Consider the following 41,786-nt stretch of genomic DNA (forward strand, 5'->3'; position numbering starts at 1 on the left):
AGCAGAAGACCATCCGAAGCCCATGAACGGGGATAATGCATCTTTCGGCATTGACTTTCGGCACGCTGTTGAGTTCTCAAAAATCGGGCGCACACCGCGTCCGGGCTTCTCAGCCAGGACCCCGGGGCAACCTGCGCTACCTTACCGGATCAGAACCACCGGGTCAAGACCCAATTTTTCTGACCTTCCACCCGCATCCAAGCTACCGCCCCGGGTCAGACGACACGGTTCGGCTCAGCTAGCCTTGGGGGGTTCGGAGCGACCGGCCGCTTTCGCGTCCCGCGCCTCGCTCCAACAAGAAGAAGATTACGTGGCTCGCAGGTAGCCGGTCAAATCGGTTTCCGGTGGGCTGAATCACACGGCTGTAATTTGCCCTCGGCATCCCAGATGTGGGAGTGGAGCCGGCCACCTCAGCCCTGCGCCGCAGACGCCAGAACCCCTGCAAACGAACGCTTCCCGCGCCGCAGCACCAGCACCCCACCCGGCAGCAGGTCATCCGTCCCCGGCACGTACTCGGCGTCCTTCACCTTCTCGTTGTTCAGGTAGCCACCGCCTTCGGCCACCGTGCGCCGGGCGGCGGACTTGCTGGCGACCAGGCCGGACTTCACGAGCAGATCGGCGTACGTCGGCATCGGTTCGCCGGCGCCTAGTTCGACATGGGGTGCTTCGCGGAGTGCGGCGACCAGTGTGGAGCCGTCTAGGGACGCCAGCTCCCCCTGGCCGAAGAGCGCCTTGGAGGCCTCCTGCACTCGTCTGGTCTCCTCCTCGCCATGCACGAGCGTGGTGACGTCCTCCGCGAGCAGCCGCTGGGCGTCACGCGCCTGTGGACGTTCGGCTGTCGCCTGCTCGAGCGCTGCGATCTCCTCCGCCGTACGGAAGGTGTAGAAGCGCACCAGCTGCATCACATCGCGATCGTCCGCGTTGAACCAGAATTGGTAGAACGCGTACGGCGAGGTGAGCTCCCGATCCAGCCACACACTGCCGGACTCCGTCTTCCCGAACTTGGTCCCGTCGGCCTTCGTCACCAGTGGCGTGGCCAGTGCGTGTGCCTTGCCCGATTCAGTACGGCGGATGAGCTCCACACCAGCGGTCAGGTTCCCCCACTGGTCGCTCCCTCCGGTCTGCAGCGTGCACCCGTACCTCCGGAAGAGCTCCAGGTAGTCCAGCGACTGCAGCAGCACGTAGCTGAACTCGGTGTAGCTGATCCCCTGCTCCAGCCGCGCCTTCACCACTTCACGGCCGAGCATCCGGTTCACCGGGAAGTGCTTGCCGATGTCCCGGAGGAAGTCGAGGGTGTTGAGGTCCTTGGTCCAGTCGTAGTTGTTGACGATCCGTGCCGGGTTCGGCAGTCCGGTGTCGAAGTCGACGAACTTCTCCACCTGGACGCGGACCTTCTCGACCCACTGGTGGACGACGTCCTTCGGGTTGAGCACCCGCTCGGAGCTCTCCTTCGGGTCCCCGATCAGGCCGGTGGCCCCACCGACGAGGCCGATCGGGTTGTGGCCGGCGAGCTGGAGCCGGCGCAGCGTCAGGAGCTGCAGCAGGTTGCCCATGTGCAGGCTGGGTGCCGTCGGGTCGAAGCCGACATAGGAGGTGATCGGTCCGCTCGCCATGGCTGCCCGGAGGGCGTCGGGATCGGTGGAATGCGCGATCAGGCCGCGGGTCTCCAGGTCGTCCAGCACCTGGGTACGGCGTTCGGTCCCGCTGTCGGTCACTTGTCTCTCCTCGAGTACGACGGTCAGCTACAAGTGTCCTGTACGACGGGGTGCCGGGGTCAGGTGGGTTCCGGGCGGGTGAGGACGCTGCGGAGTTGCGGACGAAGCGCATGCCCGTCGGGACCATGGACTGTGGCGGCTGTCGGGCGCTGTGGGTCGTGAGCACCCGGGTCCGGGTTCGGGACGGGCAGACCGTGCGACAGCACCTGCTCAGCAGGCGTCAGCTGACGGATGCCGATGGCCCGGACGTGATCCGGGTGCGTCTGCGCGAAGTCGCCGTACAGCTGGGGGTCGTGCTGGCCGTCGTCGCCGACGAGGACCCAGCGGACGTTGGGGAACTCCTTGGCCAGGCGGCGTAGGGCGGTCCGCTTGTGCTCCTGGCCGCTGCGGAACCATCCGGTGTTGGTCGGCCCCCAGTCCGTCAGCAGCAACGGCCCCACTGGGTACCCGTGCCGGGCCAGGAAGCGGGTCAGCGTCGGCGCCGTGTTCCAGGCGCCCGTGGACAGGTAGAAGATCGGCGCACCGGGGTGGTCCGCGAGCAGCTCGTCGTACAACTGGGCCATGCCCGGTACGACGCGTCGCGCCTGCTCATCGCGGACGAACGTGTTCCAGGCCGCGATCATCGGACGCGGCAGCATCGTCAGCATCACCGTGTCGTCGATGTCGCTGACCAGTCCGAAGGTGGCGTCCGGGTCGGGCACGAACACCCGCGCCCGCGCCTGCCGGTCGCCGTGCACACCGAGGTCGATCTCGTGCCACCCCGGCGGCAGCACCACCGGCACGGTCAGGTCGACGAATCCGCCCCGGTCCGTGACGGCGTCGAACGTCTGCCCGCCCACAGTGACGGTCACCGCGACCTTGGTCGCCGGTGCGGTGACGAAGACACGCCAGCCGCGCATCACCTGGTCCTCTTCGAACCGCGGCTGGTTGCGCGGGTCGCGACCGAGGACGACCCGGGCCAGCACCCGGACGAAATCCGAGGTGCCGTAGCCGACGTGCGGAATGATCCGCTCCCGCCAGCCGCGCCGCCGCAGGATCGCTTGCACCCCGATGTTGAACCAGTCCTCGAGACGGGACGCGTAGTGCGGACGGGCCATACTCCGAACCTACCCGGACCAAGGTCCCCTACGCCTGCTCCCCCGGCGGCGCGGGACGACCTTTACCAAACTGCTCGCAAAGCCCTTTGAGAACTGTCGGACCAGCCTCCTAGGGTCTTCGCATGACACCGACCTCAGCCGCCATCGGGATGTGCTTCCCGCGCACGTTTCCCGCCGCCCTGGTGACCGACGTGGCCCGCCGCCTGGACACCGGCGGCGCGGACGAACTGTGGATCATCGAGGACTGCTTCTACACGGCCGGACCGTCCCTGGTCTCGGCCGCGCTGACGTCGACCGAGCGGCTCAAGGTCGGCCTCGGCATCGTGCCGGCGGTGGCGCGTACGGCGGCCGTCACTGCGATGGAGTTCGCCACGCTGGAGGCGCTCGGACCGGGCCGCTTCCTGCCGGGCATCGGTCACGGTGTGCAGGAGTGGATGGGTCAGATGGGTGTCCGCCCGAAGTCGCCACTCACCACGCTCGAGGAGGTGACGACCGCGGTCACCAAGCTCCTCGCCGGTGAGAACGTGAGCTTCCAGGGCAAGGCGGTGTACCTCGAGGACGTGAAGCTGGACGCGCCTCCGGTCGAGCCGCCGCCGATCCTGCTCGGCGTGATGGGACCGAAGTCGATGGCGCTGGCCGGCCGGGTCGGTGGCGGCATCGTCCTCGCCGAGCCGGCCACTCCGCCGTACGTGCGGCAGTCGGTCGAGTACGCCGGATCGCCGGAGGGCTTCGTGGTCGCGGTGTTCAGCGCCATGTGCATCCGCAGCGACCGGAAGGCGGCGTACGAGTGGACGGCGCCGTGGCTGGGGTGGCGGATCAACGACAACCACCCCGGGGTGACCGCGCTGCCGTTCTTCGCGGACATGAAGAAGCTGTACGACGAGTCAGGCGCCGACGGGCTCGTGGGGATGCCGACTGACTGGTGGACCGAGATCGGTGCCATCGGCACGCTCGACGACGCGGCCGCGCACATCCAAGCGCTGGAGGCAGCTGGGGTGCACCACATCGGGCTGTTCCCGGACCCGGAGGTCGAGCACGGACTCCCCCAACTCGACCACGTGCTGGAACTGGCGAAACGCTAGTGTCCTGAGTCGGAGAACCTCCGACTCAGGACACTAAGCCCGACGCTTCGGCACATGCGGACGGTACGGCGACACCGTCGGGTCACCGGGGATCCAGAACCGCCAGTTGCGGTCGGCGGCCTCCCGGAGACCGACCCGGGGACCGGTGGACGGTTCGCCGTCGAAGCCGGGACCGGGCAGCAGTTGCACGCTCGAGCCCTTGGCCAACAGGTCGACGCCGTTGTGGTCCCGGCCGATGCCGAGGGCAACGCACAGCCGCGCCGGCCCGCGGGCCAGGTCGCGGTCCGGGTTCACCTTCGGACGCTTGACGACCGGCCCCTGCCGGACGCCGGCCTGGTTGAACTTCACCTGTGGGGTCTCCAGCGGCCCGCGACGTACGCGGGCCAACTCGACGCCCTCGATGATCTCGCCGGCCCGGAGCAGGACGGCCGACGGCTGACCGTCCGGTCCGACGCTGACGTTCATGCAGAAGTGCATGCCGTAAGTGAAGTAGACGTACAGGAAGCCTGGCGGGCCGAACATCACCGCGTTGCGCGCGGTCTGACCCCGGTACGCGTGCGAGCCGGGGTCGTTCGGACCGTCGTACGCCTCGACCTCGGTGAGACGGACTGCCACCGTGCCTTCGTTCGAGGTGCTGCGCAGGACCATGCCGAGGAGTTTCGGGGCCACTTCGAGGACGGGATCCGCGAGCAGCGAGCGGCGTACGGGCATGCGCAGCACCCTAAGCGAACGGGCCGACAGAACCTGCGTTCACCCGAGACGAGCGCTGTGAGCCGTGACCCGGGCTCGAAGCTCCGCGAGTTGTTCGACGACACGTTCCTGAGCCGTGCCGCCGCGGGTGTTGCGAGACGCGAGCGAGCCCTCGACGGTCAGCACCGAGCGGACCTCCGGCGTGAGGTACGGCGAGATCGCGGCAAGGTCCTCGTCCGTCAGGTCCCACAGCTCGATCCCGCGCTTCTCGCACTCCTGCACGCACGCGCCGGCCAGCTCGTGGGCGACCCGGAACGGAATCTTCTGCCGGACCAGCCACTCCGCGATGTCGGTCGCCAGCGAGAACCCCTGCGGCGCCAACTCCTCCAGTCGCTCGGCGTTGAAGCGCAGCGTCCGGATCATCCCGGTGAACGCCGGCAGCAGCACCTCGAGCGTGTCGATGGAGTCGAAGACCGGCTCCTTGTCCTCCTGCAGATCCCGGTTGTAGGCGAGCGGCTGCGCCTTCAGCGTCGCGAGCAGGCCGCTCAGGTTGCCGATCAGCCGGCCCGCCTTGCCCCGCGCGAGTTCGGCGATGTCCGGGTTCTTCTTCTGCGGCATGATGCTCGACCCGGTCGAGAACGCGTCGTCCAGTTCGACGAAGCCGAACTCCTTCGTCGCCCAGATGATCACCTCCTCGGCCTGCCGGGACAGGTCGACGCCGATCTGCGCGGTGACGAACGCGAACTCGGCCACGAAGTCGCGCGACGCGGTCCCGTCGATCGAGTTCGCCGACGAATCGGTGAAGCCGAGCTCGAGAGCAACGAACTGCGGGTCGAGGCCCAGCGAGCTCCCGGCCAGCGCACCCGATCCGTACGGCGAATCGGCCGCGACGCGAGCGTCCCAGTCGGCGATCCTGTCGAGATCACGGATCAGTGGCCACGCGTGCGCGAGCAAGTGATGCGAGAGAAGAACCGGCTGAGCGTGCTGCAGATGCGTCCGCCCCGGCATCGCTACACCGAGCTGCCGCGAAGCTTGCTCGGCGAGCGTGTTCACCTGCTCCAGCACCAGCCGGCTGATGACGCGGCCGTGCTCACGCAGATAGCTCTTGAACAGCGTGGCGACCTGGTCGTTGCGTGACCGGCCGGCGCGCAATCGCCCGCCCAGCTCGGCACCCAGCCGATCGAGCAGCCCGCGCTCGAGCGCCGTGTGCACGTCCTCGTCGTCCTCAGCCGGCAGGAACTTCCCGGTCAGCACGTCGTCGAGCAGCCCGTCCAGACCGGCCAGCATCGCGGTCAGGTCCTCGTCGGTCAGCAGCCCGGCCCGGTGCAGCACCTTGGCGTGCGCTTTCGACCCGGCGATGTCGTACGGCGCGAGCCGCCAGTCGAACTGTGTCGACTTGCTCAGCGCTGCCAGCGCATCCGCCGGCCCTCCCGCGAACCGCGCACCCCACAGGGCCACACCTTCTCCGGTACTCAACTCACAGTTCCTTACTTGGGTTCGCGGGCTGCCAGGGACAAGAAGCGGGTGGCGAGGGCGGGGCCGCCGGTGGGGTTGCGGGAGACGACCATCACCGTGTCGTCGCCGGCGATGGTGCCGAGGACGTCGTCGAGGCCGACGTGGTCGATGGCCGACGCGAAGTACTGGGCCGCTCCCGGCGGAGTGCGCAGGATGACCAGGTTCGCGCTGCCTTCGGCCGACACCAGGACTTCGGACGCGACTCTGGCCAGGCGCGACTCGAAGGCGGCAGCCTCACCGGCTCGCGGCGAACGGTCGCCGCCTTCGCCTGGTACGGCGTACACGAGTTGGCCGGACGAGTCGCGGACCTTGACCGCGCCGATCTCGACCAGGTCGCGCGAGAGCGTGGCCTGCCCGACGACCAGTCCGGACGCGGCGAGCAGGTCCGCCAGCTCAGTCTGCGATCGCACCGGCTGGCGGCCGAGCAGGTCGATGATGCGCTGCTGGCGCGCCGCCTTCGTAGTCGGAACGGCGATGCTCATCCACGTCCTCGCTTCGCTCCGGGCGCGGATGAGACACGAGGCGCGCTGTGCTTGATGATGAACTCGCTGCGCTCGTTCATGATCCGAAGCTCCTCGCCAGCAGCCAGGACAGCAGCGCCTTCTGGGCGTGCAGCCGGTTCTCGGCCTCGTCCCAGACCACCGACTGCGGTCCGTCGATCACGGCCGCCTCGATCTCCTTGCCCCGGTACGCCGGCAGACAGTGCAGCACGATCGCATCGTCCGCGGCCTTCGACATGAGCTGCTCGGTCACGGCGTACGGGACGAACGGCGCCTCCCGCGCGCTCGCCTCCGCCTCCTGACCCATCGAGACCCAGGTGTCGGTGGCAACCACGTCGGCACCCTCGACGGCCGCGTACGGATCCGCAGTCCAAGCGACCGAGCCACCAGTTCCGGCGGCGATCTCCGCGGCGCGAGCCAGGATGGCCGGGTCCGGCGGGTACTCCGCCGGTGAGCCGACGACCACGTGCATCCCAGCCGTCGCACCACCGAGCAGGTACGAGTGCGACATGTTGTTCGCGCCGTCCCCGAGGTACACGAGCTTCAGCCCGGCCGTCGTGCCCTTGTGCTGCCGCACGGTGAGCAGGTCGGCGAGGATCTGGCACGGGTGGAACTCGTCGGTCAGCGCGTTGATCACCGGCACCCGCGACGCCGACGCCATCTCATCGATCCGGCTCTGCCCGGACGTCCGCCAGACGATCGCCGCGACCTGCCGGTCGAGCACCTTCGCGGTGTCGGCGATCGGCTCGCCGCGCCCCATCTGCGAGGTCTGTGCGTCGATGATCAGCGGTACGCCGCCCAGTTCGGGGATCCCGACCGCGAACGAGATCCGGGTCCGGGTCGAGGTCTTGTCGAAGATCACCGCCACCGTCTTCGGCCCGGCCAGCGGCTGGTGCCCGTAGCGGTCCTCGGACAGCTGCTGACCCAGCGTCAGGACCTCGTCCTGCTCGACCGGGCTCAGGTCGTCGTCGCGGAGAAAGTGCCGAACAGTCATGCCGCCCCCACGTGGTCGAGCAGCCCGGGCAGGGCCGCAACGAAACTGTCGGCATCAGCCTTGCTCAGGATGTACGGCGGCGCCAGCCGCAACGCGTTCGGAATCGGGTTGTTGATCACGAAACCGGCCTCCAGCGCCAGCGCGGCCACCTGGTCCGACACCGGCTGGGTCAGCTCGATCGCCAGCAGCATCCCGCGGCCACGGACGTCGGCGATCAGCGGGTGGTCGAGCGCGATGATCGACGAGGCGAGATGGTTGCCGACAGCATTCACCTGCGCCAGCAGCCCGTCCCGCTCGATCACGGTCAGCACCGCCAGCCCGGCGATCGCGGCGACCGGATTGCCACCGAACGTCGTCCCGTGGTTGCCCGGCTGCAGCAGTTCCGCGGCCGCGCCGAGCCCGATGCAGGCACCGATCGGGATCCCCGCACCCAGGCCCTTCGCGACCGTCACGAGGTCCGGCGTGATGCCCTCGGTCTCGAACGCGAACCAGGTCCCGGTCCGCCCGATCCCGGTCTGGATCTCGTCGATCCACAGCAGCGCTCCGTGCGCAGAGGTGATCCGCCGCGCCGCCTGCAGGTACCCGGGCGGCGGTACGACGACACCGTTCTCGCCCTGAATCGGCTCCAGGATGACCGCCGCCGTCTCGTCGTCGACGGCTGCCGCCAACGCGTCGGCATCGCCGTACGGGACGAACTCCACGTCTCCGGGCAGCGGCGCGAACGCCTCGCGGTACGCCGGTTTCCAGGTCACCGCGAGCGCGCCCATCGACCGTCCGTGGAACGCACCGACGGTGGAGATGATCTTGGTCCGGCCGGTCCGCCGGGTGATCTTGAACGCCGCCTCGTTCGCCTCGGTGCCGGAGTTGGTGAAGAACACCTTGCCCGGGGCATCGAACAGACCGAGCAGCTTCTCGGCCAATGCGATCTGCGGCGCGGAGGCGAAGAAGTTCGAGACATGGCCGAGGGTCGCGAGCTGCGACGTCACCGCGGACACCACGAACGGGTGCGCATGGCCGAGGCAGTTCACCGCGAGTCCGCCGAGCAGGTCGAGGTACTTGTTGCCGTCGGCGTCCCACAGGTAGGCGCCTTCGCCCCGCACGAGCACGCGCTTCGGCGCGCCGAACGTGTTCATCAGCGCGCCCGTGTAGCGCTCGGTGAGCGCCGCCTGGGTGCCGTCGACGGTGAGCAGTTCGGTCATGACGGGATCACCTGGGTTCCACTTCCGGCGTCGGTGAAGATTTCCAGTAGCAGCGAGTGCGGCACCCGGCCGTCGATCACGGTCGCCCGGGAGACGCCCGACTCGACCGCACGCAGGCAGGCCTCCATCTTGGGCACCATCCCGGAGGCCAGCTTCGGCAGCAACTCGGCGAGCTCGGTGGCGTCGATCTGGGTGATGATCTCGTCGCTGTCCGGCCAGTTCCGGTACAACCCGGCAACGTCGGTCAGGACGACGAGCTTCTCGGCGCCGAGCGCGGAGGCCAGCGCGGCCGCCGCGGTGTCGGCGTTGACGTTGTGCGCCTGACCGTCCTCGTCCGGTGCGATCGTCGACACCACCGGGATCCGGCCGGCGTCGATCAGGTCGACCACCGCCTCCGGCCGTACGTGAACCACGTCGCCGACCAGTCCGATGTCGACCGACTCGCCGTCGACCAACGCAGTACGACGTTCCGCGGTGAACAAGCCGGCGTCCTCACCGGACATGCCGACCGCGAACGGGCCGTGCGCGTTGAGCAGGCCGACCAACTCCCGGCCGACCTTGCCGACCAGGACCATGCCGACGACGTCCATCGCCTCGGGCGTGGTGACCCGCAGCCCGCCGCGGAACTCACTGTCGATACCGAGCCGACCGAGCATGTCGCTGATCTGCGGTCCGCCGCCGTGCACGACGACGACCCGGACCCCGGCGTACCGGAGGAAGACGATGTCCTCGGCGAACGCGCGCTTCAGCTTGTCGTCGACCATCGCGTTGCCGCCGTACTTGACGACCACCGTCTTGCCGTGGAACTGCTTCAACCAGGGCAGCGCCTCGGTCAGGACCGCGGCCTTCTCCACCGCATCCGCATGACTTGTGCTCATGAGGAGTACGCCGAGTTCTCTTCGACGTACGCGTGGGACAAGTCGGTGGTGAGCACTGTGGCTGAGGCTGGGCCGGCGTGCAGGTCGATGACTACGTCGATCTCGAGGCCGCTCAGGTCCGCCTCGGAACGGTCGACGCCCTTGCCGCCGGCAACGCAGATCGGCGCACCATTGAGGGTGATGTCGAGCAGCGACGGGTCGAACGCCGTCGGTGCGTTGCCGACAGCCATCGCGATCCGTCCCCAGTTCGGATCGGAGGCGAAGAACGCGGTCTTGCAGAGGTTGTCCTCGGCAACGACCTTCGCGGCGGCCAGCGCCTCGGCCTCGGTGGCGGCGTTCCGCACGGTGATGCTGACGTGCTTGGTGACGCCCTCCGCGTCGGCCTGCAACTGCTTCACCAGGTCGGCGGCGAGCGTGGTCAGCGCGACCTCGAAGGCCTCCGGGGTGACGGTGACTCCGGACGCGCCCGAGCTCAGCAGCAACACCGTGTCGTTGGTCGACGTTCCCCCGTCGACGTCGAGCCGGTTGAAGGTCTTGCCGACTGCGTTGCGCAATGCGTGGTCGAGGTGCGGCTGATCGAGTACGGCGTCGGTCGTGATGACGCTGAGCATGGTCGCCATGTTCGGCGCACACATGCCGGCCCCCTTCGCGAACCCGCCGATGCTCCAGCCGTCGGGGTGTGTGAGCACAGCCTGCTTCGGCACGTTGTCGGTCGTCATGACCGCAGTCGCCGCCGCCAACCCATCTTGAGCACTGTCACCCAGAGCAGCCACGGCCGCGTCGATGCCCGGGATCAGCGCGGCCATCGGCAGCCGTTCGCCGATCAGGCCGGTCGAGCAGACTCCGATCTCAGCCGCTCCAACCCCAAGCACCTCGGCGAGCTTCTCCGCGGTCAGGTGCGTGTCCTGGAATCCCTCCGGTCCGGTGCAGGCATTGGCGCCACCGGAGTTCAGCACGACGGCCTTCAACTTACCGGCGGTAAGTACCTGCTGGGACCACAGCACCGGCGCCGCCTTCACCTTGTTGGTGGTGAAGACACCGGCGGCGACGTCGTGCGGTCCGTCGTTGACGACGACGGTGAGGTCCGGCGTACCGGCCGGTTTGATCCCCGCGATCACCCCGGCCGCACGGAAGCCGGCCGGCGCGGTGACCCCGGCGCTCCGATCGACTTGGGTGGACGGGGTGACAGCAAGCGTCACGGTGCAACTCCGATGAGGGGAAGGGCCAGGGTCTCGTCGAGTCCGGTGGCCAGGTTCATGCACTGCACGGCGCCGCCGGCAGTGCCCTTGGTGAGGTTGTCCATCGCGGCCACGATCACGGCGCGGCCGGTGCGCTGGTCGAGCGTGACCTGCAACTGCACGGTGTTGGCACCGAGAGTGGCCTGCGTCTGTGGCCATTGCCCCTCGGGCAGCAGGTGCACGAACGGCTCGTTGCGGTAGGCATCCTCGTAGGCCTGCCGCAGCGTCGCGAGATCGGTGCCATCGGCAACCGGTGCGCTGCAGGTGGCGAGGATGCCCCGTGCCATCGGCACGAGCACCGGGGTGAACGAGACGCTCACCGGCTGCTCGGCGTACGGCGTGAGGTTCTGCTCGATCTCCGGGGTGTGCCGGTGGGTGCCGCCGATGCCGTATGCCGATGCGGATCCCATCACCTCGGCACCGAGCAGATGTGGCTTCGGTGCCTTGCCCGCGCCGGAGGTCCCGCTGACCGCGACCACCACCAGTTGGCCGGGATCGACGAGACCGTTCTGTACGGCGGGGAGGAGCGCGAGGGTGGAGACGGTGGGATAACACCCCGGTACGGCGACCCGGTTCGACCCGCGGAGCTTGTCCCGTTGACCCGGCAGCTCCGGCAGTCCGTACGGCCACGAGCCGGCGTACTCGCCGCCGTAGAACTCGACCCACGCCTCGGCCTCGGTCAGCCGGAAGTCCGCGCCGCAGTCGATCACGGTGACTGTGTTGTCGATCGCGCCGAGTTGCCCTGAAATCTCTGCGGACTGTCCGTGCGGCAAGGCCAGGAACACCACGTCGTGACCGGCCAGCGTCTCCGGCGTGGTCTCGACCAGAATGCGCCCGGCCAGGGGCACGAGATGTGGGTGGTGCGCGCCGAGCGCCGTACCGGCGTTCCCTCCGGCGGTGAGTGCGCCGATCTCCACCTCGGGGTGCCCGCTCAGCAACCGGAGCAGCTCACCCCCTGCATACCCACTGGCACCGGCGACCGCCACCTTCACGCTCATGTGAATGAGTATGCCAGACCTTGGAAAAATATCCAACCGATCCTGGACCGCCGCCCTGTCCATCCTGGCCTGTGACACACGTCATGTCACGGCCGGGCGGGTAGCGCGTGTCCGCAAGGGGGACGACGACCTGAGGAGGACGGGATGGCCCGGATCGAGCTGGAGCACCGCAAGACATGGTTCGTGCGGATGGTCGAGTGGAGCAGCCGGAGGATGTACCGCAAGGTGCCGGATCCGGCGAAGGTGGCGCTGCACAACCGGCGGGTGCTGGTGTCGACGATGCTGCTGGAGGGGTCGGCATCGCGCTGGAAGAAGCTGGACCCGACGCTCAAGGCGCTCGCGGTGATGATGCCGTCGGCGCAGATCGGCTGCAGCTGGTGCATGGACTTCGGCTACTGGGAGTTCCACCACCAGGGTGTCGACCCGGCGAAGCTGCGCGATGTGCCAGGCTGGCGGGACAGCGACGTCTACACGGATCTGGAGCGCGCGGTGATGGAGTACGCCGAGGCGATGACGGTGACCCCGCCAACGGTCACCGACGAGCAGGTCGAGCGCCTGCGCCAGGACCTGACCGACGAGCAACTGGTCGAGCTCACGGCGCTGGTCTCGCTGGAGAACTTCCGGTCCCGCAGCAACGCCGCGCTCGGACTGACCAGCCAGGGCTTCAAGGAGTTCTGCGAGCTGAGGCCGGCCACGTGACCGAGGACGGCGCGGATCTCGCGGACGAGCAGCTCGCCCGCGAGTTCGACGAGCACCGCGCTGTTCTGGTGGGAGCGGCGTACCGGGTCGTGGGCAGTGTCACCGACGCGGAGGACGTGGTCCAGGAGGCCTGGCTGCGGTGGGCCGCGATCGACCACGGCGACATCCGCGACCCGCGGGCGTACCTGATCCGGATCACCACGCGGCTCGCGCTGAACCGGCTCCGGGAGCAGAAGGCCCGGCGGGAGCAGTACGTCGGACCCTGGCTGCCCGAACCGATGTCGCCGGAGCTCGACGCGGATCCGGCGGCGGTCGTGGAGCTGGCGGACTCGGTCAGCATGGCGATGCTGGTTGTCCTCGAGACGCTCTCGCCGCTCGAGCGTGCGACGTTCGTACTGCGTGAGGTGTTCGATCTCCCGTACGACGAGATCGCGGACACGCTCGGCCGGTCGGAGAGCGCGGTCCGGCAGCTCGCCCACCGGGCCCGGGAGCACGTGCAGGCGCGGCGGCCGCGGCATCACGTCGACAAGGCACGGCACAGCGAGCTGACCGTGCAGTTCATGGCGGCCGCCGGCACCGGCGACTTCGAGCAGGTCGTATCGCTGCTCGCGCCGGATGCGGTCCTGGTCAGCGACGGCGGCGGCAAGAAGAAGGCGGCCCTCCGGCCGATCCAGGGTGCGGCGAAGATCGTCCGTTGGCTGTTCGCGGTGATCGCGGAGAACCCGACCTTCGAGATCCGGATGGCGACCCTGAACGGCGAGACCGCGGCCATCGCGTACGACGGCGACGAGCCGGACACCGTCGCCTTCCTCGAGATCACCGACGGCCTGATCACCGAGCTGTACCTGGTCCGCAACCCCGACAAACTCACCGCCGTTCCACCCCGCCACACTCTCGACCCCCAGTCGTAGACTATCTGCAACTGAGTCGCATCTGGAGGTGGCGTGAAGTACCTTGAGGTCGAGCCGGACGCGGCACTGGACCCGACACTGCGGGCGGACCTGCTGGACACCTGGATCGGCGCCACCGACGCCGGTGGGGCAGTCGGCTTCACGGCACCAGCACCGGTCGAGCTGGTGGCGGAAACGCTGGACGAGGCACTCGGCCGGGTCGCGGCAGGTCTGGACGTCCTCGGCGTACTCCACAACGGATCGCGGTACGTCGGGATGGGGCTGCTCGTGACGCGCGGCAGCGCCCTGCAGTCGCACTGGCGCACGGTGCTGCGAGTGATGGTCCATCCCGCGCATCAGGGCAACGGCGCCGGACGGCTACTGATGGAAGGCTTGCGCGGCTCGGGTGTCGACCTCGGCCTGCAGCAGTTGCAACTGACGATCCGCGACGGCCTCAGCCTGGAGAAGTTCTACCAACCCCTCGGCTACCGCATCGTCGGCCGCCACCCACGAGCCATCCTGGTCGCCCCGGGCGAGTATCGCGACGAGATCATGTTCGTCCAGGACCTCTGACCGGACCGGTGCGTCCGCACGCTCCAGGTAGCCCCGGCCAGGGCGCTAGTGACAGGCGGCTGGTACGACCTTGTGCACAGGTCGACCACATCAGCGGCAGTCTGATGATTGATCGGTGCACAAGGTCGTGGCGGTACGGCGACCTGCTCGCCCGCACCTCCGGCTCACCTGCACCGGACTCGTGGCTGGTGGTTGATGCGATCTGCGCGGAGCAGTCAGCTGTCAGCAACCTCTTGACCGGGCAGGCTCAGCGGCGGGCGCGGGCGAGGGCTAGGAGGGTGGCGCCCAGGGCGGTGAGGAGGGTGCCTAGGGTCACGAGGACTGCAGGTGGGCCGCCGGTGGCGGGGAGTTCGGTGTTGTTGAGGGGTTGAGGGGCTGACATGGGTGGCGCTCCTAGGGTGACCTTGACCGGGGCAGTGACTGCGGCACCGGTTGCGTCGGTGCGCTGGTACGACACCTTCGCGGTTCCGGTGAAGCCGGCCGTCGGGGTGAGGCTGATGGTCCCGTCCGGAGCGACGGTCCAGGTGCCGGAGGCGTCGGTGACGCGCTTGGTACAGGTGGCGGCGCCGGCGCGCAGACAGACCGTCCCCGGGTTGATCGCGCCGTCGTCGTTGAGCAGCGGGTTGACCGCGACCGGGTTACCCGGCGTACCGGTGGCCGTGTCCGCCGTTGCCTTCGCGAGGATCGGCGCGGCCACGGTGACGTCGACCAGCGCCGTGTTCGACGTACCGTTCGCGTCGGTGACCCGGTAGGCGAGGGATCGCGTCGTACCGATGAAGCCCTTGGCCGGGGTGAAGGTGATCGTGCCGTTCGCGGCCACCACGAAACCACCCTCGTCCGGAACGATCACCGCCTTCTTGTCCTTACCGTCCGCCGGATCACGCAGTACGACGGAGTCCGGCGTAAGCGGCGCGGAGGCGTCACCGGGTTTGTCGTTGCCCAGCACTGCGATGACGACGGCCTGGCCGAAGCCGGTCCGGGCGCTGTCGTCGACGGTGACCGGACGCACCGGCACCACCGTCACCGTGATCGTCGCGCGCGCCGAGTTCCGGTTGCTGTCCTTCACCTCGTACGCCGCCGGCCGCGCCGTACCCGTGAACGTCGCCACCGGGCTGAACGTCACCTTGCCCTTGGCAACCGACCACTCCCCCTGCCCGGCAACCATCACGTCGTCGACCAGTGCGCCAGCCGGACCGACCAGCAGCAAGGTCGCCGGATCCAAGGTCGCATCCGGTCCCGGCTTGTCGTTCGCCAGCGGGTCGACCGTCACCGCCACATGTTGCTTGGTCCGCGCCGCATCAGGCGTCGCCACTGGCCGATCCTGGACCGTGACCGTCAGCGAGGCCGCCCCGATCGTCCCGTTGCTGTCGGCCACCTGGTAGCCGACCGGCGTCGTCGTACCGGCGAACCCATCCACCGGCGCAAACCGGATCCCACCCGACGGCTGGACAGTGAACAACCCCTGCCCCGGAACCTCCAGCGACGTCACCGGATCGCCGGTCGCCGGATCGAGCAACCGCACCTCGCCGACCGCGAGCGGTGCCGACTCGTCACCCGCCTTGTCGTTGTCCAGCACCGCGACGTTGACGGCAGTCTCGAAGGGCGTCGACGCGCTGTCGTCCGCAGCGACAGGCACCACCGGCGTCACCGTCACCACGACGGTCGCAGTCGCCGAATTCCGGCTCGTGTCCGTCACCCGGTAGACGATCGAGACGACACCGCCGTACGCCGGCGCCGGATCAACCGTGAGCTTCCCGGTCACCGCATCCACCGCGAACGCGGCCTGCCCCGCGATCGTTGCCGTCCGCCCCCACCGCCCCGTGCTCACGTCGTACACCTGGACTGAGGTCTTCTCCAGTTGAGCTGCCGTGCCCGGCTTGTCGTTGCTCAGCGGATCGACCGTCGTCTTCACGTTCTGCTTCGTGGCCGCAATGTCAGCGACCGCCTCCGGACCCTTGCCGACTGTGAGGAACAGCAGCCCCTCGGCGGTCGACCCGTTGTCATCGGTGATCCGGTACGTCGCCGGAGTTGTCACCCCCTGGTAGTCCTTGACCGGAGTGAAGGTGATCGACCCGTCGTCCGCCGCGGTGTAGCGGCCCTCACCAGGCTGCGTGATGGTCTTGCGATATCCACCGGCCGGATCCTTCAACACCAGGCTCGTCCGAATCAATGGCGCCGACGGATCACCAGCCGTGTCGTTCGCCAGCACGTCGACCGTGATCGGGTGGTTGTACGGCGTGATGCCCGAATCGTCCACGGTCACGGGCCAGATCGGGGTGACGGTCATCGTCAGCGTCGACGCCGAGAAGTTCCCGTTCGAGTCGGCGACCCGATAGTTGATCGCGAGCGCCTTGCCACGGAACGCCGGCAGCGGATCGAAGACCACCGCGCCACTCGACTGCACGGTGTAGGTGCCCTGGTTCGCCACCGTGACCTTCTTCAGGTACCCCGCCGTCCGAGCGGCCGGATCCAGGAGGCCGACCGACGAAGGATCGAGCTTGGCGTCAGTGCCCGGGCTGTCGTTGGACAGCAGGTTCACGGTTACGGTGACGTCCTGCAGCGTGGACGCGGTGTCCGCAACCGCAACCGGCGGCAGGCCGACCGTGATCCACACCTTCGCCGTGGTCGGCGTTCCATTGCTATCGGCCACTTGATAGGTCAGCGGCGTACCCGGACCGCGGAACGTCGCGCCCGGATCGAAGGTCACCACTCCCCCGGCCGCCGTGTAGACGCCCTCGTTCGGGATCGCGACCTTCGCCTTCAACGACCCATCCGACGGATCGGTGAGCAGCAGACTGCCTGGGACCAGCGGAGCGGTCACGTCACCCGGCTTGTCGTTTGCAAGCGCCTTGACCGTGACGGTCTTGTCGTACGGCGTTGTCGCCACATCGTCGGCCGCGACCGGAGTGATCGGGGTGACCGTCACCGTGATGGTCGACTTGGCGGCCTGATCGAACCAGTCCGTGACGCGGTAGGTCAGCGTGGTCGCCGTACCGGTGAAGCCCGGCAGCGGGTCCACGGTGACCGTGCCGTCGGGATTCACCTGGTAGCTGGCCTGACCAGGGATCTTCACCAGCTTCTTGAGGGAGCCGGCGGCCGGATCGAGGAGGGCCAGACTCAGCGGATCCAGGCCGGTGCCCTGTCCGGCGGTGTCGTTCGCGAGCGGGTCGACGTTCAGCCGCATGCCCTGTTTGCCGGTTGCGGTGTCCGGTTTCGCAGTCGGTGCGACCGGTTTCGCGATCGTGACGGTGAGCATCGCGGTGGCCAGCGAACCGTTCACGTCCGAAACGCGGTAGGTGATCGCCGCCGCGACCCCGGTGTACGTCGGCAGCGGGTCGACCTCGATCTTCCCGTCCGGCGTGACCGTGAACGTCGCCTCGCCGGCGACGACGACCGTCGTCTTCGGCTGATGGCTCTTCGGGTCCAGCAGCCGCACACTGCTCGGGACCAGCGGGACGGCCGGATTGCCCGCGGTGTCATTCGCCAGCACCGCGACCGAGGCTGTGGTGTCGTACGCCGTACTCGCGGTGTCGTCCGTGGCATCGGGCTGGACCTTCGTCACCCGGACCGCGATCGCCGCCGTTCCGAGCGCGCCGTTGCCATCAGCAACCTGATAGGTCACCGGCGTCGCGGGACCACTGAAGGTCCGGACCGGCTCGAACAGGATCCGGCCGTCCGGTCTCGCCGTGTACTTGCCCTGCCCAGGGACGACGACCGACGTCGCCGGCTCGGAGCGGGTCGGTGCGATCAACCGCACGCTGCCTGGCACCAGGGCCGACCCGGTCGGGCCGGGCTTGTCGTTGTCCAGCACGGGAACCAGCACCGGCACGCCCTGCAGGATCGTGACCGCGTCCGGATTCGCGACCGGCGGACCGGGCGCGTCAACCGAGACCGTCAGCGAGGCCCGCGCCGCGGTCCCGTTCTTGTCCAGCACCTGGTACATCAACGCCGTGCCGACGCCGTGGAAACCGCGCACCGGACGGAAAGCGATCTTGCCGTCGGCCACCAAGTACGTCGCCTGCCGCGCGATGGTCACCTGGTCGACGAGCTTCTGGCTGATCGGATCGACGAGCCGCAGGCTGGCGGGGTCGAGCGGTGCATCAGGAGAGCCGGGAAGGTCGTTGTCCAGCACCGGTACGACGGCGTCCGTGTCGAACGGCGTGGACACGGAGTCGCCGTTCGCCGTGGGCTTCACCGGGGTGACCGTGACGACGAGCGTGGACTCGGTCGTCTGCTTGGTGGTGTCGGTGACGCGGTAGCCGATCGACGTACCGACACCGGTGAACTGCGGCTTCGGCACGAAGTCCACCGCGCCGCTGGACTTGACGGCGTACTCGCCCTCGCCGGGGATGACCACCGTCTTCTTGAAGGTCGCGTCGGCCGGGTCGCGGAGTACGACGGAGCCGGGGACGAGGGTGACGCCGGGGGCGGCGTGGTCGTTGGCGAGCGGCTCCAGCGCGATGCTGACGTTCTGCGGGGTGGTCGCGGTGTCAGGCGTGGCGACCGGACCGGCGGGCAGTGCGACGGTGACTGTCAGGGTCGCGGTCGCCGTACTGCCGTTGCTGTCGGCAACCCGGTAGGTGACCGGCTTGGCCAGGCCGACGAAGCCCGGGACCGGGTCGACGTCGATCTTGCCGTCGGACCTGGCGACGTACTTGGCCTGGCCGACGACGTTCACCATCTCGACGCACCTGTTGCCGTCGACGAGGCAGAGCGAGCCCGGTTCGAGTGGCGCGTCCGGGTCGCCGGGCTTGTCGTTGCCGAGGACGTTGACGATCTGGCCGGTGTCGAACGCGGTGGTCGCGGTGTCGTCGAGCAGGATCGGCGGTGGCGGCGGGGCGATCGTGATCGGGTGATCCTCGACCTCACCGGCGTCGGCGGCACCGGTCGGTTTCTCCACCTGCGCGTCGTTGTAGCCGATGCGCACGCGCGCGTACGACGCTCCGGCCTTGGGGCGAGCGAGTTTGCTCCAGTTGAGGGTGGCCGCGCCCTGACCGGAGGCGAACGTGGTGCAGGCGCGCTCGGTCGGTTGGAAGGCGCCGTTGCGGTCGAGGTCGATCCATGCGCAGACCCGGCCCGACTTGGACGCGCCGCTGACGGCAACGGTCGCGGAGTAGGCGGTCGCGTTGGTGCGGAGCGGCTTGAAGGCGACGCCGTCGTCAGCCTGATCCGGCGTCTGAGGACCGGTGGTGCCATTGGCAACGGTCGCGTTGTCCTCGGAGGCGTCCTTGCCGAGGCGTACGTCGCTCAGCACCGACCAGGCAGCGCCGTACGACTCGGGGGCGTCGCCGAAATCCTCGCCTGTGGACGCAACCACGGAGAACGCGTCGCCGGAGGTCGAGGTGTTGAACGCGGGGAGCTTCGAGTGCTTGGTGAAGATCGCGGTCACGTCGAAGCTGAGCTTGGTGGCGACGCCGTTGATCCGGACGGAACCGCAGGCGGCGCTGGCGGTGGCGTCGGGGCCGCCGGCACCGGTCTTGGTGTTGACGCAGTTCGGACCGGCGTCATGGTTCGCGGCGGTGATCGTGTCGCTGGTGACGGCGAGGTTGTTGCCCTGGCCGACCTTCGTGAGGCTCAAGCCGGCGGTCGTGAGCTTGAGCACCGAGTGCAGCTCGGACTGGGCGGTGGGTCTGTCGCTCACGGTCTGCGTGACCGCGCCGCCGATCCCGGCCAGGTGGAGCACCGGGTTGCGGACCGGCTGCGAGAACGCGATCGTCACCGTGCCGCGGTCGCCGCAGCTTCCGGTGGACGCGCAGGTCCCGGTCTTCACCACGAGATCCTCGGCCGGCGTCGTGCGCGCGACCGGCGGTGCGTACGTGGTCGGCGCGATCCCCCTCACTCCCGCCGTCGTCGCATCCACCAACTCCGTCTGCCCGGTCACGCTGATGGTCTGCTTGAGCCCCGACCCAGGCATCACCGCAGTCGCCGAGTCCCCCTGCACGAACGGCGCGGAAGGCACCTCGTAGGCGGTTGCGTCCACGCATGGCAGGGCGAGCAGGCCGAACACCAGCAGAATGGATGTGCCCGGTCGCGTCGCCCGCATGTGCAGCCCTCCCGAGCAATCACGTTTCCGCATGCTTCGGCCGCGGGGCGGGCGGGCCAGCGTAGAAGTAACGGCCTACGCTGGCCCAATGTTACGGGCTAATCACTCTCCGAGGTCGTAGATCCGGACCTTGCCGATGCTGTGTCGCAACGTGGCCAGCCGGTCGAGCTCGGCGGACACGGTCCCGTCGCGGGCGTCGGCGTACAGCCAGCGGACGTCGTACTCGTCGCGGAGCCGGCGGAGGCGGTCCGGTGTCGGCGTGGCGAGTGTCTCGGTGGTGAGCGCGACCCGCTCCGGCCAGGGCGACGGCTGTTCGGTGTACCGGCGGCCGCCGACACCCTGCTCGGCCATCGCCTGGTTCGTGTACGCCCAGCCCTCCATCAGCGTCCGGCGGCCGGCGATCCCGGTGACCAGATACCCGCGGGCATCACACCCCGGCGTCTGTCGGCCGGCCGGACGGCACCAGGTGTTCGTGGCAACGACATCGGTCGGCGCGGAGTGCTTCTCCAGCCATAACGCCGCCATCGCCTCATCCCGATACACCCACCAGTGAGGCGCCCGGTGCGTCTGCGACCTCTCGGTGTCGCCATGCGCCGCACTCTGCAGGAACGAACTGATCGGTGAGATCGCCAGCAACATCAGTACGACGAGCAGCCCACCACCCGCCTGCCGGAAGAACAGCCGCCACACCAGCAACAGCACGACCGTCAACGCCAGTACGACGAGCAGCACGCGAGTGCTCAGCCACAGTTGACGGCCCCGCGAAGCAGCCGGCACCCCCCTCGCCCACACCAGCAGGCCAGCACAGACCACCGACACGACGAACGCCGTGACCGCCACCGGGATCGGCCGCTCGGCCGCACGGACACTGACGGCTGCGAACCAGCCCGCTGCGGCCAGACTGAACGGCGCGGTGGTGTAGATGAAATAGGACTCACTCACCGACGGATGGTCGATCAGGAGGTACCCGGCCCAACCGGCGATCATCGCACCCAGCAGGAACCACGCGACCGGATCCCGCCGTCCGGCGACGCCGAAGCCGGCCCACGCCATCGCCTGAAGCGTGAGCAGTACGGCGAGCAGCAGCGTCAGCGTCCCGATCACCGCACCATGCGCCAGCGCCGGCAGGATCAAACCGCCCTCCCCCGGCGGTGTCGTATCACCGGTCGCGGCCGTGTAGACGGGCAGCGACTTCAGGACCGCAAGGAACTGCAGCCGCGAACCATTGGTGCTCCCGGCAACCGTCAACAGCGTTCCAGCGCCGACCGCCACGAGCACGACACCGGCGACGATGATCCGCCGCGGAACCCGCCGGGTCGTCACCAGCAGGAACACTGCGGCGAGCCCAACCCCTCCGACCAGCAGCGGCAACACCGTCGGCTTCGACCCACCGCCGACGATCGCGACCGCGATCACGACCACCCACAACCAGCCTCCGGCGTTCCTGAACAACAGCTCGATCAGGAACACCGCCGCAGTCACACAGGCGACCAGCCCGAAGGTCTGCGACGGGCTGAGGAAGGTGACCGGAGGTGCCAGATTCACACTCGTGTCGAAGAACAAGTACAACTGCGGCGCGGCCAGGGCGATCGCCGCGAGCAGGCCGGTCCACCAGGTGCGACTCACGATCCGCGCCAGCGTCGCGCACACCAGCAGTACGACGACCAGCCACGGCAGCAGCCACAACCGGAAGAGCACGACCATCGGCGTCAGCCGAGTGATGTCCACCGCCCCGGCCATGTCGGCGTTCGCGAACCAGTGGTACTCCAGCCGCTCCCCCACCACTTGCGGCAACTCCGGCGGCACCGACCGGGTCAACTCGTTCACCAATGACAGGTGGTAGAGCAGGTCCGGATAGTACGCCGACCCGTCCGGTGGCATCGGGTGATATGCCAGTACGCCGACGGTGGTCGCGCCGACCATGACTGCCGCCGACACCGCCAGTGCCCAGGTCCACGCGACCGGCAGTGGCTTCGGGTCGGCGATACGCCAGCACCCGCGCAGGCGTCGTACCGAGGCGAACGCGATCAGGACCAGCAAGGGCCAGACGATCAGCCAGCGCTGCCAGCCGAGTGCGGTGAACAGAGCCCAGCCGATCAGCTGCCAGGTCGCACCGACGACGGCGCCGAGGCCGAGGTCCTCCGCCCAGTTGCCGGTACTGCGCCAGGCCGCACGCAGGAGGAGAGTGCCCGGGAGTGCGGTCGCCAGCGCGAAGTAGACGGCGTACTTGACGATGGGGCCCGGTCCGACGTCGACCGAGAGCAGCCCGATGACCGCGACCAGGAACGGCAGCAGCCAGGGGAGGGACCGCTTCATCGGCGGTGTACCGGTTCCTGATGTCCTTGGTCTTCGAGGCTGTCGTAGCCGACGAGGAACTGTGGCCGGCGCTGGCTGGACTGGAACAGGCGGGCGACGTACTCGCCGAGCAGGCCGAGGCAGAGCAACTGGATCGCGCCGATCACGCTCACCGCAAGCACGGTCGACGTCCAGCCCGGGACGCCGTGGCCGGTGAGCTTGATGACGAGTGCGCCGACGACGAACATCACCGACAGCAGACCGCCGAGCAGACCGAGCCAGGTCGCGAGCCGCAGCGGTGCCGCGGAGAACGCGGTCACGCTGTCGAACGCGAGCCGGAGCATCTTGGTCAGGTTGTACTTCGTCGTCCCGGCAGCCCGCTCAGCGCGGACATAACGCACCTCGGCGCTCGGGAAGCCGAGCCACGGGATGACCAGGCGGAACACGCGGCCGTCCTCGGGCAGCGCGTTCACCGCATCGACGACGCGCCGCGACACCAGCCGGAAGTCGGCCGCGTCGAACGGGATGTCCTTGCCGACCAGGCGGCACATCAGCCGGTAGTAGAGCCGCGCCGTCGTCCGCTTCGGCCACGAGTCACTCGACCGGTCCGAGCGAACGCCGTACACGACGTCGACGTCCTGCTCGCGCGCCGCGGCGAGGAACTCGGCGATCACCTCCGGCGGGTCCTGCAGATCAGCGTCGATCGTGACGACGTACCGACCGCGGGCACGCCGGAAGCCGGCCGACTGGGCTGCCTGGTGGCCGCTGTTGCGGAGCAGCCGTACGACGCGCAGCTGCGGCCAGCCGTTCGCGGCCTCGAGCAGGAGCGCGGCGGTCCGGTCCCGGCTTCCGTCGTCGACGACCAGCAGCTCGTAGCTGATCCCGAGTCCGTCCAGCAGCGGGTGCATCCGCTCGAAGAAGATCGGCAGCACCTCTTCCTCGTCGTACATCGGTACGACGACGGAGAGCTCAGGGTCCGGCATGCTCTGCAGACCTTCCAGTTCGAACGGCCGAAGGGATGACCTTACTCATGTCGCGCTCAGGTCGGCGGCGAGATGGCGACTCCGCCGGTCCGGCGCGGATCGCCGACCGCGACCAGTCCGTCGGCCGGATCCCAGAGCGCGGCCGCGACACCGCCGAAGTACATCGAGTGCGGCGGCATCGGCCGGGTCGGCAGCGAGGTTGTGCCGGCCACCTCGAGGTCGTCCTCGTAGTCGACCACCACGTCCTGGCGGACCCGCACGTGCAGCCGCGGATGCTCGACCGCGTCCGCCAGCGGCAGACCGCCATGGGTATAGAGCGCGTACACCTGGGCCAGCGCGGTCGGGATCCGGTCCGATCCGGGTGAGCTGATCGCGAGCACCGCACCGTCGCTGTCGCGTCGGGCCACGCTCGGCGCCATGTTGGACGTCAGCCGGGTCCCAGGCGCCAGGCTGTGCGGGCCGCCGTGCAGCAGCTCCTGCTCGCCGAGCGCGTTGTTCAGCCAGATGCCGGTGCCCGGCGTCAGTACGCCGGATCCGTAGCCGGACGAGACCGTGATCGCGCAGGCATCGCCTTCGTCGTCGACCACCGAGACAGTCGCCGTGCTGGGTGAGCTCAGCGCACGCAGGTCACCGGCCGCGGCGAGATCCAGCAGCTTCTTGGCCTGCAGCTGACGCTGGTCCTCCCCGTCGAGCTCGGCGAGCCGTTGCCCGAGTACGGCGTACTGCACCTCGACGAGCCGCTCGAGCTCGGACTGGTTCCAGCTGCCGTCCGCGGGTACGCCGTCCAGCAGCGCGAGCATCGCAGCGACGGCCACTCCCCCGACGGCCGGCGGCGGGTTGGTCGCCAGCCGCCACCCGTTCTGCCGGACCATCAACGCCGGACGTACGACGGCCTCGTACGCCGCCAGGTCCTCGGCGGTCAGGATGCCGTCGTTCTCGGCCATGTCGTGGATCAGCAGCTGGGCGAGTTCGCCGGTGTACATGGTCTCGGCACCGTCGCGGGCGATCAGCTCGAGCGCCTCGGCCAGCTCGGGGATCACCAGTGTGGTGCCGGCCTTGATCACCGAACCGTCTTCCTCGTGCACGACCCGATGGCTCGGGTGGTGCCAGCCGAAGATGATCTCGTGGGTGAACCCGAGGTAGTAGCCCGACGTCCGGCTGAGCGGGAACCCGTTGCGGGCGACGTCGATCGCGGGCTGGACGACCTCGCGCCAGGGCGCCTTCCCGGATCGCCGGTGGGCCAGGTCGAGTGCCTTCATCCCGCCCGGGGTGGCGACGGACCCGTGCCCGACGGTGGTCGTCGTACCGCCCCCGTAGTCAGTGGTGACGTCCCAGACGCCCTGGCCGAACCGATCGGCGGGCAGGCCTCGGCCGGGCATCTCCACCCAGCCGTCGATGGTGACGGCGTCGCCACCGGCCACCTGCAGGGTGACGAAACCGCCTGAGGCCGGCGAGACCACGCCGATCTCGTTCACCATCGTCACCAGGGTGGCCGCGATCGCGGCATCCACCGCGTTGCCACCTTCTGCCGCGACGCGAACGCCCGCCTCGGCCGCCGCCAGGTTGGGCGCGGCGACCGCCACCCTCGGGTGCCCCGCGGTCATCGCGTCCGCCGCCCCGGGCACGCCGCCCCCCGGCTCATGGTCTCAGCCGACCCGCTGGACGGCGCCGAAGCGATCGACGGCGACCTGGACCGCGGCCTGCCGCGCGTCGGCCACCTCGTTCTCCTTCAGCGTCCGGTCCGCCGCCCGGAAGCGCAGCGCGAACGCGAGCGACTTCTTGCCTTCGCCGATCTGCTCGCCGGTGTACAGATCGAACAACCGCACCGACTCCAGCAACTCGCCGGCGCCTTCGACCAGCGCCGCCTCGACCTCCGCCGCGGCCACGTCGGCCGGGACGATCAGCGCCACATCCTCCTTGGCCACCGGGTACGACGAGAACGGGTGCGCCGCGATCGACGACGGGCCGGCCGTGATCAGGGCCTCCAGGTCGAGCTCGACCGCACTCGACCGCGCGGGCAGCCCGAACGCCTGGCACACCTTCGGATGCAGCTCACCGGCATGACCGACGACCTTGCCGTCGACGGAGAACTCCGCACACCGGCCCGGGTGCCACGGTGCTTGCTCGCCGTTGCGCACCTTCGGCTCGACACCGACAGCCGACGCGATCGTCCGGGCCAGCTGCACGGCGTCGGCCCAGCCGACCGGCTGACCCTTGCCCCACCAGCCAGTCGGCGTCCGCAAACCGGTCAGCACCACACCGATGTGCAGCGGCTGGTCTGGGAGCGCGTCGTTCAGTGTCTGGATCTCGGCGTCGCTCGGGCGCTGCGCGACCGACAGCAGCGGCGCCGGCTTCGACTCACTCTTCGGCAGGAACACCAGACCGGTCTGGAAGATGGCCAGATCGGTGGCGCCACGGCCGACGTTGCGCTCGGCGGTTCGCAGCAGCGTCGCCAGCAGCATGGTCTGCATCGACGGCTCTTCGTCGGACAGCGGGTTGACCAGCTTGACCGTCGTACGACGCGGGTCGTCGGCGGGCAGGCCCATCGCGTCGAAGTCCGCCGCACCGGTGAACGGGTAGGACACGACCTCGGTGAGGCCGGCTCCGACCAGCGCGGTGGCGACGCGGCGGCGACGGCGCTGCGCCACGGTCAGGCCCTGACCACCCGGCGCGGGCGGCAGGATCGACGGCACGTTGTCGTAGCCGAACAGCCGGATGACTTCCTCGGCGAAGTCGTTCGGATCATGCAGATCCGGTCGCCACGACGGCGGCGTCACACTCAACAGGTCGTCCCCGCCCGTCTCAGTCGCCGGGGCGTGCACTCCCGCGGCAAGCGGAGCCGGCACGGCACCTGCAGGGGCCGGCTCGACGGTGCAGCCGACGGAGCGCAGGTGGCGCAGGGTTTCCTCGATGGTGATCGAGGCTCCAGCAACCCGGGCCGCATGGTCGGCGCGGATGGTGGTCGGCTCCGGCAGTGCGTGGGTGTCGACGATGGTCTCGTCGGCCTCGATCGTGCCGCCGGCCAGGTCAGCGAGCAGATCGGCGACACGCTGAGCGGCGTACCGCGGCAGCAGCGGGTCGACCTCGCGCTCGAATCGCCGGGACGCCTCGGACGACAGCTTGTGCCGCCGCGACGCGCGGGCGATCACGATCGGGTCGAAGTGCGCGGCCTCGATCACCACGTCGGTGGTCGCGTCGGAGATCTCGGTGGACGCACCACCCATCACCCCGGCGACACCGATCGGGCCGGAGTCGTCGGTGATCAGCAGGTCCTCGGCGTCCAGCTCGCGGGTCTGGTCGTCCAGCGTCATCAGCTTCTCGCCGGCGGTCGCCCGGCGTACGACGATCTCGCCGCTCAACTTGGCCTTGTCGTAGCCGTGGAGCGGCTGACCGAGCTCGAGCATCACGTAGTTGACGATGTCGACGCCGATCGAGATCGGCCGCATCCCGGTCGCGAGCAGGCGCTTCTGCATCCAGCGCGGCGACAGTGCCTTCGGGTCGATGCCGGTCACCGTGCGAGCGACGAACACGCTGCACGCCTCGGCGTCGTCCACCCGCACCGGATAGCCGCCCTGGCCCGAGCCGGTCAGTGTCAGACCGGCCGGATCCTTGAGCTCCACGCCGTACGCCGTGGCCGCCTCGCGTGCGACGCCACGGATGGACAGGCAGTAGCCCCGGTCCGGAGTGACCGCGATGTCGAGTACGTCGTCGCGCAGGGCGAGCAGCTCGATCGCGTCGTCACCCGGCACGGCCTCACCGGGCTCCAGGACGACGATCCCGTGCGTCCCGTCGTCGCCCAGCCCGAGCTCCTGGCTCGAGCAGATCATGCCGCTGGAGACATGGCCGTACGTCTTCCGCGCGGAGATCGCGAACCCGCCCGGCAGCACCGCGCCCGGCAGCACGACGACGACCAGGTCGCCGACCTCGAAGTTGTTCGCACCGCAGACGACCCACTGCGGCTCGTCCTTGCCGATGTCGAGCGAGCACCAGCGGATGGTCTTGCCGTTCTTCTGCGGCTCGTCGTCGTACGTCAGCACCTTGCCGACCACGAGCGGGCCGACCAGGTCCGACTCCTCGACGGTCTCGACCTCGAGGCCGGCCCGGATCAGCTTCTCCCCGACATCGCGGCCGGTGACCTCGGCCGGGAGGTCGACGTACTCACGAAGCCATGACAGTGGGACCCGCATCAGATCTCCATCCCGAACTGGCGGCTGAACCGCACGTCGCCCTCGACCATGTCCCGCATGTCCTCGACCCCGTTGCGGAACATCAGCGTCCGCTCCAGGCCCATCCCGAACGCGAAACCGGAGTACCGATCGGTGTCGATGCCGCAGGCCTGCAGGACGCGCGGGTTCACCACGCCGCAGCCGCCCCACTCGATCCAGCCCTCGCTGCCACAGGTGCGGCACGGGCGGTCCGGGTTGCCGACGGACGCGCCGCGGCAGACGAAGCATTTCAGGTCGACCTCGGCCGACGGCTCGGTGAACGGGAAGAAGTTCGGCCGCAGCCGGGCCTCGAGGCCCTCGCCGAACATCGAGACGACGAAGTGGTCGAGCGTGCCCTTCAGGTGCGCGAGCGTGATGCCCTCGTCCACCACCAGGCCCTCGACCTGGTAGAAGACCGGCGTGTGCGTCGCATCCAGCTCGTCGGTGCGGAACACGCGACCCGGGACGACCACGTAGATCGGCGGCTTGCGGGTCAGCATCGAACGCGCCTGCACCGGCGAGGTGTGGGTCCGCAGCACGGTCCCGGAACCAGCCGGCTCGACGAAGAAGGTGTCCTGCATCTGCCGGGCCGGGTGGTCCGGCTGGAAGTTCAGCGCGTCGAAGTTCAGCCACTCGGCCTCGACCTCGGGGCCTTCGGCGACGTCCCAGCCGAGCGCGGTGAACACGTCGGCGACCTGCTCCGAGATCAGCGACAGCGGGTGCCGGGCGCCGAGCTCCGGGGTGTGCCAGGGCAGCGTCGCGTCGACCCGCTCGGTGGCGAGCATCCGCTCCTCGTGCTCGGCCTCCAGGACGGCGAGCCGGCCCGCGAAGGCCTCGTTGATCGCCTTCCGGGCCGCACCGATCCGCTGCCCGGCCTCCTTGCGGGCTTGCGGCGGCAGTGCGCCGATCTCCCGGTTGGCGAGCGCGATCGGCGACTTCTCCCCGAGATGCGTGCCCTTCGCGTCCTGCAGGGCGGCCAGATCGGCCGCCTCGGTAAAGGCCTTCAGCGCCTCGTCGCGGGTCCGCTCCACCTCTTCGGCGTGCAACGGTGTCACTTCGACCGGGTCGTAATCAGTGTTGGGACCGGACATGGCTCGCTCTCGATTCGGAACTTCTGCGGATTGCAGTCTAGGAACCTTGACCCGCCAAGCGTGAATCGGCTGTCCATCCAGCGGCGACCCGCCCCGGCACCGGACGGCCGGGGCGGGGTACTGGCATCAGGAAGGCGTGTCCGCGGTCGCTGCCGGCACCGGCTCCTCCGGCGCGCTGTCGCTGCGGCGCTTGGGCAGGACGAGCAACGCGACCACGGCACCGGCCAGGGCGCCGATCCAGCCGACCGTCATCGAGATCGACATGGCGTCGGTGAAGGCGGTGCGTGCGGCGCCCAGGAAATCCGGGCCGAGCGCGATCGTGTCCGCGATCGACTTGCGGGCCTGCTCCGGGACCGAGTCCGGGAGCGACGAGGAGTAAGCAGCCGCGAGGACGCTGCCCAGTACGGCGACCGACAGCGCGGCACCGGTCTGCTGGACAGTGTCGTTCATCGCCGAGCCGACGCCGCGGTGGTCCGGTGGGACCGCCGACATCAGCAGCGTGTACGCCGCGGGTCCGGCCAAACCACCTCCGACACCCATCACCAGCAGCCCGACGATCAGCAGTCCATAGCCGGTCGAGTCGGACACCTGAGTGAGGATGCCGAAGCTTCCGGCGATGATTGCCAGACCGATCACGATCAGCGTCCGGTCCGCCAGCTTCTTGCCGAGAGTCGCCCCGAGACCGTTGAACACCGTGGCGGCAACGGCGTACGGAATCAGCGCCAGGCCGGCCTTCAACGGGGTGTAGCCGAGGACGAACTGCAGGTACTGCGTCAGCGCGAGCAGCAAGCCGCCGGCGGTGAAGGAGAGCAGTACGATCGAGAAGCTCGTACCGCTGAAGTTGCGGTCCCGGAAGAGCGCGAGCGGCACCATCGGGTGCTCACTTCGCTTCTCCCACAGGGCGAACCCAGCCAGACCGATCACCCCGACCGCCAGTCCGCCGAGCACCTTCGCCGAGCCGATCCCGTCGGCCGGGATCGAGATGATCGCCCAGACGATGGCCGCCATTGCGATGATCGACAGCACCGCACCGGCCGGGTCGACGTCCCGGGCCGGTCCGCGCGACTCGGGGATCAGAGCGATGGTGCCGATGATCGCCAGGATCGCGATCGGCACGTTCAGCAGGAAGATCGAGCCCCACCAGAAATGGTTCAGCAGCACGCCGCCGACCGTCGGCCCGGCGACCACACCAACCATCGCGACCATCGACCAGCCGGCCATTGCCTTGCGCTGCTCCTCCGGCGGGAACACCGTGAACAGCAGCGACAGCGTGCTCGGCATCAGCAGCGACCCGCCGACCCCCATCAGCCCGCGGCACGCGATCAGCTGCCACGGCGTCTCAGCCAGCGTGGCGAGTACCGACGCCGCGCCGAACAGGGCGAGTCCGAGCAGCAGCATCTTCCGCCGGCCGAACCGGTCGGACAGGCTGCCCGCGGTCAGCAGCAGGCCGGCGAACGCCAGGATGTAGGCGTCGATCACCCACTGGATGTCCGCCGGCGTCGCCTCCAGATCGCGCATCAGCGACGGAATCGCCAGGTTGAGCACGGTGTTGTCGACGACGAGCACCAGCAGGCACAAGCACAGGATCATCAGGATCCACCAGCGTCGCGGATGACCGGTCGCGGTGGACTCGAACGGTGTACTAGTCACTCGCACACTGTACGACAGATTCGTACGGTGTGCGAGTCCCGCGTACGATGGCTGCATGAAGGACTCGATCTGGACCCGCGAACGCAAGGCCGCGCCGGCGCGCGAGACGCTCAGCCGGGAGCAGATCGTGAAGACCGCGATGACGATCCTGGACGAGGAGGGCGTCGCCGGGCTGAGCATGCGCAAACTCGGCACCCGGCTCGCCGCCGGCGCGACGAGCCTCTACTGGTACGTCGACACGAAGGACGACCTGATCGACCTGCTGATCGACGAGGTCTGGGGCGAGATCGACGTACCAGGCCCGGAGCTGGCCGGCTGGCGCAGCGGGACGCTGCTGTTCGCGCACAGCCTGCGGTCGGCGGTACTGCGGCACCCGTGGCTGCCCGAGGTGATGTACACCCGGCCGAGCATGGGGCCGAAGGCAATGGACCTGGGCTCGCGCGGACTGGTGCTGTTCGGCGCGGCCGGGTTCTCCGAGCGCGATATCGATCTGGCGGTGAGCAGCGTGATGTCGTATGTGCTCGGCACCGTGAGCGCCGAGGTCGCCACCCGCGAGATGGTCCGCAAGTCCGGCCAGACCGAACAGACCTGGGTCAGCGAGATGATGCAACAGGCCCAGGCTGTCGCCGACGGCTACCCGGAGATGCAGCGATCCGTCCGTCGCCGAACCTCCATCGAACTCGACGCCAGTCTCACCGAGAACTTCGTCTACGGCCTCGACGCGCTCCTCGACGGCCTCGAGACCCGCGTCAAGAAGTGAGTCAGCCGGTACGCCGCTGTGCCCGGGCGGAGGCGTAGAGGCAGACGGCCGCGGCGGTGGCGAGGTTGAGGGACTCGGCCCGGCCGTAGATGGGGACCTTCACGGAGTGGTCGACGACAGAGTTGATGTTGTCGGGCAGGCCGTGGGCCTCATTGCCGAAGAGCCAGACGGTCGGCTTGGCGAGGGTGCCGTCGTCGATACAGGTGTCCAGGTCGCTGGCGCCGTACCCGTCGGCTGCGAGCACCTGCAGGCCGTGCTCGCGCCAGGCCTTGACGGCTTCATGGATGTCGACGTCGGTCGTGATCGGCACGTGGAAGATGCTGCCGACGCTGGCCCGGACCGCCTTCGGGTTGTGCGGGTCGACGGACTCCGTGGACAGTACGACGGCATCCGCTCCGGCGGCGTCCGCCGTTCGGATCAAGGTGCCGACGTTGCCGGGGTCACGGACCTGGACGCCGGCAGCGACGAGCTTTGTGGTGGGCCTCAGCTCCAGCTCGACGTTCACCAGCGAGCAGACGGCGACCACACCTTGCGAGGTGACCGTCTCACTGAGGGCCTCGATGGCGGCCCGGTTGACCTCGAACCATGCGACGCCGGCCGCCCCGGCCAGGTCGCGGAGATCGCGATGGCGGCCGGCCACGTCCGGTTCGGCGTACACCTCGATGACGAGTTCGCGGTGCTCGAGCGCCTCGCGCACTGCTTGTGGGCCCTCGACCAGGAACCGGCCGGACTTGCGCCGGAACGCACGTGTGGCGAGCCTCCGGGCCTGCTTGATCCGCACGGATTGTGCGGTCAGCAGACCAGGGCTCGCCACTCGAGTGCTACTTGTGCTGCTTGCCGGGTGCGGCTCAGGCCGCGGCGTCGCTCTTCGGCGCGTTCACGTCGGCCGGCAGGGCGGCCTTGGCCACCTGCACCAGCGCGGAGAACGCGGCCGGGTCGTTGACGGCCAGGTCGGCGAGGATCTTGCGGTCGACCTCGACCTCGGCCAGCCGCAGACCCTGGATGAACCGGTTGTAGGTCAGGTCCTCGGCCCGGACCGCAGCGTTGATCCGCTGGATCCACAGCTTGCGGAAGTCGCCCTTGCGCGCCTTGCGGTCACGGTAGGCGTAGACGAGCGAGTGGGTGACCTGCTCCTTGGCCTTGCGGTACAGCCGCGAGCGCTGGCCGCGGTAACCGCTGGCCTGCTCGAGTACGACCCGGCGCTTCTTGTGGGCGTTGACTGCCCGCTTCACGCGTGCCATGAGGTGTTACTCCTTGTATTTCTGCGCCGGAGACGGACTGGGCCCACTCGGCGGGGATGTTCGGGGAAAGGGCGGTGCTCAGATGCCGAGAAGCTTCTTGGCCTTCTTCGCGTACGACGGCGCGACCTCGACGGTGCCGCTCAGACGGCGCTTGCGCTTGGACGACTTCGCCTCGGCGAGGTGGCGGATACCGGTCTGCTCGCGGCGGATCTTGCCCGAGCCCGTGACCCGGACACGCTTCTTCATCCCCGAGTGGGTCTTCATCTTCGGCATGGCTGTTGTGCTCCTGATTTTCTTTCGTTGACTCGATCTTCGGTTGACGGTGCTCCGGCAGTCCCGACGGGCGGCCGGAGCGTCTCGTCACTCCGGGTCGAGGTTGTCTGCCGGACCCTTCGGCTTCTTCGTGGAGCCGGCGGCGCGCTCAGCCTCGTGGGCCTGGGCCTGCTCGGCGCGCTCCGCGCGCTCTGCCTGCTCCTCGGCCTCCCGTTCGGCCTTCCGCTTCGCCTTGTCGGCCTCCACATCCACGCGCGCCTCGGACTTCTTCTTGTGCGGTCCGAGCACCATGATCATGTTCCGGCCGTCCTGCCGCGGCGAGGACTCGACGAAGCCGAGCTCGCTGACGTCCTCGGCCAGCCGCTGCAGCAGCCGGAAGCCGAGCTCCGGGCGGGACTGCTCGCGGCCGCGGAACATGATGGTGATCTTGACCTTGTCACCGGCACGCAGGAACCGAACGACGTGACCCTTCTTGGTCTCGTAGTCGTGCGGGTCGATCTTCGGCCGCAGCTTCATCTCTTTGATGACCGTGTTGGTCTGGTTCCGGCGGGACTCGCGCGCCTTCTGCGCGGTCTCGTACTTGTACTTGCCGAAATCCATCAGCTTGCAGACCGGAGGCCGGGCGGTCGCCGCGACCTCGACGAGGTCGAGATCGGCCTCCTGTGCCAGCCGAAGTGCGTCCTCGATCCGGACGATGCCTACCTGCTCACCGTTCGGTCCGACCAGTCGCACCTCGGGAACGCGGATGCGCTCGTTGACGCGCAGTTCAATGGTGATGGGTCCTCCTGGGTTGTGCTCGTTTCGGTGCCACCTCGTGATCGCGGCGGGGGCCGGGAAACAGCAAAAGGCCCTCGTGCGATTCACACGAAGGCCCAATTCCCAGATCGACGACGCCCCAACCCCTCCGGGTGGTACGCCGTACGATCGCTTCGATTCTCCGGATGTCCTCCAGATCTCTCAGCGTGACCGGGACCCGCCGACTGTTCATCGACTGGGTGGGAGGTGGCCCTCCGCTTAGACTTGAACCTCTGGATCGTCCTGAGTATTCCGCTCAGGGGTCACCATCGGACCAGGTCGGTCGCCGTGTAAGAGTAGCAGCATGACCGACCCAGGTGCCACTTCGCAGTCCGGCCCCACGCCTCCGCAGTCAGGGCCGGCACCCGACCCGCTGTCGACGGTGTCGCATGACATCGCCGACGTACCCAGCGTGGAGATCATCTCGACCGCTGCACTCCACCTGATGAGCGCCGCCGCCGTCCACCTCGGTCTGGCCGAAGACCTCCCCGACCACAAGGACCTCGACGAGGCCCGCTCCCTCATCGACGCCCTGGCCGGCCTCCTCGACGCCTCCGCCCCCAGCCTCGGCCACCACCACGCCGCCCCCCTCCGCGACGGCCTCCGCTCCCTCCAACTCGCCTTCAAAGAAGCCAGCTCAATCCCCGACGCCCCCGGCCAGTCCCCCGGCGAGAAATACACCGGCCAAGTCCACCCCACGGCTGCCAGCAGGTAACCCGGCGCCATCCGCCCGCGGCCTCGCTCGGAGCAGCTGGGTCTGCTCGGGACGAGGGGGAGAGTCAGGAGTTTTGTTCGTTGCGCCAAGCGATCCATTGGCGGATGGTGTCGAGGTTGTAGTCGGGGCCGCTGGTGGAGACGGTGAAGAGGGTGACACCTAGCTCGCGCAGCGGCGGGCCGACTTGCCACGGGTCGCCGCCTACGTGGACGGAGCGTTCGATTGTGGCCGGGTCGCGGCCGATCTCGGCGCAGTAGCGGTCGAGCAGGCCGAGCTTTCGTACCAGGTCCTCGCCCTCGGCGAAGGTGTTCCAGATGTCGGCGTGCCGGGCGACGACGCGGAGCATCTTCTGCTCGCCGCCACCGGCGATCAGGATCGGCATCCGGCCGATCGGCGGCGGGTTCAGCGCGGCGAGGCGCTTCTCGATCCGCGGCAGGGCCTCGGCGAGTTCGGCCACCCGGCGCCCGGGGGACGGGAACTCGTACCCGTACTCGAGGAACTCGCGTTCCTTGAAGCCGGCACCGATCCCGAACACGACCCGCCCACCGCTGATGTGGTCGACGGTCCTGGCCATGTCCGCCAGCAGATCGGGGTTGCGGTAACTGTTGCAGCTGACCAGAACCCCGAGGTCGATCCGGGAGGTCTGCTCGGCCCACGCGGCGAGAATCGTCCAGCCTTCGAAGTGCTTGCCCTCGGCCACCTTGCCCAGCGGGAAGAAGTGGTCCCAGGTGAACAGGATGTCCGCGCCCAGGTCCTCGACCTCGGCGGCGGCCCGGCGGATCGCGGCGTACTCGGCGCGCTGCGGTGCCAGCTGGGCACCGATACGGACTGGTCTCATGGCGGTACTCCCTCGGCTCCTACCCGATCGTTCAGCAGACCGACAGGAGCATAGGTCAGCCCTTGACGGCGCCCTCTTCGACGCCCTTGAAGAAGAAGCGTTGGAGGGTGGCGAAGACGATGACGATCGGGATGAAGGCGATCATCGTGCCCGCGGCGATGAGGCGGGGGTTGTTGCTGAAGGTGCCGGACAGGTACTGCAGGCCGACGGTCAGCGTGTACTTGTCCGGGTCGGTGAGCACGATCAGCGGCCAGAGGAAGTCGTCCCAGGCGCCGATGAACGCGAAGATCGCCACCACGCTGATCGTTCCCCGGACCGACGGCAGACCGATGTAGAGGAACCGCTGCCAAGCGTTCGCGCCGTCCACGATCGCGGCGTGATCCACCTCGATCGGCAGCGAGCGGAAGGCGTTGAACATCAGCAGCACGTTCAGCGCACCGATCATCCCGGGCAGCGCGACGCCGAACAGTGTGTTCGCCAGTCCGAACTCCCGCACCGTCACGTACTGCGAGATGATCGTGACCTCACCCGGCAGCACCAGCGTGGCGAGAAACAGGCCGAGCACCACACGACGGCCGCGGAACTGCAACCGGGACAACGCGAACCCGGCCAGCGACGCCCCGAGGACATTGCCACCCACCACGAGTACGGCGACCACCAGCGAGTTCCGGGCGTAGTCCCAGACCGGGATCGTGTCGGTCACGGCTTTGTAGTGGTCGAACGTCGGCTGGGCCGGCAGCAGCTTCGGGATCCGGGTGTAGATGTCCTCCCCGGACCCCTTCAGCGACGTGGACAGCTGCCACAGGAACGGCCCGATCGTGATCAGCAGTACGAACACCAGCAGCAGGTACCGGACCACCTTCTCCCGCGGCGAGACGGTGTTGAACCCGAAGGATCCGCGCCGGCGACCGGCCGGAGGACCCGTCGGCTCCTTCACCACAGGCCGCGCCGGGTCGGTGACAGTGGTCATGCTTCGGCTCCTCGACGGTTCAACCTGGCAAGCACCAGCATCGGTACGACGGTGACGAAGAACAGCACGATCGACAGCGCCGACGCGTACCCGAGGTTGCCCTCGAAGCCCTGGCTGTACTGCTGGATCAGCATCACCACCGAGTTGTCCCGGCCACCCGGACCGCCCTTGCCGCCGCTGAGGATGAACAACTCGGAGAACACCCGCAGCGCCGACACCGAGATGAGGATCGAGATCAGGATCATCGTCCCGCGCACCCCCGGCACCGTCACGTAGAAGAACCGTCGGACCGGCCCGGCACCGTCGACCGCGGCCGCCTCGTGCAGTTCACGCCCGACGTTCCCGAGGGCGGCCAGGTAGATGATCATGTAGTACCCGAGCCCCTTCCAGATCGTCAGACTGATTGCGCTGAGCAACAACAGCCACTGGTCGGACAGGAACGGCAACGGACCGGAGATGACCCCGAGCTTCTCGGCCAGCCCGTTGACCAGACCGCGATCGTCGAGGATCCACTGCCAGATCAGCGCCACCACCACGGCCGAGGCCACCACCGGCGTGTAGAACGCGGTCCGGAAGAACGTGATTCCGGGCAGCTTCTTCTCCACCAGTACGGCGAGCAGCAGCGGGAAGACCGTGAGGAACGGCAGGCACACCACCATGTAGATGACGCTGTTCAGCAACGCCCAGCGCAACTGCTCGTCGTGCAGCAGGGTCTCGAAGTTCTTCAGCCCGACGAAGGTGCCGCCGCCGATCGGCCTGGCGTTCGTGAACGACAGGATGACGGTGTTGATCGACGGCCACAGGTTGAACACCAGCAACCACGCGAGTGCTGGGATCACCAGCACCCACGGGGTGAACCAACGGTTGTACCGCATTACTGCGTGAGGAGCTGGTTGGCCTTCGCCACCGCCGCGTCGAGGGCCGCCTGCGACGACATCTTGCCCGAGATCGCGAGCGAGATCTGCTGACCGATGAAGTCGTTGGTCGCGCCACTGATGACCGGCGGCTGCAGCACCTTCGCCTTGGCCAGCGACTCGAACGCGAGCACCTTGGCGTCGCTCTCCGGCGTACCGTCACTCTTCGAGAAGTACGGGTCCGACGCGGACGCCTCGGTGGACGGGAAGATGTTCACGATCTTCGCGAACGCCGCCTGGTTCTCGGCGTTGGTGACGAACCGCGCCAGTGCGATCGCGGCCGCCTGGTTCTTGGTCTTGGCCGACACCGACAGGCCCTGCACGTACAGCGGCGGGGTGTCCAGCGCGGGCGACGGGACGACCTTGCCCTTCAGCGACGGGTTGTCCTTCTGGAAGTCCTGGATCGCGTTGCCGCCACCGGTGGTCCAGGCGACCTTGCCCTGGGTGAAGAGCTTGGAGTTGCCCAGGTACTCCTGGGTCAGGATGTCGCGGGGCAGGTAGCCGGCCTTGTAGGCGTCGCGGTACTTGTCCAGCAGCGCGGCGGCCTCCGGGGTGTTGAAGACGAACTTCTTGCCGTCGTCGGAGACGATCTTCACGCCGGCGTTGGTGAAGTCACCGATACCTGGCAGCCGGCTCATCAGGTACTCCTTGCCGCCGGTCTTGTCGTGCATCACCTTGGCGGCCGCGAGCAGTTCGTCGAAGGTCTTCGGCGGGTTCTTCACATCGAGCCCGGCCGCGGCGAACTTGGTCGCGTTCCAGTAGTCGATGTCGGTGTTCAGGTACCACGGGTAGCCGAAGGTTCCGTCCATGCCCTGATACTGGTACGCCTGCACGCCGCCCTCGACGTACTCCTCGGCAAGCTTCGAATCCGCGGCGCCGACGTCGAGCAGCATGTTCTGCTTGGCCAGCGAGAGCGCGAAGTCCGGCGGGAGGTTGGTGACGTCCGGCAGCTGCCCGGCCGACGCCTGGCTCAGCACCTTCTTGTCGTAGCCGTCGCCCGGCTGGTCCAGCCAGGTCACCTTGGTGCCCGGGTACTTCGCCTCGAACGCCTTGATCACACCTTCGACGTACGACGTGAACTTCGGCTTCAGGGCCCAGGTCTGGAAGCTCACTTCGCCGGTCACCTGGGCGTTGGCGTCGACGGTCGGCTTGGCGCCGCTACTGCCGGACTCGTCGGACGAGCCGAGACCACAACCGGCCAGAGTGAGAGCCGCGGCGGCAAGTGCTGCCACCGGAGCCAGACGACCTCTACGCATGGATTCTCCTGGGTTTGATAAACCGGTATAGCTCCTGCACTATCCGGGATCGTAGAATCCGCTGTCAAGGGTGGAGGAGGTACGACGTGGCCAGACCGACGATCGCTGACATCGCGATCCGCGCGGGCGTGTCCAAGGGGGCGGTGTCGTTCGCGTTGAACGGGCGGCCCGGGGTCAGCGATGCGACCCGCGAGCGGATCCTGAAGATCGCCGAACAGATGAGCTGGCGGCCGCACAGCGCGGCGCGGGCGCTCGGCGCGTCCCGGGTCGACTCGGTCGGGATGGTGATCGCACGGCCGGCGCGCACGCTCGGCGTGGAGCCGTTCTTCGCGCACCTGCTGTCCGGCGTGCAATCCGGCCTGTCCGCGGAGTCGATCTCGCTGCAGTTGCTGATCGTCGAGGACACCGCGACCGAGATCGAGGTGTACCGCCGGTGGGCCTCGGAGCATCGGGTCGACGGCGTGATCCTGGTCGACCTGAAGGTCAAGGACCCGCGGATCGACGAACTGAAGGCGCTCGAGCTTCCGGCCGTGGTGATCGGCGGACGCGGCGGCAAAGGTGCGCTGGCGAGTGTCTGGGCCGACGACCGGGACGCGATGCTGTCGATCGTGGAGTACCTCGCCGCTCTCGGCCATCGCCGGATCGCCCACGTCGCCGGTACGCCGCTCTTCCAGCACACCGTGCGCCGGATCCGGGCCGTCAAGGACGCGGCGCCCCGGCTCGGACTGGTTGACGCACCCTCGCTGACCACGGACTTCAGCGACGCCGAAGGCGCGGCGACGACCCGCAAGCTGCTGTCCCAGGCGAACCGGCCGACCGCGATCGTCTACGACAGCGACGTGATGGCGGTGGCCGGCCTCGGCGTGGCGATGGAGATGGGCGTCTCGGTCCCCGGCGACCTGTCCATCGTGGCCTTCGACGATTCGATCCTGACCCAGTTGATGCATCCGGCCCTGACCGCACTGTCCCGCGACACGTTCGAATTCGGCCGGCAGGCGGCCGAGGTGCTGCTCGAGGTCATCGCCGACCCCACCCAGATCATCAACCGCCGCACCGCCGATCCGGTCCTCACCGTCCGCGAGTCCACCGCTCCCCCGGCGTAAAACTTGGCGCAATGCCCTAAACCGATTTAGCATCCTCATCATGCTCTCGGATCCCGTCACGCCCAGGTTCGGCGCGAACCATGTTCCGTCGGCCGGGTGGTTCTACAGCTGGCTCGACCACGACGGTGACGCGGTACGGCGGGACTTCGCGGATCTGGCCGGGATCGGCCTGGACCACGTCCGGGTGTTCCCGGTCTGGCCGTGGATCCAGCCGAACCGGGCGATCATCCGAGAGCAGGCCATCGATGATCTCCTCGACACGATCGACGCGGCCGCCGAGCACGGGCTGACCGTCGCCGTCGACCTGATCCAGGGCCACCTGTCCAGCTTCGACTTCCTCCCGTCATGGGTCCTGACCTGGCACAGGACCAGCCTGTTCGAGGATGCCGCGGTCCGCGACGGCCTGACGGCGTACGTCGACACCGTCGCCCGCGCGGTCGCCACCCGGCCGAACGTCTTCGCGATCACGCTCGGGAACGAGGTCAACAACCTCTGGCCGGACAGCGCCACCACGCCGGAGACCTCGACCGGCTGGGCGCAGGATCTGCTGACCACGCTGAAGAAGGCGGCGCCCGGCGTACTCGCGCTGCACTCGGTCTTCGACGACGCCTGGTACAAGCCCGACCACCCGTTCCACCCCGTTGACGTCGTGGACCTGGGTGACCTGAGCACTGTCCACTCGTGGGTTTTCAACGGGGTCTCACGAGTGGACGGTCCCCTCGGGCCGGCCACCCTCAGCCATGCGGACTACCTGGTCGAGTTGGCCGCGGCGACGTCGCTCGATCCACAACGACCCGTGTGGCTGCAGGAGATCGGCGTACCCCGGCCGGACATCCCGGTGGATCTGCAGGCCGAGTTCACCCGGCGCACGGTCGAACTGGTCATCCAGAACCCGGCGCTGTGGGGCGTGACCTGGTGGTCGTCACACGACATCGACCGTCGGCTGCTGGACTTCCCCGACCGTGAGTACGACCTGGGTCTGTTCACCGTGGACCACCAGCGGAAGCCGGCCGCCCAGGCCCTGGCGGATGTGATCGCAGAGGCACGAGCGAAGGGCGTACGGCCGCAACCGGCGACGACCACGCTGACCGCGCCGGCCAACCTTCGCACCGAGCCGCACCGTCGTCCGGAAGTTGCCCCCGGCAGCGAATTCCACCGGCAGTGGGTCGCCGCCCGCGCCGACGGTCCGGTCCGGATCGTCCTGCCCTAGGACTTCCGGTTGATCAGGACCTCGATCCCGTCCAGGATCCGGGTCAGCCCGAACTCGAGGTCGTCGTCGACGCCGTCCTCGTACTCCTGGTTCGTGTAGAGCGCGGTGATCATCGGGTAGCCGCCCTCGATCAGCCGCGGCACCAGGAACCTGCCGACCTGCTCGGCCTGCACCGGGGTGTTGTCGCTGGCCTCGAGCTGGCGGACCAGGCTCGCGTGGTTGCGGGCGTACCCGTCCAGGATCATCAGACAGCCGAGATTGTCGTGCTGGTTGAGACCGGTGCTGTCCAGTGCCGCGAGCATGGCCTCCATCCAGCGCAGCAGGTTCGGTGTCATCGGCGCGCCGCGGATCGGGATCTCGAGCAGCCACGGACGTTCCGCGTACCGGTCGACCTGGGCGTGCACCCAGGCGGTCGCGGCCTCCCGCCAGCCGGACGGCAGTTCGGGCGGCGGCCCGAAGGCCTTGTCCTGGACCAGCACGATCAGCTCGTCCTTCGACCGCACGTAGCGGTACATCGCGTTCGTACTGACGCCGAGCCGGGCCGCGATCCGCTGGAGCGACACCGCCTCGAACCCGTGGCTGTCGCCGAACTCGATCCCGGTCGCCACGATCTGCTCGACCGACAACCCCGGCTTCGGCCCGCGCCGCTGCACCGGTTGCACGCCCCAGGACAGGGCGAGACCCGGCGGCAACTCTCCGCGGTCCTCGGTCATGCACTCCATCTTCGCGCATCACGGCCCCTGTTCAGAGGGGTGCTAGCACCACCGGAGAAACGGGTCCTGAGCACCGGGCGGAGGAAACTGCTCAACCCATACGCTGTTTCTCGTCACACCATCCCTCGAAAGGAATCCTCCGATGAACACCATGCTCGAACCGCTGCTGCTGCCGAACCAGGTCGACCTGAGCGAGAACGACCGCCGTACGGCCGTCGCCAAGCTCGACCGGGCCGTCCGGAAGGGCGCCTTGACCCCGCCGCAGGCCGGCGACCGGCAGGATCTGCTGCTCGAGGCCCGCACCCGCGGTGACCTCCACCAGGTCTTCGACGGCATGGCCGACGCGCTCCCGCCCCGCGGTCTCACCGTCGCGCTGCGAGCGGTCAGCGCCGTCTGGCTGCTCACCTGCGTCGTGCAGTTCGTGATCTGGGTCGTCCTGGCCGCCTTCGGTCACTTCGACTGGCCGTGGTGGCTGTGGTCGGACATCGGCCTCGGCCTGGTCGTCGCCGTCACGTGGTGGACCAACGAGTCCTACTACCGCAAGACCGAAGTTCTGGTCACCCAATGAGATTCCCTAGGTCAACCTCAGGGCGCGATTTGCATGGCGCCTCCGTGGAGCTGGGGGTTGTAGGTGGTGTGGTTTTGCCAGCAGCGCCAGATGAC

35 protein-coding genes are annotated in these 41,786 nt (G+C 68.6%); 9 read left to right on the plus strand and 26 right to left on the minus strand.

What is annotated here, in order from left to right:
• Positions 1-410 precede the first annotated feature (410 nt).
• On the minus strand, positions 411-1,715 hold the full coding sequence (gene tyrS / locus E0H73_RS44095) for a tyrosine--tRNA ligase (RefSeq protein ID WP_131367077.1): 1,305 nt from the start codon (positions 1,713-1,715) through the stop codon (positions 411-413).
• 59 nt (positions 1,716-1,774) lie between these two features.
• Complete coding sequence (locus E0H73_RS44100) at positions 1,775-2,812, minus strand: App1 family protein (RefSeq protein ID WP_131367079.1); 1,038 nt, start codon at positions 2,810-2,812, stop codon at positions 1,775-1,777.
• A gap of 122 nt (positions 2,813-2,934) precedes the next feature.
• On the opposite strand from E0H73_RS44100, the gene E0H73_RS44105 reads away from it, so the two are divergent.
• The gene (locus E0H73_RS44105; RefSeq protein WP_238164669.1) at positions 2,935-3,894 is read left to right on the plus strand and encodes an LLM class flavin-dependent oxidoreductase; all 960 of its coding nucleotides are present in this window, start codon (positions 2,935-2,937) and stop codon (positions 3,892-3,894) included.
• A gap of 33 nt (positions 3,895-3,927) precedes the next feature.
• On the opposite strand, the gene E0H73_RS44110 is transcribed toward E0H73_RS44105, so the two are convergent.
• The 8 genes from E0H73_RS44110 to argC form a co-directional block, all read right to left on the minus strand.
• Complete coding sequence (locus tag E0H73_RS44110; protein ID WP_131367080.1) at positions 3,928-4,605, minus strand: DNA-3-methyladenine glycosylase; 678 nt, start codon at positions 4,603-4,605, stop codon at positions 3,928-3,930.
• Between the two features lie 39 nt (positions 4,606-4,644).
• On the minus strand, positions 4,645-6,060 hold the full coding sequence (gene argH / locus E0H73_RS44115) for an argininosuccinate lyase (protein ID WP_131367082.1): 1,416 nt from the start codon (positions 6,058-6,060) through the stop codon (positions 4,645-4,647).
• Positions 6,061-6,071: 11 nt separating this feature from the next.
• Positions 6,072-6,581 (minus strand): arginine repressor, encoded by a 510-nt coding sequence (locus E0H73_RS44120; RefSeq protein WP_131367084.1) that lies wholly within the window; start codon positions 6,579-6,581, stop codon positions 6,072-6,074.
• Positions 6,582-6,657: 76 nt separating this feature from the next.
• Complete coding sequence (gene argF, locus E0H73_RS44125; RefSeq protein ID WP_131367086.1) at positions 6,658-7,593, minus strand: ornithine carbamoyltransferase; 936 nt, start codon at positions 7,591-7,593, stop codon at positions 6,658-6,660.
• Positions 7,590-8,792 (minus strand): acetylornithine transaminase, encoded by a 1,203-nt coding sequence (locus tag E0H73_RS44130; RefSeq protein WP_131367088.1) that lies wholly within the window; start codon positions 8,790-8,792, stop codon positions 7,590-7,592. The genes argF and E0H73_RS44130 overlap by 4 nt, the downstream gene beginning before the upstream one ends.
• A complete protein-coding gene (gene argB / locus E0H73_RS44135; RefSeq protein WP_131367090.1) occupies positions 8,789-9,670 on the minus strand; it encodes an acetylglutamate kinase in 882 nt (293 codons plus the stop codon). The genes E0H73_RS44130 and argB overlap by 4 nt, the downstream gene beginning before the upstream one ends.
• Complete coding sequence (argJ, locus tag E0H73_RS44140) at positions 9,667-10,869, minus strand: bifunctional glutamate N-acetyltransferase/amino-acid acetyltransferase ArgJ (RefSeq protein WP_131367091.1); 1,203 nt, start codon at positions 10,867-10,869, stop codon at positions 9,667-9,669. The genes argB and argJ overlap by 4 nt, the downstream gene beginning before the upstream one ends.
• Positions 10,866-11,906, minus strand: a complete 1,041-nt coding sequence (gene argC / locus E0H73_RS44145) for an N-acetyl-gamma-glutamyl-phosphate reductase (protein ID WP_131367093.1) — start codon at positions 11,904-11,906, stop codon at positions 10,866-10,868. The genes argJ and argC overlap by 4 nt, the downstream gene beginning before the upstream one ends.
• A 144-nt stretch (positions 11,907-12,050) precedes the next feature.
• Between argC and E0H73_RS46865 the strand changes: the two genes are divergently transcribed.
• From E0H73_RS46865 to E0H73_RS44155, 3 genes are read left to right on the plus strand one after another with little or no spacing between them, the layout of a single operon-like run.
• Positions 12,051-12,605 carry a carboxymuconolactone decarboxylase family protein gene (locus E0H73_RS46865; protein WP_202867902.1) on the plus strand — a complete coding sequence of 185 codons (555 nt, stop codon included), beginning with the start codon at positions 12,051-12,053 and terminating at the stop codon, positions 12,603-12,605.
• On the plus strand, positions 12,602-13,516 hold the full coding sequence (locus E0H73_RS46870) for an RNA polymerase sigma-70 factor (RefSeq protein ID WP_202867903.1): 915 nt from the start codon (positions 12,602-12,604) through the stop codon (positions 13,514-13,516). The genes E0H73_RS46865 and E0H73_RS46870 overlap by 4 nt, the downstream gene beginning before the upstream one ends.
• A gap of 33 nt (positions 13,517-13,549) precedes the next feature.
• The gene (locus tag E0H73_RS44155) at positions 13,550-14,068 is read left to right on the plus strand and encodes a GNAT family N-acetyltransferase (protein ID WP_131367097.1); all 519 of its coding nucleotides are present in this window, start codon (positions 13,550-13,552) and stop codon (positions 14,066-14,068) included.
• Positions 14,069-14,315: 247 nt separating this feature from the next.
• On the opposite strand, the gene E0H73_RS44160 is transcribed toward E0H73_RS44155, so the two are convergent.
• The 7 genes from E0H73_RS44160 to E0H73_RS44190 form a co-directional block, all read right to left on the minus strand.
• Positions 14,316-20,111 carry an Ig-like domain-containing protein gene (locus E0H73_RS44160; protein ID WP_131367099.1) on the minus strand — a complete coding sequence of 1,932 codons (5,796 nt, stop codon included), beginning with the start codon at positions 20,109-20,111 and terminating at the stop codon, positions 14,316-14,318.
• Positions 20,112-20,213: 102 nt separating this feature from the next.
• A complete protein-coding gene (locus tag E0H73_RS44165; protein WP_131367100.1) occupies positions 20,214-22,427 on the minus strand; it encodes a hypothetical protein in 2,214 nt (737 codons plus the stop codon).
• Positions 22,424-23,389: a glycosyltransferase family 2 protein gene (locus E0H73_RS44170; RefSeq protein ID WP_131367102.1), complete on the minus strand. Its 966-nt coding sequence runs from the start codon at positions 23,387-23,389 to the stop codon at positions 22,424-22,426. The genes E0H73_RS44165 and E0H73_RS44170 overlap by 4 nt, the downstream gene beginning before the upstream one ends.
• Before the next feature lie 56 nt (positions 23,390-23,445).
• The gene (locus E0H73_RS44175; protein WP_238164670.1) at positions 23,446-25,014 is read right to left on the minus strand and encodes a gamma-glutamyltransferase; all 1,569 of its coding nucleotides are present in this window, start codon (positions 25,012-25,014) and stop codon (positions 23,446-23,448) included.
• A 21-nt stretch (positions 25,015-25,035) separates the two neighbouring features.
• Positions 25,036-27,576, minus strand: coding sequence for a phenylalanine--tRNA ligase subunit beta (locus E0H73_RS44180; RefSeq protein WP_131367104.1), 2,541 nt, complete (start codon positions 27,574-27,576; stop codon positions 25,036-25,038).
• Positions 27,576-28,685, minus strand: coding sequence for a phenylalanine--tRNA ligase subunit alpha (gene pheS / locus E0H73_RS44185; RefSeq protein WP_131367106.1), 1,110 nt, complete (start codon positions 28,683-28,685; stop codon positions 27,576-27,578). The genes E0H73_RS44180 and pheS overlap by 1 nt, the downstream gene beginning before the upstream one ends.
• Before the next feature lie 126 nt (positions 28,686-28,811).
• Positions 28,812-30,335 (minus strand): MFS transporter, encoded by a 1,524-nt coding sequence (locus E0H73_RS44190; RefSeq protein WP_238164671.1) that lies wholly within the window; start codon positions 30,333-30,335, stop codon positions 28,812-28,814.
• A 55-nt stretch (positions 30,336-30,390) separates the two neighbouring features.
• Between E0H73_RS44190 and E0H73_RS44195 the strand changes: the two genes are divergently transcribed.
• Positions 30,391-31,095: a TetR/AcrR family transcriptional regulator C-terminal domain-containing protein gene (locus tag E0H73_RS44195; RefSeq protein WP_131367110.1), complete on the plus strand. Its 705-nt coding sequence runs from the start codon at positions 30,391-30,393 to the stop codon at positions 31,093-31,095.
• Between the two features lies 1 nt (position 31,096).
• Here the strand turns inward: E0H73_RS44195 and E0H73_RS44200 are convergent, their stop codons facing one another.
• From E0H73_RS44200 to infC, 4 genes are all read right to left on the minus strand, one after another.
• Positions 31,097-31,909, minus strand: coding sequence for a TrmH family RNA methyltransferase (locus tag E0H73_RS44200; RefSeq protein WP_131367112.1), 813 nt, complete (start codon positions 31,907-31,909; stop codon positions 31,097-31,099).
• Between the two features lie 34 nt (positions 31,910-31,943).
• Complete coding sequence (gene rplT, locus E0H73_RS44205) at positions 31,944-32,336, minus strand: 50S ribosomal protein L20 (protein ID WP_131367113.1); 393 nt, start codon at positions 32,334-32,336, stop codon at positions 31,944-31,946.
• Between the two features lie 78 nt (positions 32,337-32,414).
• Complete coding sequence (gene rpmI, locus E0H73_RS44210) at positions 32,415-32,609, minus strand: 50S ribosomal protein L35 (RefSeq protein WP_131367115.1); 195 nt, start codon at positions 32,607-32,609, stop codon at positions 32,415-32,417.
• A gap of 87 nt (positions 32,610-32,696) precedes the next feature.
• Entirely contained in the window at positions 32,697-33,428 is a 732-nt protein-coding gene (gene infC / locus E0H73_RS44215; RefSeq protein WP_131367136.1) for a translation initiation factor IF-3, read from the minus strand.
• 280 nt (positions 33,429-33,708) lie between these two features.
• Between infC and E0H73_RS44220 the strand changes: the two genes are divergently transcribed.
• Positions 33,709-34,119, plus strand: coding sequence for a DUF1844 domain-containing protein (locus E0H73_RS44220; protein ID WP_165556154.1), 411 nt, complete (start codon positions 33,709-33,711; stop codon positions 34,117-34,119).
• A 64-nt stretch (positions 34,120-34,183) separates the two neighbouring features.
• On the opposite strand, the gene E0H73_RS44225 is transcribed toward E0H73_RS44220, so the two are convergent.
• The 4 genes from E0H73_RS44225 to E0H73_RS44240 are packed head-to-tail and all read right to left on the minus strand — an operon-like array spanning position 34,184 to position 38,097.
• Positions 34,184-34,957 (minus strand): LLM class F420-dependent oxidoreductase, encoded by a 774-nt coding sequence (locus E0H73_RS44225; RefSeq protein WP_131367116.1) that lies wholly within the window; start codon positions 34,955-34,957, stop codon positions 34,184-34,186.
• 55 nt (positions 34,958-35,012) lie between these two features.
• Entirely contained in the window at positions 35,013-35,927 is a 915-nt protein-coding gene (locus tag E0H73_RS44230) for a carbohydrate ABC transporter permease (RefSeq protein ID WP_131367118.1), read from the minus strand.
• The gene (locus E0H73_RS44235) at positions 35,924-36,802 is read right to left on the minus strand and encodes a carbohydrate ABC transporter permease (protein WP_131367120.1); all 879 of its coding nucleotides are present in this window, start codon (positions 36,800-36,802) and stop codon (positions 35,924-35,926) included. Before E0H73_RS44235 ends, E0H73_RS44230 begins: the two co-directional genes overlap by 4 nt.
• Positions 36,802-38,097 (minus strand): ABC transporter substrate-binding protein, encoded by a 1,296-nt coding sequence (locus tag E0H73_RS44240; RefSeq protein ID WP_131367122.1) that lies wholly within the window; start codon positions 38,095-38,097, stop codon positions 36,802-36,804. Before E0H73_RS44240 ends, E0H73_RS44235 begins: the two co-directional genes overlap by 1 nt.
• A gap of 86 nt (positions 38,098-38,183) precedes the next feature.
• Between E0H73_RS44240 and E0H73_RS44245 the strand changes: the two genes are divergently transcribed.
• Positions 38,184-39,200: a LacI family DNA-binding transcriptional regulator gene (locus E0H73_RS44245; RefSeq protein ID WP_131367124.1), complete on the plus strand. Its 1,017-nt coding sequence runs from the start codon at positions 38,184-38,186 to the stop codon at positions 39,198-39,200.
• Between the two features lie 40 nt (positions 39,201-39,240).
• On the plus strand, positions 39,241-40,410 hold the full coding sequence (locus tag E0H73_RS44250) for a glycoside hydrolase 5 family protein (protein WP_131367126.1): 1,170 nt from the start codon (positions 39,241-39,243) through the stop codon (positions 40,408-40,410).
• On the opposite strand, the gene E0H73_RS44255 is transcribed toward E0H73_RS44250, so the two are convergent.
• Entirely contained in the window at positions 40,407-41,123 is a 717-nt protein-coding gene (locus tag E0H73_RS44255; protein WP_131367128.1) for a TetR/AcrR family transcriptional regulator, read from the minus strand. The two genes, E0H73_RS44250 and E0H73_RS44255, sit on opposite strands and share 4 nt — an antisense overlap.
• 142 nt (positions 41,124-41,265) lie before the next feature.
• Here E0H73_RS44255 and E0H73_RS44260 point away from each other — a divergent pair, with 142 nt between their 5' ends.
• Positions 41,266-41,691, plus strand: coding sequence for a DUF1707 SHOCT-like domain-containing protein (locus E0H73_RS44260; protein WP_131367130.1), 426 nt, complete (start codon positions 41,266-41,268; stop codon positions 41,689-41,691).
• Positions 41,692-41,786: the final 95 nt, after the last annotated feature.

The organism is Kribbella pittospori, assembly GCF_004331465.1.
Lineage (GTDB): Bacteria > Actinomycetota > Actinomycetes > Propionibacteriales > Kribbellaceae > Kribbella > Kribbella pittospori.

What these genes read in the sequence shown, in the direction of transcription:
- argC (WP_131367093.1), bottom strand. Translation starts at nt 11,906, where the DNA reads ATGAGCGTGAAGGTGGCGGTCGCCGGTGCCAGTGGGTATGCAGGGGGT.
- E0H73_RS44165 (WP_131367100.1), bottom strand. Translation starts at nt 22,427, where the DNA reads ATGAAGCGGTCCCTCCCCTGGCTGCTGCCGTTCCTGGTCGCGGTCATC.
- E0H73_RS44225 (WP_131367116.1), bottom strand. Translation starts at nt 34,957, where the DNA reads ATGAGACCAGTCCGTATCGGTGCCCAGCTGGCACCGCAGCGCGCCGAG.
- pheS (WP_131367106.1), bottom strand. Translation starts at nt 28,685, where the DNA reads ATGTCCGGTCCCAACACTGATTACGACCCGGTCGAAGTGACACCGTTG.
- rpmI (WP_131367115.1), bottom strand. Translation starts at nt 32,609, where the DNA reads ATGCCGAAGATGAAGACCCACTCGGGGATGAAGAAGCGTGTCCGGGTC.
- E0H73_RS44110 (WP_131367080.1), bottom strand. Translation starts at nt 4,605, where the DNA reads ATGCCCGTACGCCGCTCGCTGCTCGCGGATCCCGTCCTCGAAGTGGCC.
- argF (WP_131367086.1), bottom strand. Translation starts at nt 7,593, where the DNA reads ATGACTGTTCGGCACTTTCTCCGCGACGACGACCTGAGCCCGGTCGAG.
- E0H73_RS44230 (WP_131367118.1), bottom strand. Translation starts at nt 35,927, where the DNA reads ATGACCACTGTCACCGACCCGGCGCGGCCTGTGGTGAAGGAGCCGACG.
- E0H73_RS44160 (WP_131367099.1), bottom strand. Translation starts at nt 20,111, where the DNA reads ATGCGGGCGACGCGACCGGGCACATCCATTCTGCTGGTGTTCGGCCTG.
- E0H73_RS44180 (WP_131367104.1), bottom strand. Translation starts at nt 27,576, where the DNA reads ATGCGGGTCCCACTGTCATGGCTTCGTGAGTACGTCGACCTCCCGGCC.
- E0H73_RS44120 (WP_131367084.1), bottom strand. Translation starts at nt 6,581, where the DNA reads ATGAGCATCGCCGTTCCGACTACGAAGGCGGCGCGCCAGCAGCGCATC.
- E0H73_RS44195 (WP_131367110.1), top strand. Translation starts at nt 30,391, where the DNA reads ATGAAGGACTCGATCTGGACCCGCGAACGCAAGGCCGCGCCGGCGCGC.
- E0H73_RS44170 (WP_131367102.1), bottom strand. Translation starts at nt 23,389, where the DNA reads ATGCCGGACCCTGAGCTCTCCGTCGTCGTACCGATGTACGACGAGGAA.
- E0H73_RS44240 (WP_131367122.1), bottom strand. Translation starts at nt 38,097, where the DNA reads ATGCGTAGAGGTCGTCTGGCTCCGGTGGCAGCACTTGCCGCCGCGGCT.
- E0H73_RS44260 (WP_131367130.1), top strand. Translation starts at nt 41,266, where the DNA reads ATGAACACCATGCTCGAACCGCTGCTGCTGCCGAACCAGGTCGACCTG.
- E0H73_RS46865 (WP_202867902.1), top strand. Translation starts at nt 12,051, where the DNA reads ATGGCCCGGATCGAGCTGGAGCACCGCAAGACATGGTTCGTGCGGATG.
- E0H73_RS44105 (WP_238164669.1), top strand. Translation starts at nt 2,935, where the DNA reads ATGACACCGACCTCAGCCGCCATCGGGATGTGCTTCCCGCGCACGTTT.
- argB (WP_131367090.1), bottom strand. Translation starts at nt 9,670, where the DNA reads ATGAGCACAAGTCATGCGGATGCGGTGGAGAAGGCCGCGGTCCTGACC.
- E0H73_RS44235 (WP_131367120.1), bottom strand. Translation starts at nt 36,802, where the DNA reads ATGCGGTACAACCGTTGGTTCACCCCGTGGGTGCTGGTGATCCCAGCA.
- E0H73_RS44255 (WP_131367128.1), bottom strand. Translation starts at nt 41,123, where the DNA reads ATGACCGAGGACCGCGGAGAGTTGCCGCCGGGTCTCGCCCTGTCCTGG.
- E0H73_RS44250 (WP_131367126.1), top strand. Translation starts at nt 39,241, where the DNA reads ATGCTCTCGGATCCCGTCACGCCCAGGTTCGGCGCGAACCATGTTCCG.
- rplT (WP_131367113.1), bottom strand. Translation starts at nt 32,336, where the DNA reads ATGGCACGCGTGAAGCGGGCAGTCAACGCCCACAAGAAGCGCCGGGTC.
- E0H73_RS44100 (WP_131367079.1), bottom strand. Translation starts at nt 2,812, where the DNA reads ATGGCCCGTCCGCACTACGCGTCCCGTCTCGAGGACTGGTTCAACATC.
- E0H73_RS44220 (WP_165556154.1), top strand. Translation starts at nt 33,709, where the DNA reads ATGACCGACCCAGGTGCCACTTCGCAGTCCGGCCCCACGCCTCCGCAG.
- E0H73_RS44130 (WP_131367088.1), bottom strand. Translation starts at nt 8,792, where the DNA reads ATGACCGAACTGCTCACCGTCGACGGCACCCAGGCGGCGCTCACCGAG.